The sequence below is a fragment of the Exiguobacterium sp. RM11 genome, assembly GCF_059821525.1.
On record NZ_CM187558.1, the window covers coordinates 2568931 to 2624743 of the forward strand.

Consider the following 55813-nt stretch of genomic DNA (forward strand, 5'->3'; position numbering starts at 1 on the left):
TGTCAATTGACCTTAAAAAGGTTTAGGATGGAGTCATTAGATTCTGAAGGAGGACCCCCTACTACTATGAGTTACAAGATGATTGTATTGGATATGGATGATACGCTCCTCACGAGCGACCATACGATTTCCCCTAAAACAAAAGAAGCACTTCTCGATGCGCAAGAGCGCGGCTATAAAGTCGTGCTTGCAAGTGGCCGACCAACGTTTGCGATGTGGGATGCAGCCCGTGAATTGGAACTTGCGAAGTACGGTAGCTTCATCTTATCGTTCAACGGTGCCTCGGTCATCAATTGCGCGACGAACGAGGAAATTTTCTCGAGCACGCTTCAACCGGACACAGTCGCCCATCTCCATGATATCAGTGAACGGGAAGGAATCGCGATTCATACGTACGTCGGTAACGAAATCGTAACCGATCGCCCGAACCCGTATACGGATATCGAAGGTGAATTGACAGGCATGCCGGTCGTTCATGTCGACGACTTTAAAGAAGCTGTGACCGCACCTGTCGTCAAATGTTTGATGCTTGCCGATGGTGACACGCTTGCTCCAATTGAGACGAAGCTTCAAGAAGAGTTGGCTGGAAAATTGGCCGTCGCTCGTTCAAAACCGTTCTTCCTAGAGTTCACGGAAGCCGGTGTCACAAAAGGGACAAGCCTCGCTTTCCTAGCTGATCAACTCGGCATCGCCCAGAAAGAAGTCATCGCTTGCGGAGATGGAAACAATGACTTGACGATGATTGAATGGGCAGGTCTCGGTGTTGCGATGGGTAACGCCAATACGACAGTCAAAGGGAAAGCGGACTTCATTACGAAGTCAAACAACGAAGACGGAATTGCGCATGTCATCGAGACATATATGGCGGACGTACTCGTCACGCAATAAGCTTCTGGTTGTAGAAAGGGAGGAAGTAAGATGAATAAAGGGTTGAAACGCGCTGGAGTCGGGCTGATTGGAACAGCGGTCGCGGGAGCGGCTTATGTGTTCCTTTCACCTAAACCCGCAACACGTTTAATCAAAACTTCGTTCGCAGGGGGGAACGAAGTGGAGATGAAGGGATTCGAGGAAGTCGTTCAAAAGACGTCTGTCCGAAAAGACATCGACTACTTGTCTTCTTATGACAACGGGACGTTTGATTTGATTCGCTATGAAGGCGACCGAAAACCTGTCCCAACAATCTTTTGGGTGCATGGTGGTTCGTTCGTCGGTGGTGATAAATCTGACGTCTTAAAATACGCCACCTCGATTGCGAGTAACGGCTACAACGTCGTCAGTATCAACTACGCGCTTGCGCCAGATGTAACGTATCCGACACCACTTCAGCAAATGGAAGAAGCGTATACATTCATCGCTGAAAACAACGATCGATTCCGTCTTGATTTGGACCGCGTCTTTTTCGCGGGTGATTCGAACGGTGGACAGCTCGTTGCACAGTTTGTCGGGATTCAGTTGAATGACGACTACTCGCCTTCAGCCGAAGTCAGACAAATTGTACCGAAATCGTCTATCCTTGGAACCATCTTATTGTCTGCACCATTCGACTTGAAACGTTCATGGCTCGAATCATCGAAATCTGTGAACCGCTTCTTGTTCAAACGCATCGGTTGGGCTTATTTCGGCACATACAACTGGGAAACACTCCCGGTCGTCGCTGAAGCTTCGCCGCTCGTCAACGTACCTGCCACATTCGTTCCGACGTTTATCGCTGACGGAAACGACTATTCGTTTGAAGATCAGGCGAAAGAATTTGCAACAATTCTCTCAGGTCGAACGGATGTGACGACTGTATTTTATGACCGGAACGAACACGAACTCGGTCATAACTATTACTTCGAAATGGACCGCCCGGCGGCAAATTCGACGTATCGCCGTCTGATCACGTTCTTACGTGAAACGACGAATCAATCCGTATAAAAATAAGCGACGTTCTCTGTTCAGAGAGCGTCGCTTATTTTCGTTAGCGTAACAGTTCGAACGCGCGTCCAATCAATTCATTTCGAGAAGGAGATGTATGACGAAGTGCTTCAAGTCGGTCAATCAAGGCCTGCTTCAATTCCTCGTCTTCTACTAACTCCAGACATTCAATGTGTAACAACCACGCATCCGGGTGCTCGGATAAAATGTCTGGAACGAGACCATCAATCGATTCCCCGCGTTCACGCATGAGGTGAATGCGATTGAACATCGGGTCATCTTTCGTCCATACACGTTCATCCCGTTCGATGATCACCGGTTTTTCAATGATCGTCAATTCTTCCACCGTCGTCCCAGGGAAGACCGATGGAAGTGAATCGACGCGTACTTCGAGTGAATCGAGTGAGATCGTCCGTCCTTCTAGTTGAACGGTCACCCCTTCGAGCATGTCCGATGCACATGCTTGACGAAGGGTCATTCCGTCCTCGAGGAGATCATCGCGGTCTAGCGCCGATTCCGTGTCATGGACAATGAGAAGTCCGTGACGTTCTCGTTTCGTCAACTGACCATTTTTTACGACTGTGCACTCATCCCATTGGATGAGCGTATGTTCCTTCGATTCTGTCATGTGGCGAACGATGCCGACACGTTCTGAACCGTCCTCGAGTCGAATCGTCGATTGACTTCCCGACGCCAATGCTTTTGTGACCGATTCAACCCCACCTTTTCGAATGGCCATTCTCCCCTCTAATTCATCTAAAACGGAAGAAAGCGTCTCAAAGTCTGGAATGACGAATAGTTCTTTTTGCATATTCGTCACGTCTTGCTTCGTCTGTAGCGCATGCTCCAAATCAAATGGATGTTTGACGACCGCATCGGTCAGACAGTGACGGCTTTCACCGACAGATGACAAGAGGCCCGCCCCGTAAATCATCGGATTCTCAAGGTCACCAATCAATCCAAATTCAACTGTCCACCAAAAGATACGTGCGACTTGTTGTGCCTCTGAAAAACCGGTCACTTGTGCTTTCGCTTCGTGTACCGCTCGTTCTGCCGCCTCGATGTCTTGCTCGGTTGAGTTGGCGTTCTCTTTCACGATTGTCAAGCGTTTCAACGCCGCGAACGAAGCATGCTCTTCTCGGTTCATGAACGCTTTTGCTCCTAGTTGTCCGAAACGTTTGACGATTGCAGAGAATGTCGGGTCCATCAGCATCGGCGCGTGACCTGCCGCCTCATGAATGATATCAGGTGCTGGACTGTATAAGATATTCTCGACTTTTCGAATGTCCGTCGCGACCGGCAACATTCCGTTTCCTTGGAAATCAAAGAAAGCAACGCCTGGGATGAGTCCATCCACTGCGACAGTCGACCATCCCGCTGCCCGCATCTCATCCGTCATCTGTTCGACGTTCGGTAATCGGTCTGGTCCCATTCCCGTCCGTTTTAAACCTTCGATGTAAAACGGGTGCGCTTTTCCTTCTAACGTATGCAGATTCAAGCTTAAAACGAAGCGCCAGACGGCATGATCCGTTGGTGTGTATTCATTGTAAAACTGCGGTGAAATATGTGGGGCAAGATGTGCTGGAATCGATTGTGTCAACATGTGAAGTCCTCCTTTAAAGTCAAAAAAAATCCCTATCGATTCAATCGATAGGGACGACAAAGCCGCGGTACCACCCTGGTTGCTAGAGATTATCTAGCCGCTTATTCCGATAACGGGGGACCGCTCAATCATGAGAGCTCGGGAACTGTAATTCGATTCATCTTTTGGGCGTGTTCGCAGCACCACACGCTCTCTGGGCCAGGGAAGATGTCTCTACTTCGGTTCCTTCTTCGCTTCTACTACGTATTCATTTCTCTATCTTTTATACAGTTATGCTGTTATGCATATATGCTTTTAAGCACTAAAGTGACGTCTTGTTAGTTACTGTACCAAAGGTTTTTCAACGCGTCAACAAAAAACAGTCTACGAATTTTCGTAGACTGTCAAAGACACCAATCGATCGGGGACTGTCCCCACTTGTTTAAAGCGTCATTCACTTGAGAAAACGGCTTTGATCCAAAGAATCCACGATGGGATGATAGTGGGCTCGGATGAACGGACGTGAGCACTTTATGCTGCTCTCCGATCCATTTCATTTTCTTCTTCGCGTCATTCCCCCACAGGATGAATACGATAGGCTCTTCACGACTCCCTAGTCGCTCGATCACCGAGTCGGTGAACTGTTCCCATCCCTTTCCGCGGTGTGAACCTGCTTTCCCCGCTTCGACCGTCAGCGCTGTGTTCAAAAGGAGGACTCCTTGTTTCGCCCACTTTTCTAAATTCCCACTCTCCGGAATGTCACACCCGATGTCGTCTTTTAGTTCTTGAAAGATATTTCGTAACGACGGTGGGAAACGCACCCCATCCTGTACCGAAAAACTGAGACCATGCGCTTGGTTTGGTCCGTGATAGGGGTCTTGCCCTAAAATCACGCATTTCACGTCACTGAATTTGGTATAGATAAAAGCGTTCCAAATGTCTTCACGGTTTGGATAAACGATCGTCTCCTCATACGCTTGATCAACGAATTGCTTCAACTGTTGGAAATAAGGTTGACTCATCTCGTCTTGGATGATGTCTGTCCAATCTCCAAGTAATCGACTCGATAACTGCTCTCCCATTGCATACTCCCCTTTCCCTTTGTATGATACCCAAAATGCGAGCATACAAAAAGACGAGCCAGCCGACTCGTCTTTCGCATTATACCGTTACTGCGCCTGCAACTTCCTTCGCAAGTGCTTCTGCTTTCGCTTTCGCGTCCGCAACGATTTCTTCGATTTTGTCCGGGTATTGGTTCATCCCTTCAACTGCTACCGTCGTTACTTCAGACACACCGACGAACGCGAGCGCTTGGCGGAGGTATGCGTCTGCAAAGTTAAGGTCAGTTCCTGTGTAGATACCACCTGTTCCTTGGATGTGGATCGCTTGTTTGTTTTCAAGCAATCCGACAGGACCTTGCTCCGTGTAACGGAACGTTTTACCCGCCATGAGGACGCTGTCGAGGAACATTTTCATGCGTGCTGGGAAGAAGAAGTTCCACATTGGCGTTGCGAATACATAAAGGTCCGCTTCCATGAACTTCTCGAGCATGCCGCTCATTGTGCCTACTTTTTTCGCTTCCACGTCAGTGAGTGCTTCGCCTGATGCGAATTTGCCCCATGCGCTGAGCACGTCTCCATCGATTTCTTGTACATCGACATCGTAGAGTTCGATTGCTTCTACTTCGATTGATGCGTTTTCAGCCTTGAGTGTTGATACGAATGTTTCTGCAACTTGTTTGCTGTATGAAAGTTCAGTTGGTTTCGGGTTAGCCGATACATATAATACTTTAGTCATCGTGTAATCCTCCATTTGGGTAATCTCTAATTTTTTTCAATAACAGTTAGAACTATATCATCTGTATATCTCATCGTCAATTATTTTAACTTCAAGATATTAATGAAAAAAGCAACGGGCTTTATTTGCCCGCTGCGTTATAACCGACTCGTTTCAATAACGAAATCAATTGTTCCGTCTCTTCATCGCTTAACGGTCCGTATATATCTTTAAAGATTTCGATGTGCTGTGGATAGACGACATCCATGAGCGCCTTCCCATCCTCTGTTAACGAGGCGTATGTGACGCGACGGTCGGACGGACAGGCGATTCGTTCAATCAGCCCACGCTTTTCCAACTTGTCGATCACGTATGTCACGCTACCACTTGTAATCAAAATCTGGTCCCCGATTTGTTGTAACGGGGTATCTCCTCGTTTATACAAAACGGATAAAACACCGAACTCTGTTGAATTTAACTGGTGGCGTCGTAAATCTTCTTTCACACGATCGCTGATGGCATCCATCGTTCGTGCGAGAACGACCCATGCCTTCAATTCAAGGGATTCAATCATGTCGGTTTCACCTCAATTCGTTCATCATATATCACTAGTATAGCAGGACTTATGCAGTATAAGCCGGGAAAAATACTTCGTCAAGGAACTTCTTCATTGTCGCGTATGTCGGAAACGTTTAGAATGGTAGTATTGTGATTTTAAGAAAGGGTGGACCGTATGCGTGAGTATTACGAAATTTCATTGACGATTAAACGGGAGTTTTTGCATGCTGTCATCGATTTGTTGAATCGGGAAGGCATCGCACCGGACTATGCGCTCGAAAAGGAAGGCGCGGTCTTTTTATTGTTCAATCATTTACCTTGGCCAAACGTGACCCGTGAACCGCACGCCGTGGAACGTTTCTTGTTGACGTTGAAGCGATCGGATTATTTATTCGTCAAAACGAAACGTAAATCACCGGTCCCCGACCATGAACCGGTCGCCTGCATGGGCGCCCTCGTTTCTCCGTTTCATGAACATCTGCGTATCGAACTCGCAGTGGATGAGTCTGAAGCGAGTCATTTAGATATGTCCGCATTCCGTCATTATTAAACGAACGACATGTTCCAATCCCCATGAAGATCAGCCGAAAGTGCTGACGATCATGGGGATTTTTTAGGAGTAATCGATTTCGCAGACGGGAATAAAGGACAGTATTCGAACCGAAAAGGAGATATGTTGGAATGGACACAGTCATGTTAATCGTCAATCCATCCTCAGGAAAAGAATTGGGGGAACAACACGCGACACATGCCGAGGAAGTATTGCGTGAACGATATGGACACGTCGATGTCCGCTTCACCGAGAAAGAACAGGATGCGACGAACTTTGCACGAGAAGCAGCAGAAAAACAATATAAGGCCGTCATTGCGATGGGTGGGGACGGGACGTTGAACGAAGCGGTCACCGGACTTGCGGAAGCGCCTCATCGTCCCGACTTTGGAATCATCCCGCTCGGTACGGTCAATGACCTTGCCCGCGCACTTGGTGTACCAAATGATCCAAAAAAAGCGATTGAAGCTCTTCGTAACGCTGAACCGACACCGATGGATATCGGAAAATATGAGAACGGCTATTTTATGAACGTCATTGCCATTGGTCTCATTGCCGAGGCGGTCGATGAAGTGAGTGTGGAAGAAAAGACAAAGTGGGGGCCGTTCGCCTATCTAATTGAAGGCGTGAAGGCGTTCCGCGAACATAGTCCTTATGCGTTGTCGATTGAAAGTGAGGACGGTCAATTTGATGGCGAAGCTTATCTCGTCGTCATCGCTTTGACGAACTCGGTCGGAGGATTTGAGAATTTCGAACCGGACGCACGACTGAACGATGGTCTGTTGCACGTCTATATTTTTGAAGAACTCGGTCTAAAAGATGCACTTCAATTAACGCCTGCCCTGTTCACCGGAAAATTAAAGGAAACGGACAGTGTCACGTCATTCTGTACGACACGGGTGAGCGTCAACTCGCCTGAATCCCTTCCTGTAAATGCAGACGGTGACACTGGTGGAACGTTGCCATTTACATTTGAAATTTTACCGAGTCATTTGAACGTATTGAAGCCCGTATAAGAGAAGGACTTTTATGAACGAAACCGAATGTTAACAAGCGAGAAAGGAGAATGACCTATCAACATCTCGCTTGTTCCACTTACAACAGCATCCGACGAAATCGTCGAGACATTCAATCGCTGGAATAATGACCCACAAATCGTGCATTTGATTCGTCCGAGTCGGTCTGAAGAAGAATTGACCGCTCATTATGAGATGACGGTCGAAGATTTAGAGGATCGTCTTCTGACACATGATATTTTTCTCATTTATGCAGACGACCATCTCGTCGGTGAAATGAACGTCATGTATGACCCCCCTCATCTGTACCGTCAAGAACCTGGTACGGCGTGGCTCGGGTTTGTCATCGGGGAATCCGTAGGACGCGGTAAAGGCGTGGGCACGGAGTCCCTTCGTTTGCTGGAGGAGAAACTACGGGCGCAGGGGACGCCTCGCATGGAGCTCGGCGTGTTCGCCTTCAATCACGCGGCCCATCGCCTCTATACGAAACTCGGTTATGAAGAAATCGGACGAATCGAGCACTTCACTTACTGGGACGGTCAATTCTGGTCCGACATCCGGATGGAAAAACGACTCAACTAAAAAACCCTTTCACGTGGTGTGAAAGGGCTTTGACTTAGTTGTTCAAGTTCTCGACTTCGACGATTCGGAAGCCTTTTTGTTCAAGCTTGGCAACAACTTTGTTCTTCATGTCTTCTTCGCAATCCGGTGGTAACGTCACGAGTACCCGACGCAACACCTTACTTTTTGCATCAAGCGTCATCAAGCTTGCGATTGACGTATACTTGTTGACGATTTTTGTAATCTTCTCGAGCGCTCCTGCCTGTTCGCTCAAGGCAATCGTCAAGACGTAACTACCTGTGTCACGACTCCATGCCTCTTCGAGCATCCCAAGCATCTTCCCGTGCGGAAGAATACCATAAAACTCATTGCTTTCATCTTTCAATACGGCAATGTATGGCAATTCTTTGATTGAGAAAAATACTTCGAAGAAGCCGTCGGATTCATGAACGTATTTTTGCGTATTTTTGATGAGCGTCATCACATTATCGTCCATGTTTTCCCCGTTCATTCCATGACGATAAATATGCATTTTATAAATGTTACCGCGGAAAAATTTCCCCGTCTCGTCTAAAACAGGCACACAACGATATCCTGTTTCTTCAAGCGTATGAAGCGCTTCCCGCAATGTTGCCTTTTCACTGATTGTGACAACATCTTTCTTCGGGATACATAAGCTATGCACTAACATGCGTTTTCCTCCCAGCCAATAATAAAGTGGTCTACACCCTATTCATTATTATTCCCCAAATATGATGAACATCCTGCATACTTTTTCTGAAAAGTTATGAACACTTCTTGTAATCCTTGCATTTGTCGGAATACGAAAAAGTCGTTATAGTGAAACTATCCAAACAGACAAAGGGGATGGACGATTATGACGATGAAAAAAGCATTGACGATTGCCGGTTCTGATACGAGCGGCGGCGCGGGTATCCAAGCCGACCTCAAAACGATGGAAGAACTCGGTGTGTACGGTATGACAGCTTTGACTGTCATTGTGGCACAAGATCCACATAACGCATGGAACCACGAAGTCTTTCCAATCGACACGACATTGATTGAGAAACAAATCGATACGGTGCTCGCTGGGATCGGAGTCGATGCAGTGAAGACGGGAATGCTCCCGACACCTGAAATCATTGAACTCGCAGCACGTAAGATTAAAGAATACGGAATCGAGAATGCCGTCGTCGACCCGGTCATGGCATGTAAAGGTGCGGATGAGATTCTTGACCCGAACGTTGCGGTCGCGATGCGTCAACATCTCGTACCAGTTGCAAAAATCATCACTCCAAACTTATTCGAGGCGCGTATGCTCGCTGGCCTCGATAAAACACCATCGACGATGGACGAAATCAAAGAAGCGGCTCGCCTGATCCATGAGCTCGGCGCTGAGATCGTCATCGTCAAAGTCGGTGGCAAACTTGGTTTCGATACAGCATTCGACGTCTTGTATGACGGAAACGAATTCCGCCTGCTAGAAAGTGAAAAAATCGAGCCTGCGTTCACACACGGTGGTGGATGCACGTTCTCTTCTGCCATCGCGGCCTCTCTCGCAAACGGTCATACGGTCGAAGAAGCGATTGAAATCGGAAAAGAATTTATCACAGAAGCAGTTCGTCACTCATTCCGCCTCAACCAATACGTCGGACCGACGAACCATACGGGATACCGTAAAAAAGTAGCAACACAATCGTAAACAGATGACCCGGAACGTGACGTTTCGGGTCATCCTTTCCATTGGAGGGACAGACGTGAAAGCGATTCAACCTGATCACATTCAGCAATATTTAGACAATCATGTCGCAACACCACTTTTCGTCCATGTCGAGACGACAAACGGTGCCTATGCGACACATAACGACCCGGACTTCCATAACGCCGGGATGTTTATCCGTAATGCCAAAATCGAATATAGCATCGGTCAAATCAAAGGAAATGGACCTTACCGTGTCGGCTTAAAACTTGATCACGGTTGGCTCTATGTCGAAGGATTGACCGACTACGAAGTGCACGGCGAACAGTTACTACTCGCTGGTCACGATCGTCTCGGTCGACTGGCGTGTGCGCTGCATATCGATATCAAACCGCTCCCGCAAGGAGCATCGGAGGTGGAGAATCAATGAATGGACCATTACTCGTCATTTTCCCACACCCGGACGATGAAGCGTTCAGCTCGGCCGGAACGATCATCCAACATCGTCAAAAAGGACTCCCGGTCACGTATGTCTGCTTAACACTAGGCGAGATGGGACGCAACATGGGTTCCCCGATCTTTACGACGCGTGAGGAGCTCCCTAAAATTCGAAAGCACGAATTAGAAGAAGCTTGTCGGATGATGGGCATCGAAGATCTGCGCATGTGGGGACTTCGTGATAAAACGGTCGAATTTGAGGATGAGACAGAGCTCGCTGGTCGCTTCCGCGCATTGATTGACGAAGTGAAGCCGGAAACGGTTATCTCGTTCTATCCAGGGTATGCCGTTCACCCGGACCATGAAGCGACAGCTCGTGCTGTCGTACGAGCACTTCAAGAGATGGGAGAATCACGCCCTGAGTTTTTAGGTGTTGCATTCGATCGCCGCACAGAAGAAGAACTCGGACAACCTCATGTGATCGTCGATGTGACGGAAGAGAGCGAGCAGAAAAAAGCCTCCCTCTTTGCCCATCGTTCTCAGACGGAAGGTCTACTTCGCGCGATTGACAACGCAGAAAACGCCCACGTCATGGAGTTACTCCAACGTGAGCGCTTCTATCATTATCCGTTCTCATGATTCATAGGCTAGACGTGTCATATAAAGCAATGCCCCAACGGTCCCAAGACCGATTAACGTTCCGAATACTACAACGATTTGTCCCATGTTTTCACCTCTTCTAGACTGTACGAACAATTTCATTCATTGGTTTCAAACACGTGCCATTCGCACGTGTTTTTTTTAGAAATACAGAACATAAATCACGATGGCCAATACGATTCGATAGACCGCAAACGGCATCAATTTCACTTTGTTGATCAATTTCAAAAAGAACTTAATCGAAATAAGCGCGAACAAAAACGCACTGATGAACCCGACGATAAACACCGGCAACGTATCGAGCGTAAAATATGTCCATTTGCTGTAGAGTGACAAGGCGCTCGCGCCGAACATGATCGGTACCGCCATGATGAACGTAAAATCTGCCGCTGCCCGGTGACTCATCCCGAGGAGGACGCCACCAGAAATCGTCGAGCCCGACCGCGAGAATCCTGGCCATAACGAGAAGCATTGAATCAATCCGACACCAAGCGCTTGCTTATACGTGATGTCATCGAGCGTTGCAGTCGTTTGTCGTTTCACACCTGATAGATCTGCGGCAATCATAAAGAAAGCCCCAATGACTAACCCGATCAACACCGTCTTGACCGAGAAGAGGTGTGTATCGATGTAGTCCTCGAACAATATACCGAGGACACCGGCCGGAAGCAGTCCAATCAAAATATGTATCAGATTGAATTGGTGCGTCGCCCCACTCTGCCTGAGTGTGAGTAGCGCCTTCGGATTCAGTAACGCTTTGAATCGGTCTCGAAAGACGACAACAACCGCTAAAATCGAGCCTAATTGAATGACGATTTTAAACGTGTTCGCTACTTCCTGACCTAAAAACTGACTCGAGTTCAACCAAAGCCCGTCCACGAGAATCATGTGACCCGTCGACGAGACCGGAGCAAATTCGGTCAGTCCCTCAACGACCCCTAACAAAAAGCCTACGAATAATTCATACCATTCCACGATGTCTCTCCTGTAACTCTTTAGATTGTTCTCATCATACACTTCTTCTCATCATCTTGCGTCCGTCTTAAGACGTAAAAACAGGCATGGCTTATGGCCCATGCCTGTGAGAATTATCGTGCAGTCGCATGAACGACCCACACAACAAGCCCAATCATTGAATACGCCAAAAATAGCGACGCTGTCGTCCCTATAATAAAGACAACCCCTAATCCGAGAATGCCAAGATGCCACAGCATCGAGACAGATGATTCCGTCGTCGCTCGAATGGATGAAGGAACTTGATGGTGCAAAAGTCCATAATAGAGCGGCTCCATCGCCCCATATAGAAGTGCCAACAATCCCATGACACCAATTCCAATTGGACTCGGAAATAAGCCGATGAAGAGAAACCCGCCACCCATCAACCAACCGAATCGCTTCAACCAACGTTCAGAAGGCGCAACACGCACGATGGTTCCTGCGAATAGTTGTCCAGGTAACTGGATCAAGAGCAACCCACTTGAAATGACACCGAACCAATAAATCGGAACGGACACATCGCGAGCGTACAGTTGCCAAAATTCATCGATGAAGTTAAAAGCGGATACCGCTGCCAAAAAACTGATTGTGACATAACGAAGTTGTCGGTTTGAGCAAATGAATCGGAACCCTTTGAACAAATGCTGCCACGTCAAACGTTCCTCCCGCTCTCGATGAGTCGGTTCCACGAGAAATACACTACATAGTGTCGCCATCATCAAACTCAAAATCGAGATTCCATAGTTCCACTCCAAGGGAAGGTACTGAGCCAACATACTACCACTCAATGCCGCCACCACAGCAGCCACAATCCCAATCGCGTTCAGCTTCCCAAGAACCCGTTCGAATGACGACGCTTCGTGACTTTCCTGTAAGGACTCGTATAGCAGCGCATTCTCTGCCCCACTTCGAATGACCGACCCAACGGCCGAACAGCTGATTGCGACAAAGAAACCCGTGAACGTGAACGAATACAAAATGACGATAAACGACAGCCATTCTAACGTGACACCGATTTGGACAAGTCGACGCCGTGCCGTATGATCCGCCCATACACCAGTCGGTACTTCAAACAGAACGATGATGAGCGCATACACCATCTCTAAATAAACGACTTCCTGAATAGAGATGTCGCGTGACTCCCAGAACAGCCGTTCAATCACGTATGCGGGAATCAAGCCTTCAAACCAACGAATCCATCCTAATCGGACAACGTTTCGACGAACTTAACTAGGTGAACGTGCTCGTTTTCTCATTTGAATCTCCTCCTTACTTGTCTATTCCCGAAAACACCAAAAAACCACGAGATTCCTCTCGTGGTTGACGTGTTATTTCAATAAGTTGAGAATCTCGCGATTGAACGCCGGAATGTCATCCGGCTGACGGCTCGTCACAAGCTGGTTCTGACAGACGACAACTTCTTTATCCGCATATTTTGCACCGGCATACTCCATGTCGACTTTAATCGATTTGTAGCCGGTCGCGTCACGACCTTCTAACGTCTTCGCCGTAATCAACAGCTGTGGTCCGTGACAGATGGCAAAGACAGGTTTTTTCGCGTCCATGAAGGCTTTGGCGAACGAGACGAAACGCTCGTCCTCACGCAACAAGTCAGGTGAGAATCCGCCTGGTAAGAGAAGGGCGTCAAAATCTTCTGGCGATACATCGTCAATCGATTGATCGATGTTCACTTTCGCCTCTCCTTGCTTCCCTTCTACCGTATTACCCGCTTTCTTCTCAATCGTCACGACGTCATGTCCCGCATCCACCAATGCATCACGGGGACCCGTGAATTCTACATCTTCAAACATATCTGTAATGAGCGTTGCTACTTTTGCCATGTTCTAAACACTCCCTCTGTTTGTTTTATGCACATAGGGACTGTTCCACTGGCACGAATCACTTAAACATCATTGCATGCATTCAACGGAACTTCGAGACATACGGATTGTCGCGTTCAAAGAAGCGATATGGGTAGTCACGCGCCTCGCCCGTGTTTGGAATCCCGATGCGTGGACCCGCCTCAATCACCATTCCCGTCTCACCTTCAGCAAGATAGAGCGGGTCTTGTTGGAACGAGTGACCATATAAGTCCATCGTGATCCCGAGTGCTTTCGTCAACTTCCCTGGTCCGTTCGTTTGGTCATATCGTTTCACCCCAGGACGGTTCGAAGCAATCCATTCATGTCCTTGAATCGGTTCGACGGCTCGAATCAACACGGCTTCCGGTGTACCAACCGGACCACTGACCACGTTCAGGAGCGTATGTGTATGCATTTGATAAGTGTATACATGCCCAGGCTGTCCGAACATGACTTCCGTACGTTTCGTTCGACGCCCTCCGAAACTATGTGCCGCCCGGTCGATGGCACCGAGGTAAGCCTCTGTCTCGACAATCTTCGCGATGATGTCACCTTCTGGGTGTCGCCGCACCAAATATTGGCCGAGTAAGGCGCGTGCCAATTCGAGTGTCGGTTGTTCATAAAATGCTAGATCGAGTCGCTTCATCGTTCCACCTCCCTTTCTCCTATTTTCTCAAAAGTCATGTCCTGCACACAAAAAAGATGCCCTGCATGGCAGGACACCTCGATATTACGATGCGATTTTAAGTGATTCACGTTGCTTCCCCAATCGGACGTATCCCAAAATGATGGAGAAGACCGGGCTGAGCCAGAGGAAAAATGCAAATGGTGCGTATTCCAATACAGGCACACCGAGTGTCGCTGCGAAGAACGCTCCGGAGACACCCCACGGAATGAGCGGGTTAATCACAGTCCCGCCATCCTCAAGCGCACGTGACAAGTAGCGTGGATCGATCCCGCGATCGATGAACCCTTGTTTGAACGCCTGTCCTGGCAAGAGAATCGACAAGTACTGTTCCCCTGCGAGCAAGTTGACACCGATCGAGCTGAGGACGACCGATAGAACCGAACTTCCTGGTGACTTCAAGCGCTCGAGCAACGATTCAACGATCGCTTGGAACACACCGAGTTCACGTAACAACCCTCCGAATGCAAGGGCGATCAAGACGAGGCTGACCGACCAAAGCATCGATTCGAGACCACCACGATCGAGTACCGTCGCAATCGTCTCATTCTCGACACCTGACTTGAATCCAGACTGCATGACACCGAGCCAGTTCGAGATGCTCCAGTTGCCTTGAACAAAACCTGCCGTCAACACACCAGCGAACATCCCGATGAGCATCGTCGGCAAAACTGGCATCCGACGGAACGCAAGCACTGCGACGAGCACAGGGGCAATTAACGTGAGCCAAGAAAGGTCGAAACGTCCGCTGAGCGCAGCTTGTGCTTCCGCAATTTGAGTCGTGTCCGCGCTTTGACCACTACGTCCGAGGAATGTGAATAAAATCAGTGTGATGATGAACGCTGGAATCGTCGTCCCCATCATGAAGCGAATATGGTCAAATAATTTTACACCCGCCACTGCTGGCGCAAAGTTTGTCGTATCCGACAACGGGCTCATCTTGTCTCCGAAGAGCGCACCCGACACGATGGCACCTGCAGCGAGAGCTGGCGAGATGCCTAGTGCCGTCCCGATTCCGAACAAGGCGACACCGACCGTTCCGACTGTTGTAAACGCACTTCCTGTGAATGTCGAGACAATCATCGTAATCAATAAGACACTCGGTAAGAACCATTCAGCAGAGATTGTATTTAATCCGATGGAGAGGATCGTCGCGACCGTCCCGGACATTTGCCATACTCCGATGAGCATCCCGATCAATAACAAAATCAACACCGGCATGATGGCTTCACGAATCCCGTTGATCATCGCCGTCTCAATCTGTTTGAAGTCGCGTAAACGATAATACGCGTATCCACCTACTATTACCATTGTGCCAAAAATCGCCATATGTGGCGTCGCTTTGGCCAAAAACATCAGTGCGAGCAAGGTGATCCCGCTCATCAACACGACGAATACAGCTTCTTTTCCTTTCATCTGCATCGACGTCCCCTCCTTTCGTTATATCCTAATTATTTATTATTTCGCCTAACCGCTTAAACGCTTTTATGCACAAAAGCACGTCAGTGATGTTTTTTACTATACTCGCTTCCTTTCTCCCTGTCAAACGTCTTTTTATGATAAATTATATGCTTGAGGGTGACCTCCGGAGTTCGTAACCTCCTCCGACATCAAAACTAGCGAAAAGGAAGTGTGCTTCATGCAACACGAAAAAGCATTGGTCGTCTTCAGTGGTGGCCAAGATTCAACCACTTGCCTATTTTGGGCAAAACAACAATTCTCCCATGTGGAGGCGGTGACATTCGCATATGGTCAACGCCACGATGCGGAAATCGAGGTCGCAAAAGAAATCGCGGCAGAACTCGATGTCCCACACCACATCCTCGACTTGTCCCTACTCGGACAACTCACATCAAATGCGCTCACGAGACACGATCTTGACATCGACAATGCGGACGTCCCAAACACGTTCGTCGATGGACGCAACCATCTATTCTTATCATTTGCGGCTGTCATGGCCAAACAACTCGGTATGCATCACATCGTGACCGGTGTATGTGAAACGGACTTTTCAGGTTACCCGGATTGCCGAGACCAATTCATTAAATCACTCAACGTGACACTCAATTTAGCGATGGATTATCCATTCGTCATCGACACTCCGCTCATGTGGCTCGATAAAAAAGAGACGTGGGCACTTGCCGACGAGCTCGGTGCCTTCGACTACGTCAAAGAACGTACGCTCACTTGTTACAACGGTGTCATCGGTTCAGGTTGTGGAGAATGTCCGGCGTGTAAGCTTCGCCAAAACGGACTCACAGCTTACGAGGAGGTGCGCGTATGAAACATGCTCCATTCCTCGCCCCGACCAGTGTCGAATCGAAACAAGAAGGGTCGCTCATCTACTGCCCGCATCGTGTTCAAATCGTCAAAGAAGTGACGTTCGACGCGGCACACCACTTATTTGATTATGATGGCAAATGTCGTGCCCTTCATGGTCACACATATAAGCTCCAGATGGGTGTCAGCGGTTTTCTCGACAATCGCGGGATGACGCTCGACTTTGGTGACTTGAAAAAAATCTTCAAAGAAGAGCTTGAGCCATATCTCGACCATCGCTATTTGAACGAGTCACTCCCTTATATGAATACAACTGCAGAAAACATGTGCTATTGGATTTTTGAACAACTGGCGACACACTTGCCAAATGAACGCGACGTGCGCGTCGAATTCGTCCGTTTGTATGAAACGCCGACGTCGTACGCTGAGTTCCGCCGTGAATGGTTGGTGGAATCGTGAAAATCCCTGTTTTAGAAGTGTTCGGACCGACCTTCCAAGGAGAAGGACGTGCCATTGGACAGAAAACGATGTTCGTCCGGACCGCCGGTTGCGATTATCGCTGTTCGTGGTGCGATTCAGCATTCACATGGGACGGTTCAGAAAAACCGGACATGCTGACGGCCGACGAGGTCATCGATCGCCTTGACGCACTCGGTGCGTACGATTACGTCACCATATCGGGTGGAAACCCGCTCCTCATCGCGGCCATGGAGAACCTCGTCGTGAAATTGAAAGAGCGAGGCGTCACACTCGCCGTCGAGACGCAAGGTAGCCGCTATCAAGAGTGGCTCACACAGATCGATGACGTGACCCTCAGCCCGAAGCCTCCTTCGTCTGGCATGAAGACAAACTGGGAACAACTTGACGCCATCGTCGAACGGCTACGCCCGGAGCAGACGACATTCAAAGTTGCCGTCTTTGATGAAGTGGACCTCGCTTACGCGAAAGAAGTACAACAACGCTATGCACCGGACGTCATGTATTTATCTGCCGGTAACCCAGAGCCAGGTGCTGACGGTGATATCACCGATGCCCAGCTCCGTCGTTTGAAACAATTGTGGGAAGACGTCGCACGCGACCCTTCATGGCAAAGCGTCCGCGTCCTACCACAACTACACACATTACTGTACGCCAACGAACGTGGCGTCTAAGGAGAATAAACATGAGACCAGAAGACTTACAAGACCTCTCGCTCCTCGGACAGAAGAGCGTCCCTTATATTTTTGAATACACACCTGACGTCCTCGAGGCGTTCCCGAACCGTCACCCGGAGAACGACTACTTCGTCAAATTCAATGCGCCGGAATTCACGTCCCTGTGCCCAATCACAAACCAACCCGACTTCGCGACGATCTACATCTCGTATATCCCGGATGAGAAACTCGTTGAGTCGAAATCGTTGAAGTTGTACTTGTTCAGTTTCCGTAACCACGGTGACTTCCATGAGAACTGCATCAACGTCATCGGGAAGGACCTCGTCAAATTGATGGAGCCACGCTATCTCGAAGTGTGGGGCAAATTCACACCACGTGGCGGCATCTCGATTGATCCGTACTACAATTACGGAAAGCCTGGCACAAAGTATGAGAAGATGGCCGAACATCGTCTGTTCAACCATGACCTCTATCCAGAGACGGTCGACAACCGTTAATCAAAAAGTAGGCGCTCCATTGTGAACTGCCCCATAAAAGTTGGACATGAAAATCCAACTTTTATGGGGTGTTTTTTATGACCAAATATTCAAAGGCATTGAAAGTCCAAATCGCCCAGCGCTACTTCACGGGAAGGGACGGATTTGAGGTTTTGTCACAGGAGTTCGGAATCTCGTATAACCAGGTGCGTACCTGGGCGCATCTCTACAAGCGTTGGGGGGAGGAAATCTTCGATCCTTCCTATACAGTCCACTCGCAGGCGTTTAAACTGGAGGTACTAAACGATATGGCTACCAATGGACTGTCCTGCTTGGATGCGGCCCTGAAGTACCGCATCTCCTCCCCTGGAATCATCTCCAAGTGGCGGTCCGCGTACGAACGGAAAGGAGTGGAGGGGCTGGTAGCCAAAGCGAAAGGACGTGCCCCAATGGCGAAACGCAAGAAAAAGAATCCTGACGAGATGACAGAGGTCGAGAAGCTCAAGGAACGGGTCGAGTACCTCGAGATGGAGAACGCCGCGTTAAAAAAATTGAAAGCCTTGGTTCAAGAAGAGGAAGCGCGACGAACCGGATCAAGGCCCAAGTAATCGACGAGCTGCGAGCCACCTATCCTGTACCGGGTCTCCTCCAAGTGCTCGATATGGCTCGAAGCGTCTACTACTATTGGCGGACACGCCTGACGGCTGTTGACAAGTACGCGGACGTGAAGGAAGCGATTCAGACCCTCTTCCACGAACACGAAGGACGTTGTGGTTATCGTCGCATCCATGCGCTTCTCGAGCGCCGAGGGTTCAGGCACGACCCGAAGACCGTATTGCGTCTCATGGACGAGCTTGGTCTCAAGTGCCTCGTCCGCATGAAGAAATATCGGTCCTACAAAGGAGAGGTCGGAACGATCGCACCGAACCTCCTCGAACGGGATTTCCAGGCCACAGGCCTAAACCAGAAGTGGGTGACCGATGTCACCGAGTTCCATCTTTTCGGGGAGAAACTCTATCTCTCACCGATGATGGACCTGGCCAACCGGGAAATCATTGCCTATTCGATGTCAGACAGTCCTAGATATCCGTTCGTCGGCGAGATGTTGGACCAAGCCATCGCAAGACTCGACGGTGATGGGAGACCAATCCTCCATTCTGACCAGGGCTGGCAATACCAGTTCCGAGCATTCACGGCGAAGCTGCGCGAACACGGCATCACCCAGAGTATGTCCCGAAAGGGCAACTGTCTCGACAACGCGGCCATCGAGAGCTTCTTCGCCGTGCTCAAGTCCGAGCTCCTTTATCTCAGGAAGTTCGAAGATATGACCCATTTCAAACAGGAGCTCGAGCGATACATCGAGTACTATAATCATCGTCGCATCAAGAAACGACTAAAAAACCTGAGCCCGGTGGAATATCGGACGCAGGTTCTAAAGGTCGCCTAAAGAAACTATTTAGTGTCTAACTTTTTCGGTTCAGTTCAATTGGAGTCGCCTACTTTTTTTGAAAGCGATGGATCTGTCGCTTGATTGGTTCACGGAACACGGTCGCGATGAGCGTCAATACGAGCATGATCCCGAACGCCAACGCAATTAGCGTCCAATCCCCGCTCGCAATGCTGCTTCCGAGAAAATTGTTCGCGAACGCGCCAGGAATCATACCAACAACGGTCGCAAACAGATACGCTGGTACTTTTACTTTTGCCAAACCGGAAGCATAGCTGACCAAATCGAAATTGACGAGTGGGATGAGACGTAGGATGAGTACATAAAAGAACCCGTCCTCTTCGATTTTGTGCTGAATGGCTTCATAGTTCTTCGATTCGAAGTGATGCAAGAAACGGTCGCCGAAATAAACGGCCACATAATATGCGACGAGGGCACTCAGTGTCGCCCCGATGACGGTATAGACGACACCCGGTAACATCCCGAACGCCAAACCGCCGGCGACCGATAAGACGGACGTAGGAAACAAGATGAGTGGACGAACAGTGAACAAGAGAATATAAATCAAAGGGGCCAACCAACCGAATTGAATGATATAGTCCCGGATGTCTCCTGGACTTACATCGATCCATTGATAAAGGAACGTCGCTGTTCCGAACAGGAGTAGGACGAGTGCAATCATCCACTGTACCTTCCATTTTTTCATCGTCCTCCCTCCTTCCTATTTGGTTTTATTCCCGCAATCCGAGATGTCATCCATCTTTTTTCAGCCACCTCGATGTGGTACGGTTAGAGAAAGCAGAAGGAGGAAATCGATATGAACCTTGCAGATGCCCTAACATTAAAACAGTTGCTCCATGAGCAAATCGATACATTGACCGAAGAGATTGAGCACGTGGCATTCATCTCGCTCGAAGTGAATGATTCCATTCCGACGATTCAGTCCCGCTCCCTTCAAGATATCGAGATGGAACTTGAGCACATCCGTCTGGACTTACGTCAGCTCGACCGTCTTATTCAAGAAGCGAACGTCCAAGCCGTCGTTGAAACGCATGACGGTCCGCTCCCGCTCGTAGAGGCAATCGAACTCGCCATTCAGTTACGTGTCCAAGCACGTCTTTATGAGAAATTGTCATTACGTCCGAAAAAGGAATACGTGCACGGGGTTTCCGTGATCAAACACGCCTTATATGACCCGGAGCTATATCGCTTGAAAGCACGAGATATTAAGAAACGAGCCATTCGAATCGAAAGTGCCATCCAGGCCGTCCGCTATCAGACCGATATCGACTTTGATGCTTCACGATATATGTAAAAAAGCGAAGGGATCCCTTCGCTTTTTTACATATGGTCATGGTGGTTGTGGTGGATATCATGATGGTTCGATGAAGAAGAACGGTGACGTGGTGGAGCCTCATCGGCAAATTTTTCCCCGTCTAAAATGCCGAGACGCTTGTATTGGCGATCGACTCGCTCTTTCGTCTCCTCGCGAACGGATCTTGACTCCATCACCAATTGATAGCACCCGAGTGCGACACGGAACGGTTCCATCCGTGTCCGTTCAATCGAGAAGGAATCGACACCTCGTAAATACTCGGCCAATCGCTCGGCCGTGTCATCGTCCGGATCATCGGCGAGTTGCGAGGCGAATTGTTGTAAGTCCTTCAACGTGCTCGATGTTTTGGAATGCTGAAAAATCGTTTTTACAAATGCAAAAATAATCAGACCGAACACAACCATGAACACGATAGGAAATATCGACACAATCCCGGTAAAGAATGAGTCCCCCATGGAGTCACTAAACGGATCTCCGCCAAATCCAAACACTGTCATTTCAAATTCCCCCTTTTTCTTTATGTACGTTCATTCAGTCGAATCGGTTTCATCAAAAAACCGCGATCATTCGACCGCGGCATCCATTCAACTGTTCAATTGTTTCTCCATCATGATACGTGGCTCGCCGTCTTCGGTGTAGGCGCCCATGATGTCATATCCGCAAAGGAGGTTCAAGATGATGACCCCTTTGTTCGTATTCCGCGCTTTCGTACGAATCGAATGAAAACCTTGCGCTTCGACCCATTCAAGTTGCGTGTCCATCAGCTTGCGACCGATGCCATGTTTTTGAAAGTCCGGGTGTACGCCACCCGCCCAGCTATAAAATCGATAAGGCTCTGCCTCATAACCGATTTTAAAGCCGACCAGCTGCTCCTCCGAGAATGCTAAGAGCACCAACGGATTGGCATGTCGATACAGGCGCTCTTTAAATCGCAGCTGATCGAGGTCACCGTATAACGTTCGGTACAGTCGGAAGAAGTCCTCTTCAAAATCTTTAAAGTTGTTCGTCACATCTTTTACGATAAATGAACTCGTCGTACTCATCGTGCCATCCCCTTTCAGTTTCTGGACAAAGATTCCGTACGTCTGTTCTTTTCGCCGTTCATTCCGAATTTCCTGTCTCCCGTTCGAAAGCTGTGACACCTTTTTGTTTATATAGTCCGAGCGTACGCTTCGGTAAGCTCTTGACCATCCAGTCTTTGAAGATGCGCGCTTGATCTTCGACAGGCAGTTCATAGCCATCCGTCACGATATGACGTGACCGTGTCGTGACATCATACAAAGAAATTGCAGCCGCCACCGAGATGTTCAAACTTTGTACGTATCCTTGCATCGGAATGACAAAGTTCCCGTCCGCCTTGTTGAGCGCTGCCTCCGAGACGCCACTATGTTCGTTCCCGAATAGAAGAACGGTCGGCTTCGACACATCCACTTCTTCGAGCGGAATCGCTTCCTCGCTTAGCGCCGTCGCATATACTTGGTAACCACTTTCTTTTAAAGCATCAACCGCTTCTTCAATCGATCCATGCTCCACGACGTCCACCCAGCGATCGGCGCTTTTGGCGATAATCGAGTTCGGTTTGAACTTTGCCCGCCCTTCGACGACATGTAACGTTTGCACCCCGAACGCATCGGCTGAACGCAACACGGCGGATTGATTGTGCGGATCGTCTACACCTTCCGTCAAAATCGTGATATGGTTCGTTCGTGTATTCAATACTTCATACATCCGTTTGATGCGGTCTGGCATGAGCATCTCATACAGAGGAAGGTCGTCCTCCTGCAATACACCCTTCTGCAATAACTCTTCTTTTAATTCAATCTGCTCGTCCTTCGTCAAAGCAGATGTGGTCTGTCTCCAACCCATCGTTCTCGCTCCCTTCAACCTATCATATTGTAGCTAGATTCGATTCGACTGACAAGTTCACTTCATATCTGTCGTTTTTCATCAAAAAATGAAAACAAATGAAAATAGAGAAAACGGTTGCATGAATTTATGCAATCGATTACAATCATTTATGCAAGCGATTGCACTATTGGCAAACACAAAAATAGATAAAACTCCCTCACAGGAAGGAAGCGTATAGCATGAAACAATTGATCTCATTCGATTTCTGGCAAAAACTCGGTAAGGCATTGATGGTCGTCATCGCTGTTATGCCAGCTGCCGGTTTAATGATTTCCATCGGTAAATTGATTGGAATGTCAGCCGGAGATGTCGGTATTTTATTAACAACAGCTCGCATCATTGAAGATTTAGGTTGGGGCATCATCGTCAACTTACATATCCTCTTCGCAGTCGCGATTGGTGGTTCGTGGGCAAAAGATCGTGCAGGTGGTGCGTTCGCAGCACTTCTCGCCTTCATCTTGATCAACCGTGTCACAGGTGCCATCTTCGGTGTCAACGGTGCCATGCTTCAAGATCCGGAAGCGACAATCGAGTCACTCTTCGGTGCAAACCTTGTTGTCGCTGACTACTTCACATCTGTACTCGGCTCACCTGCCCTCAACATGGGTGTGTTCGTCGGGATCATCGCCGGTTTCCTTGGTGGTGCACTATACAACCGTTTCTACAACTTCAACAAATTGCCGAACGCCCTCTCGTTCTTCAACGGGAAGCGCTTCGTACCATTCGTCGTCATCCTTGGTTCAGTCGTTGCTGCCATCGTTCTATCGATTGTATGGCCAACGATTCAAGGTGCGCTCAACAGTTTTGGTGAGTGGATTGCCACATCACGCAACACGGCTCCAGTCCTCGCTCCGTTCATTTATGGTGCGCTCGAGCGTCTCCTCTTGCCGTTCGGTTTACACCACATGCTCACTGTTCCAATGAACTACACGGAACTTGGTGGAACGTACACGATTTTAACAGGCGCGACAGCTGGGTCAGTCGTTGCCGGACAAGACCCGCTCTGGTTGGCATGGGTAACAGACCTCGTCAACTTGCGTGCCGCTGGTGATACGGCTGCATACAACGCCCTTCTCGCTGATGTCGTTCCGGCCCGCTTCAAAGTCGGTCAAGTCATCTTGTCATTCGCTGCTTTGATCGGTGCCGCATATGCGATGTACCGTAACGTCGACGCTGAGAAGAAAGCACAATACAAGCCGATGTTCTTGTCAGCTGGACTCGCTGTCTTCTTGACAGGTGTCACAGAACCAATCGAGTTCATGTTCATGTTCGTCGCGCCAGTCCTTTATGTGGTTTACGCGCTTATGGCAGGTGCTGCATTCGCATTGGCAGATATCATCGACCTACGTGTCCACGCCTTCGGTGCGATTGAACTCTTGACGCGCATCCCGATGATTGTCAAAGCGGGACTACTTCAAGACTTGATCAACTTCGTTCTCGTCTCTGTAGCATTCTTCTTCCTCAACTTCGGTGTGTTCAACTTCTTCATCAAGAAGATGAACTTGCCGACACCAGGACGTAACGGGAACTACATGGAAGAGACGACAGAGAAGTCATCTGTGACAGGTAACGAACAAGTCATGGGGATTATCGCCCTTCTTGGTGGGGAAGAAAACATTGAAGATGTCGATGCATGTATGACTCGTCTTCGTGTGACCGTTAAAGACGTCACACTCGTCTCTGACGAACAAGATTGGAAGAAAAATGGCGCCATGGGTCTCATCGTGAAAGACCGTGGAGTCCAAGCCATCTATGGCCCGAAAGCCGACGTATTGAAATCAGACATTCAAGACGTCATCGGTGCATAATCTACTGGCCAACTCGCTCGAGAGTTGGCCTTTTTTTCTAAAGGAGGACTATCGTGAATATTTTAACGCTCAATTGTCACGCCTGGTTAGAAGACCGTCAACAAGAAAAGATTGACGCCATCGTCGAACGTATCGCGAGTGAAGAGTACGACCTCATCGCGCTTCAAGAAGTGAATCAACATAAAGAGGCCCCACTGATCTACGGAAACATCCGTGAGAACAACTTCGCACACGTCCTCGTCGAGCGCTTAAAAGAGTTGGACGTCCACTATCATATGACATGGGACTTTGCCCATTATGGATACGATATTTACGAAGAAGGGGTTGCCATCCTATCGCGTACACCGTTCCTATCAACAGAATCGTTCTTTGTATCGAAGACGACGGACCCAGACAACTACAAGTCTCGTAAGATCGTCAAAGCCGTGATTGCAGGCGCAGATGCTCCAACGACTATTTACTCGTGTCATCTCGGATGGTGGCATGATGAAGAGGAGCCGGTGAAACACCAACTCGATGAACTGATTCGTCGCGTCGAGCATGACGACCATGCCCTTCTACTCGGCGACTTTAATAACGATGCCTTCATTCGAGGAGAAGGATACGATTACTTGATGGAGAATGGACTCCAAGATTTGTTCCATCTCGCAACAGAACGGGAAGGCGATGCGACGGTACAAGGAAAAATCGCCGGGTGGGACGAAAACAAAAAATCACTTCGCATTGATTTGATGTTAACGAATGCCCCGATTCACGTTTCTCGCCATGCGGTCGTCTTTGATGGTGAGAACGGACCGATTGTCTCCGACCACGCCGGTGTTGAAGCAACTGTGTTTTGGCGCTAATTCGCCTTTTTCTCCTAACTTAGGAGAAAAGGGTTTTTCTTTTGGAGAAAATCTTGTAACGTGATAAAAGACTGATGTCTAACTACTAATGAATGAGATAGAAAGAAGTGTTTGAATATGAAGACAAGCTCGCTCAGTCGAAGCGACTGGACTTTAGTATTATCTTTATCCTTATTAACCTTCGTTCTCGGAACGAGTGAATTTGTCATCGTCGGGATTTTACCCGATATCGCAAACGGGTTATCCATCTCGATTGCGACGGCCGGGAGTCTCGTATCGGCATTCGCAATCAGTTTTGCCGTCGGCACACCAATCACCATGTCTTTGACGAGCCATCTTCCAAAACGTAAATTGATGCTTGGCCTGACGATCCTGTTCACTGTCCTGAACTTGTTGAGCAGCCTGGCACCGATGTATGAGTGGTTACTCGTCTTACGCATGTTGACGGCCGTCGTCACAGGTGTCTTGATCTCACTTGCCATGCTCGTCGCCAGTGAGAGTGTCCCACCAGCAAAGCGTGGTATGGCGGTTTCCTTTATTTTTGGTGGGTTCACGATGGCGAATGTGTTCGGTGTTCCAATCGGGACGTTCATCGGACAACAGGCAGGTTGGGAATCCACATTTATATTAACGACTACACTCGGTGCAGTCGCCTGGATTGCCATTTATCGTGTCTTGCCGAACCAATTGTCTCAAGAAAAAGCATCACTTCGTGAACAATTGACATTGCTGACGAATCCACGCATCTTGATCGCCTTCCTGATTCCAGCGTTCGGTTTCGGGGCAACGTATGTCGTTTATACGTATCTCGTGCCGATTTTAAAAGATGTACTCGGTGTACCGGTCGCTTGGGTCAGTCCGATTTTATTCGCATACGGATTCATTTCGATTTTCAGTAATATCGCTGCCGGAAAGATCGCCAGTCACAATCCAATCGGACGCTTACGGTTCGTCTTTCTCGTCCAGGCGTTCGTCTTGGCCGCGCTATTCGTGACGACGTCGAATGTGACGCTCGGTCTTCTCAATATCGCACTCATGTCGTTCATGGCGATTTTATTGACGACATCGACTCAAATTTATTTGATCGATTTGGCAGAGAAGTTCAACCCGAACGCCAAAGGTCTCGCCTCGTCACTTATGCCCGTGGCGAGTAACGTCGGGATTGGACTTGGTTCCGCTCTCGGCGGTGTCGTCTATGCGACGAGTCCCATCATGACGCTCGCGCTTGTCGGCGGTCTGGTCGCCCTCGTCACAGCCGGATTGACCACAGTCAGTTATTCGCTCGACCAACGCTAAAACGTGCGCACCTCGATACAGGTGCGCACGTTCTTTATAACCATTCGAGAATCGCTGATAGGACTTCGTCCAATTGCTCTTTTGATGTGAGTGGACTTTCCTGATCTCCTTTTTGTGGACCATACATTCCGAAGTTCGCATGGTTCCCGCCTTCAATTTTTACGAATTGGCTATCGTCAGGGAGGTCGCTTCGACTCGCCTCGATGTCTTCTGGGACAGCCAATCCATCCAATTCACCTGAAATCGATAGCACGCGTAAATCACTATCGACCATCGAACTGATTGGATACGAAGCAAGGAAAATGACACCCTCTACCAATTCTTGATGCTCCAGTGCATACCCCGATGCCGCAGAACCTCCGAGTGAATGACCGGCCACGATCCAGCGTTCAATCTCCGAATGTGCCTCGATGATTGGAGCTGCCGCATCGATATCTAAAATACCTAAATTGAGACGAAGCGACGGAATGGCGACAAAGACACCCTCTTCCGCTAATCGTGTTCCGTAATAGGCATACGCCTCTTTCTCGACTTTCGCCCCTGGATAAAGAATGACGCCGATCTCACTCGTCGGATCTCCAAACTCGAGACGGTTGTCGACCACTTTCCCCTCTTCGGCATACTGTGTCGATTCATCGGTCGGTCCATACGTGAACTGTGTCCAAATCAAAAAGCCTGCTACCGCGACAACAAGCAATCCTACGATTGAGAGTGCGGCCCACTTGAAGAATTTCTTCATTATATAGCCTCCATTTGCATCCACTTCCTCATAACGTTACACTAATAAGAAAAAGCATGATCAGGGGGACACCATGACCAGAAGTAATGTAACCACGACGATTCAGTGGTTTATTTTTATTTTAGCTACAAATATTGTACCACCACTCTCCATCGCCGCCTTGTTTGAACTGTCACCAGATGAGACGATGACCTTCATATCCCGCTCACTCTTCATCTTCGCACTCTTTAGCATCATCCAGACGTTGCTCGGACATCGCCTCCCGATACTTGAAGGACCCGCCGGCATTTGGTGGGGCGTCTTCACCTTATACGCATCCATCGGACCCGCCTTATACGGAAGTCAACAAGAGACGTTGCAGGCACTTGGATTTATGTTGTTCTTAAGCGGAATCCTTGGCGTGTTGCTGACCGTCACCGGTATCTTAAGACGCATGCTTGCCCTGTTTACACCTCAAGTACTCGGTGTCTATATGATTTTACTCGTCCTCCAATTGTCAGGAGCCGTCATTAAAGGTGGCTTCGGGGTGACGGAAGACGGAATCAATATTGTTCAAGCCGTCGCAACGGCTGGTCTCGTCTTGTTTGCACTCACGCTTGAACAAAGTCGCTTTAAACAATATGGACTCGTCATGACGCTTTTCGTCGGGTTCGGTTTATTCCACTTGCTCGACCTTGGAAATCCAATCGTCCGCTCAGAATCGTTCTTCCTCGTACCGGAACTTCTTCCCTTCGGAAGTTGGGTGTGGGATTGGAACTTGTTGCCGACGGCTTTCGTTATCACCTTGCTTCTCATGACGAACGTCCTCGCGAACATCAAGTTGATTGAACGTATCGTCAGCTCTCGTGAAAAACGTGAAATCAAAGGGAACGTTCCCGCGTCTGGTGTTGCAAGTGGGGTCAGTCAAATCGTGGCTGGTCTGTTCGGAACACCAGGTCCTGTCGCAATCTCCGGGACGGCCGGATTCCTCTCTTCGACGGAGAGCGTCCAGCGCGCTCCTCACTTGATTGCCCATGCCCTCATGATGGGATTAGCACTCATCGGACCATTCGTCTCGTTGATTGCGAGTATCCCAGCCGCTGTCGGCTATGCGATCGTGACACCACTTATCGCAACGATGATCATCATCGGAATCAATGAGGCTGCCTTCGAATTAAAACAATCGACGGCTTCTCTTACGGTCGGTCTCCCGCTCGTCATCGGTGCCGGGGCGATGCTCTTGCCACCTGGTTCGATGAATGATTTGCCGCCGCTCCTTGCGACCGTCTTCTCAAACGGACTCGTCCTCGGAACGATCGTCGCTTTGACGACAGCTATCTTAAGTAAAATCAAGGATTGAAAAAAGAACTGACCATAATAACGGTCAGTTCTTTTCACGTACATGCATATGATAACGGGCATCGTGCGGTAACACGGCGCCTTCTTCTTGTTCAAAATGCGCACGGTCTTTCCAGTATCGCACCCCTGACAACGTATCACGGTAAAGAGCACGCTGTAGCGCCTGTTTCGCCGTGACAGCTGTGCCGTCATCATTTTTCAACTCGAGCCCCATCAACTTATAGCCAATGGTTTGTCCGCCTCGACTCATTTGGCAGGCTTCCATCGCGTATGTGAGCAGTGTCGGTGTGACGACCGCATGCACGAACTCGCTCTTCACTTTCTTTCGCACGAGTTGCTCCACGCCATAGCTGACGAGTCCTGCGATGACACTGTCAATCAAGACCGCTTTCGTTCGTTTCTTCGTCAATGGATTCATCGGCTCATCCTCTGCATCATACCCGACGTCAACACTTCGATTCCTTCGCCTTCTTCAGACGCCATGATCAACGCACGTGCGACATGCAGCGCTTGAATCGGTGCGACTTCTGGTGCCTTTTCCACCAACAGCGACTGGAACGGGCGACTGATGACCTCAGCCGCTTTTTCCCCGAGTCGGAATGAATCACGCTCGCCGAGTAACAACGAAGGACGCGCGATAATGAGATGATGGAAGTTGAAGATGCGCAATCCGTTTTCAAGCTCCCCTTTTACCCGGTTGTAAAAGAAAGATGAACGTAACGATGCGCCTTGTGCCGATACGACCGCATAGCGTGTCGCACCGTGTGCCTTGGCAATACGAGCGACTTCAAGCGGCAACTCCAAATCAACTTGCTTGAACGCTTCTTGTGAGCCAGCGACCGCGATCGTCGTGCCAAGTGCACAATACACGTCATCGATGTGTGGAAGTGAAGCATCCATCTCCTCGAATCCGACGACCTCGTGTAGTTTCGGATGACTCCATCTCTTCGAGCGACGGACGACAATCCAGACCGACTCATAACGGTCACTCTCTAACAGCTGTTCTACCAATTCGCGGCCAATCAAGCCGGTCGCGCCTACGACAAGTGCAGTTTTCCCCATTCGTGACTCCTCCTAGACTACTATTTCCTTCAGTCTAGCTGACTTGCCGTTCTTCGGCAATAATCGTCGTGGGACGGAAACGGTCCATCATACGGAAGAATCCGTTCAATAGGAGCGCCGTGAACGAACCTGCCACGATGGCACTGTCTGTAAACAATTGAAGCCATTCCGGCATGTTGGCAACAATCGCTGGGTTAGCGGTGATGCCGAGTCCGACACCAATCGAGAGTGCGATGGTAATCAAATTCTCGTTTTTCGAAAAATCGACCTGGCTTAGAATCCGAATGCCGGAAGCGGCGACCGTTCCGAACATGACGAGCATCGCTCCACCTAAAACAGGCTTTGGAATCAATGTCGTGAATGTGGCGACTTTCGGAAGGAATCCGAGCAAGATGAGTAACCCACCTGTCCAGAAGATGACACGGCGCGATTTCACACCTGACAATTGAACGAGTCCGACATTTTGACTAAACGTCGTGTACGGGAAGCTGTTGAAAATCCCTCCGAGAATCGTTGCGACACCTTCCGCACGATACCCTTTCGTCAATTCGTTCGCACCAATCGGCTTTTTCGTGATATCGCTGAGCGCCAAGAATACACCTGTCGATTCAATCATCGAAATAATGGCGACGAGCGTCATGACGAGGATGGCAGACACATCGAATGTCGGCATCCCAAAGTAGAACGGTTGAACCATTTGGAACCATCCCGCTTCACGGACAGGACTGAAGTCCACGAGACCGAGCGAAGCAGCAACCCCTGTTCCGATGAGTACGGCAAAGAGGACAGCAGCGGCGCGTGTGAAGACAGTACCAACACGGTTCAAGATGAGAATGAGTAAAATCGTCAAACCACCTAACCCGAGATTCTGCATCGATGCGAATCCAGGCTCACCTGGCATCCCGCCACCGATGTCATTGATAGCGACCGGAATCAGTGAGAGACCGATGATCGTCACGACCGAACCGAGAACGACCGGCGGGAAGAAACGTGCGAGCTTCCCGACAAATCCAGAAATGAGGATGACGATGAGCCCACTGGCAATCAAAGCGCCATAAATAGCCGTAATTCCATTTGCGCTTCCAATCGCGATCATCGGACCGACCGCCGTGAACGTACATCCGAGGACGACCGGCAATCCAACACCCGTAAAGCGTGTCGTCCATACTTGTAAAAGCGTCGCCACCCCACACATGAATAAATCAATTGCGACGAGATAGGCGAGCTCGGTTGGACCAAGACCGATGGCGCCCCCTACGATGAGCGGGACGATGGCTGCTCCCGTGTACATGGCGAGCAGATGCTGAAATCCGAGACTTGCTGTCTTGAACGTATTCATCGAACGACCTCCACGAATGAGATGTGGTCTTTCTCTAATTTCGCGATGCGCGCTAGCGATTCGACTCGATAACCGCACTCGATCAATTTGTCGCGCCCTGGTTGGAACGATTTTTCGATGACGATGCCAACACCCGAAACTTCTGCACCTGCCGCTTCGACGAGTTGTGTCAGCCCGAGTGCCGCTTCCCCGTTTGCGAGGAAGTCATCGATGACGAGAACGCGTTCGCCTGGTAAGACGAAACGTCGGCTCAAGCTAATGCGGTTCGTCTCCTGTTTCGTGAACGAATACACGTCCGCTTCGACGAGGTCGTCTTGGAGCGTCAGCGATTTCCGCTTACGCGCGAATACGAACGGGACGCCCATTTCAAGCGCCGTCATCATCGCCGGTGCGATTCCGCTCGATTCGAGTGTGACGATTCGGTCGATTTGAGCGTCTTTGAAACGTTCTGCGAACTCTTTTCCGATGGCTTGCATGAGTGCGGAATCGACTTGATGATTCAAGAAAGCGTCAACTTTCAACACTTGATCGGATAAGGCCCGACCCTCTTCACGGATTTTGTCTTCTAACTGTTTCATTGTTTTCCCTCCAATAAAAAATGCGATTCGTCACCCCTCATCGGGAGGCAACGAACCGCATGGAAATCAACGACAGCATACGACAAGCGCCACCCGTAGTCGAACCATTTACGGTAGTTCGGTAGAGACTTGCGGACCATATTTCCGCTGATATACGAGTGCGAATCTATTTATATAAGATAAACTTTATTGTAGACGAGCTGACGAGAAATGCAATAGGTTGGAATCAAACGGTGAAATGTTCGATTTTTCTGAAACTGCTGTATACTGTATGTATTGGATATGAGAGAGGAGCCTTGCCCTTATGAAGTTATTCGTATTAGGCGCAACCGGTCGGACCGGACATCAATTCATCGACCAAGCCATCGAGCACGGTCATGACGTCACCGCGTTCGTACGTGAACAGAAAAAGTTGATTCGGACCCCACAACTTGAAATCATCGAAGGCGACTTATATGACATCGATGCGTTAACAGAAGCGATGCATGGTCATGATGCGGTCATCAGCTGTCTCGGAACGGATTTGAGCGATCCGGACTTTTTAGCGAGTGTCACGGACAAGCTCGTCCCTGCGATGAAGACGAATGGCATCTCACGCGTCGTCTATTTGGCCTCAGCTGGAATCGACAATGAGATACCGGGACTTGCAGGGAAAGCCATTACGTTCATGCTCCGAAAACCGCTCCGTGATCATCGGGCAGCCGTGGACCTGTGGCGCAACTCGTCATTCGATTATACGATTGTACGACCGATGCAATTGACGGACGGTCCTCGCACCTCGACTTATCGTACGGCCATCGATGAGGTACCGGATAACGGGAAACACATCTCACGGGCAGATGTCGCCCAGTTCATGCTTCACGCCATCGAAGAGAATGAACATGTACGGGAGTCAGTCGGACTGGCGTACTAATTTGATTGGATTCATGCTACAATATCGGGTAGTTTACTTTGAAAGGAACGAAAACGAATTATGAGTATATTAACGGTACAAAACTTGAGCCACGGCTTTGGTGACCGCGCTATTTTGAACGATGTCTCTTTCCGCCTCTTAAAAGGGGAACACATCGGTCTCGTCGGAGCGAACGGTGAAGGAAAATCAACGTTCATGAACATCATCACACGCAAACTGCAACCGGATGAAGGGAAAATCGAATGGGCGAAAAATGTCCGTGTCGGTTACCTCGATCAACATGCGGTGCTCGAGCGCGGGATGACGATTCGTGACGTCTTAAAAGGTGCTTTCCAATACTTGATTGACATGGAGACGCGCATCGGCGAACTCTACATGGAGATGGGTGACGCGACACCTGAACAGATGGAAGACATGCTCGCTGAAGTCGGTGAACTTCAAGAGACGCTCGACTCGAACGACTTTTATATCATCGATGCGAAAGTAGAAGAAGTCGCACGCGGTCTCGGTATTTTAGATGTCGGTCTCGACCGGGACGTCACGGACTTGTCAGGTGGGCAGCGTACGAAAGTATTGCTTGCGAAGTTGCTTTTGGAGAAGCCAGATATCTTGCTCCTCGATGAGCCGACCAACTATTTGGATGAAGTGCATATCGAGTGGTTGAAACGCTACCTCCAAAACTATGACAATGCCTTCATTTTGATCTCACACGATATCCCGTTCTTAAATAGTGTCATCAACTTGGTCTACCATATGGAGAACCAAGAGTTGAACCGCTACGTCGGAGACTATGACAAGTTCATGGAAGTGTATGAGATGAAACGCTCGCAGCTTGAAGCAGCCTATAAGCGTCAACAAGCTGAGATTGCTGACTTGAAAGACTTCGTCGCCCGGAACAAGGCGCGCGTCTCGACACGAAACATGGCGATGTCACGTCAAAAGAAACTCGATAAGATGGATGTCATCGAATTGAGTGCAGAGCGTCCGAAACCGGAATTCCGCTTCCTGCAGGCACGTACATCGGGGCGCCTCATCTTTGATGCGAAAGGTCTCGTCATCGGATACGACGAGCCACTCTCACGTCCGCTCGACCTTCAGATGGAGCGCGGTCAAAAGATTGCCCTCGTCGGAGCGAACGGAATCGGGAAGACGACGCTCTTAAAGAGCTTGCTCGGATTGATCAATCCGCTTGAAGGAACCGTCGAACGTGGTGAGTTCCTCGAAATGGGTTACTTCGAACAAGAAGCAGCAACGAGCAACAACACATGTATCGAAGAGATTTGGAGCGAGTTCCCGTCACTCAACCAACAACAAGTACGCGCGATGCTCGCGAAGTGCGGACTCATGACGAAACACATCGAAAGTAAGATTTCCGTCCTCAGTGGTGGTGAAAAAGCGAAAGTTCGTCTTTGTAAACTTCTCAACAACGAGACAAACCTTCTCTTACTCGATGAGCCGACGAACCACTTGGACGTCGACGCGAAGGAAGAGTTGAAGCGTGCGTTGAAAGAGTACAAAGGAAGTGTCCTCCTCATCAGTCACGAACCAGAATTCTATGAAGATATCGTCACAGACGTCTGGAACTGTGAGTCGTGGACAACGAAAGTATTTTAATTCAGTAAAGGACGTGTCGTATGGCGACCCCAATTCAAACGAATGAACGGATTATTTTGTATGACATTATCCGAGGGTTTGCCCTCTGCGGCATTTTCCTCGTCAATATCCCGAGTATGCTCGGGAGCGACTGGATGTTCGGTCGTCCCGATTATTATGGGAGCGACTTGTTCGTCCGCACGCTCTTTGACTTGTTCGTGCAGACGAAATTTTATACGATTTTCTCCCTCTTATTTGGGATCGGCTTTTCGATTTTCCTCGAGCGTTCTTACGCTCGTGGCGAATCGGTCAGTCGTTACATACGCCGGATTTTGATCCTCTTCTTGTTCGGTCTCGCGCACTTGGCGATTTGGTCAGGTGATATCCTCCATACGTACGCGATGTGGGGCTTATTGCTTCCCCTTTTCTATAAGTTGAGCAACCGTGCCATTCTGACGTGGGCATGGGGCTTGTTGATCGGAAGTATCCTTCTGTTGTACGGAACTTCCGCGTTGAGTGAATGGAGCATGGGTGGAAGCTATTATGGCGGCATCCCGTTCCCTGATGTATTCAATCAAGGGTTTGGTGCCTGGTTCGATTATCGATATTCTGTTGAGATCTTTAACGCCTTCTCCAACTCTTTCGTTGTCGGCTTCGAGATTCTCAGTTTATTCTTATTCGGACTGTACATCGGACGCGAACGAAAACTCCTGACGTGGCGTCTAGAAGGCTTAATGCGAACGGCCATCATTTGCGCCGTCCTCGCCCTTCCATTCTTCGGCGTGATCATTTGGCATCACTATGGTGAAGGGTATCCATACTTTTGGCTGAACTTGTTCGCCGTCTTGATTTCCGGGAAGTTACTCGCCACGACTTACGTCTGTCTGTTCACGGTAGCCGTTCGTAAAGGTCGTACGTTCGTGCCGCTTCAAGCGCTCGGTCGGATGGCACTCACGAATTATTTGACGCATACACTGATTGTCTTCATACCGGTAATCGCACTCGGGGCATACGGGGCGCTTTCTTTGACCGAAGGGTTATTCATCAGCATCGGGATCTTGATTGTCCAGGCGTTCTTCTCGATGTGGTGGCTGAAGCATCACCGTTACGGACCATTTGAGAAGCTATGGCGCTTAGGGACGTATGGAAGACAAACGAAATCATCCTAAGATCGGACTTCATTGTCCGGTCTTTTTTTGTACAGGTAGGAAATTCCAGATTCACATGCTATTCTGATGAAGGAAAACGCTTGCATGAATGAGGAGGAACGTATGTCACAGACAGCCATCGAGGTCCGCGATCTCGTGAAACACTATCAAATTTTAGAACGTGATGCCGGCTTAAAAGGCGCCATTAAAGCCCTATTTTCAAGAAAGTATCGCATCAAAGAAGCCGTAAAAGGAATCGACTTGTCCATCGCTCCAGGCGAACGCGTCGGATACATCGGCTTTAACGGTGCTGGAAAATCGACAACGATCAAAATGCTCGCCGGCGTCCTTCGTCCTGATGCCGGATCCGTCCGTGTCTTTGGCATCGATCCACACGAAAACCGAATCCAAAACGCCCGTCAAATCGGAGCGGTCTTTGGTCAGCGGACACAATTGTTTTGGGATATTCCTGTCCGGGAGTCATTCGACTTACTTCGGGAAATCTATGAAGTGCCGCGTTCAGAGTTCGAGGAAACGGTTGCCTGGTTTATCGAACAACTCCAGCTGGAACCTCTTCTCGACGTGCCTGTCCGTCAATTATCACTCGGACAAAAAATGCGATGTGAGCTCGCAGCCGCCTTCTTGCACCGTCCTCGTGTCGTGTATTTGGATGAGCCGACAATCGGTCTCGATATTGACATTAAAGAGACGATTCGTGCGTTCATTCGGGAAATCAGTGATGCTTGGGGTACGACGCTCATTTTGACGACACACGATATGCAGGATATCGAAGAAGTGTGTGATCGAGTCATCGTCCTGGATGAGGGACGAATCATTTACGATGACCGCATTGAGACGCTCAAACAAACGTTTAACAATGAGCGAACACTTGAAATCACACTCGACGAGGGAACGGCATTTGTCATTCCGCCGTCGGTGACAGGACTCGTCACCGAACTCGCTTCAGAGACAGATTCGATTCAACTAGCATTCAACCATCATGAGATTTCAAGCGGACAATTGATTCGTGAAATCGTGAACTGTAATCAAGTAAAAGATTTATCCGTCGTTGTACCGAAAATGGAGACGTTGATTCGGAACCTGTATCAGCCTGAGGTGAGTGCATGAGGCTCCAAAAATATGTAGCACTCGCCGTCTCGCAAATCAAAGTCGACATGGCCTACACAGCTTGGTACTGGGCGAGCATGTTCTCGGTGACGATGCGCCTGTTCATCCTATATTTCTTTTGGCAGGCCGTTTACGAAAACAAGACCGATGTATCAGGCATCTCGCTTTCGATGATGTTGACGTATGCGGTACTTGCGACGATGCTCGATCAATTCCGTGGTGGTGCCGGACGTGAACTCGCGCATCTCATCAAACATGGTGGTGTCGCCGTCGAACTGCTCCGCCCCTATCATTTACTTGATAAGTTACTCGCTCAAGATATCGGGACAAAAACGTCGACATTTTTCCGATCGACGCTACCTCTCCTCGTCATTGCGATGCTGTTTATCGGGGTTGACCCTCCGACTTCCCTCGAGAGTGTGTTCGCCTTCTCAATTAGTGTCATACTCGCGATTTTACTTGCGACACTGATTGATTTACTCGTCGGCGTGTTGTCCTTTTATACGGTGAACGTATGGGGACTTTCCGTTTTACAGGAGGCTGTCATTACCATCATGTCCGGGGCAATCATCCCGCTGACACTCTTCCCTGACTGGTTCCAGACGATCAGCTTGTATTTACCGTTCGCCTCACTCGTCTATGTGCCTGTTGCCATCTATACAGGTGACATACAAGCATCCGGTATATGGCCGTCGATTTTGATTCAAGTCGCTTGGGTCGGGACCTTCTTTCTATTTGTACGACTCTTATTCGCGTATGCGGTTCGGAAAGTGACGGTGTTTGGCGGATGAAACGATATGCGAAACTATATTGGCTCTATGCCAAAAATCACTTCAAAGTGATGATGGAATATCGGATGGATTTCTTGATTGGCGTGTTATCGGTCTTTGGTCAACAATTTGCCGCCCTCTTCTTTTTATCGATTGTCTTTCAGCACATCGAATCGCTGAACGGCTGGGGCTTTTACGAGATTTTGTTCATCTATGGCATCGCGTTTTTAGGTCGGGCTGTCCATCATATCTTTTTTGATAACCTTTGGACGATTGGCTGGCAGTACATCCGTACGGGAAACTTGGACCGTATTCTCATGCGTCCCGTGAATCCGCTGTTCCAAATCGTCGCAGAGCGGGTTCAACAAGACGGATTCGGTCAACTCTTGATTGGGGGGAGCGTACTCTGGCTCGCATCGAACGAACTCGGGATGTCGTGGAGTGTGATGGACGTGATTGTCCTTCTCATCATGGTCCTCGCGAGCGGCATGATTTATATCGCGGTCAATTTATTCTTTGCGACGTTCTCGTTTTGGATGATTGATAGTTTGCCCGTCGTGTTCGCCGTATTCAGTTTGAGTGATTTCGCCCGTTACCCGATGACGATTTACTCGAAGGTGATCATGTTCGTCTTAACGTACATCATCCCGTTCGGCTTCACGGCATTTTATCCGGCGATGTACTTCTTTGAAGGACGGGGGTTCACCATGTTTGCACTAGCAACACCGCTTGTCGCAATCCTCTCACTCGTCATCGCCTATCGATTTTGGTTGTTTGGACTGCGCGCTTTTGCAAGTACAGGTTCTTAATGAGGAAAGGGTGAGTGGATGAAGATTGTTCAACAGTGGAATCAGGAAGATCGCGAATATATTCGACAGCGATTGATTGAATATAATGCATCTCAATTACCGGATGAAGTGAAGCACCCCGTCGAACATGTAAGTTTCATCGTTCGAGATGACGACGATCAGATTGTCGGTGGGGTGACCGGTACGGTGTTTTGGTACACGATGCACATTCATTTCTTATGGGTGGACGAACAGCTTCGGGGAGAGGGATATGGAACGAGATTGATGAAGCGTATTGAACAGTGCGCCATCGAGCATCAGTGCGGTCTCATACAACTCGACACGTTCAGTTTCCAGGCACCTGACTTTTATATCGGGCTCGGTTATGAAGTCGTTGGGGTAATCGAACACCACCCGACAGTAGAGCATCAACAATATTATTTGAAAAAGACTCTTCTCAAACAAAATTAAAACTGCAGACGTATGAACGTCTGCAGTTCCGCTCGAGGCCAAGGCTTCGGGTTTTTATTTTGTCGCCGCTTCCGTTAAGAATGGCACGATTTGCTTCTTACGCGAGACGACGCCCGGAAGTGTCGCCAATCCGTTTTGGAGCGTCACATTGAACGCTTGTTCGAAGAGTTCTGGTTTTGGTCCGACGACGATTGCTTCTGAATCGTTCGTCAAAATGTTCGTGATGGCAAAGACGAACAAGTCTAAGTTTTTCGCCGCAACCGTGTTAGCGATCGCCGCTTCGACTTCCTCTTTACGGTTCAAGACATCATTCGCATCGACCGTGTTCACTTGCGCGATCTCGACACGATAGTCGCCCATTGCGAATTCTTTCGCATCGAGTGAGATGAGCTCTTCAATCGTTTTTTGGCTAAGGTCTGCACCGGCTTTGAGCATTTCAAGCCCGTATGCTTCCGCATCGACGCCAGCAATCTCAGCAAGTTCTTTCGCTGCTTTGATATCCTCACCCGTGCATGTCGGTGATTTGAAGAGAAGTGAGTCCGAGATGATGGCTGAAAGCATCAAACCGGCCATGTCCGCTGCGATTTCAACACCGTGCTCTTTATACAACTTCAATAAAATCGTCGCTGTACATCCGACTGGCTCGGCACGATAGTAGAGCGGGTCTGCCGTTTGGAAGTTCGCGATGCGGTGGTGATCGATGACTTCAAGGATTCGCACGTCTTCGATGCCGTCTGCACTTTGCTGGAACTCGTTGTGGTCGACTAAGATGACTTCTTCTGCCTCACCTGTTACGCTTTCAATCAAACGCGGTGCCTTCACGCGGAAGTGATCAAGTGCATATTGCGTTTCTCCGTTCACTTCACCGAGACGGACCGCTTCTGCGTCCATCCCTAATTTCTTTTTCAACTCGGCATAGGCGAGCGCTGATGTGATCGTATCGGTATCTGGATTTTTATGTCCGAAGACTAGTACTGTACTCATGTCTCATTCTCCTCACTAAATAGTTTTCCCTTATCCATTATAACGTCCACGGCATTTCTTTCAATTCCCCAAACAAAAAGAGCCGTGTCGGCTCTTAAGATTGTTCGTCTTCATCTGTCTCCTCGAGGTCGGAATGATCTCCTTTTGAATCTTCTTCGTGGGAGATATCCGGTTGATCTCGTTTCAACTTCTCTTTTTCTTCTTGTTCACGCTTTTCTTTGTCTGACATATCGTGTCATCCTTTCGAGAATCCGACTTGTCGTAATCTGTTCCCCAAGCCAGATTTCGTCAAACGACATTTCATCAAACGTAAACAAACTGAAACGTCAGGCTTGAACGAAGACGATTTCTTCTCCACGAAGTTCGACTTTCACATCTTGTCCTTGGAACAACCACTCATCTTGTTCCGCCACGACGAAACGAATGCCGTCTTCTTCGGTCTCAACAGCCGCATTGTTCACGTCTTCTGTGATGACTCCCACGGAGAAACCGTGCGTCAAGTCTGTCGAGCCCCCGTATTTTGCAAACAAACGAACCGTTTGACCCGCTTCGACTTCCATTTCTTCTTTAAACCATTGGAGCGCTTCTTCTGTTACTTGAATCTTCATAACATTTCCTCCTCTCGACTACTTCTTTCATTCTAAACGTTTCAAAAGAGTCGAGCGAGGATGTTGCCTAAAGTGTCATTCCCGCTTGATAGCTGACGGTCATCCCGTGGATCTCTGGAATGGCTCCGTTCATTTCAGCGAGCGTCGTTTCAAACAGTTGACGACCAATCTGTTCATTCGGAGAAAGCATCGTCGACAGCCCGAATGCCCGACTAATCGGATGTCCGTCAAACCCTAGCATGGCGACTTCCTCAGGAATGGCGACGTGCCGTCGTTGCATCTCTCCCAAAAATCCAAGAGCGACATAATCCGACGAGAAAAAGAGCGCTCGAGGACGCTCTTTTTGAGAGAGGAACGTTTCTGCTAACCGAATACCGTCCTCACTCGTCAAATAACCGGTCCAAATCCATTGCTCACGCGCATGTGCTACTTCATCGAAATAGGCTTGCTGACGCGCAAGGGAGCTCGGACTATGGCTTCTTGACAAGATGATTCCAATCTCTTCATATCCATGCTCCTGTAGCACATGAATACCTGACACGAACGACGCATAATGGTCGACATGGATGGATGAGATCGTCTCCGGTGCGCCGACGGTCGCTACGGCAATCGGTCCGTATGCACGATACGTCTCCATTTCCTTAAAGGACATTTCGTGCGACAAGACGATCGCCCCATCGACTTCGCGATGCTTCAATAAATCGAGTGCTTGTCGCTCCTCACTCAGCTTATACTCCGTCTGCCACATGACGAGTCGGTAATCGTGCTCGAGGGCCGCTTTCGCAAGCCCGTTGACGAAGAGACCGTAATACGGATGATCCATATAAGGTAAGATAACGACGACGCGTTGTGTTTTCCCCGTCGACAACGTCAACGCCTGTTGATTTCGCAAATACCCGAGCTCTTTCATCGCCGCATGGACACGGGTCCGTTTTTCCTTCGATACATACGGATGCTCGTTCAACACGCGCGAGACCGTCGTCACCGATACGTCAGCGTGCTTCGCGATATCTCGAATGTTTGCCATTCGCCCCACCTCAACTTGTCAGTCTTTGCATATAGTGTACCCACTCTACTTGCTGACTGTCACCTCTTTCGACGACTTGACTTCGAATCGCTTGAACGAGACGGAAGCGCTCCTCTAACGGTAAGTGAAGAAACTCTTCCTGGAAACGGCTACACAACATTTTCCCGAACGGTGTATACAACTGATTGATGACGAGTTCGTATACGATTCCACTGCACCATGTCTTCCACGTTGTCGGTTTCATATCGGTTCCCCTCCCTTTGTCTATACCGTATCTTCTGAAACGCGTTTCAGAGCAAGGTCTTTTTTGAAAAAAGTTTATTTCCGAACATTATTTATTGGTAACTTTCATTTTTCATGTTTTTTACTCAAAACAATTGACGGGAATCAAACATTTTTGTATAGTCATCAAGTTGATAACGTTAATTTAAACATTTTTCTCAATTAATGTTCGGAAATAGATCGAAATAAGGAGTTTTATCGATGAATATTTTTCAATTGAAACAACATGGTACGAATGTTAAACAAGAAGTGACAGCCGGAATCACAACGTTCGTGACGATGGCATATATCTCTGTCGTCAACCCGGCCATTCTATCTGACGCTGGGATTCCATTTGCTCAAGCTTTCACGGCGACGATCATTGCCATCCTCATCGGAACAGGCTTAATGGCATTTTATGCGAACTTGCCGATTGCTGTGGCACCCGGTATGGGTCTCAACGCTTTCTTCGCTTACACGCTCGTCGCCCAAGAACAAATCGCACCATCCGCCGCACTCGGCGTCGTCTTCGTCTCGTCCGTCTTCTTTTTAATCTTGTCGCTTTCTCCGATTCGGACAAAACTGATTCAGGCGATCCCGACTTCGTTGAAACATGCGATCACGACCGGAATCGGTCTCTTCATCGCTTCGCTCGGATTGAAGTTATCAGGATTGATTGTCGCAGATGAGGCAAACTTGGTGCGTCTCGGTGACGTATCCTCACCAGAAGTGTTACTCGTACTCGGTGGTTTAATCGTCTCGGCACTTCTCTTCTCGAGAAATGTTCCCGGTTCTTTATTGATCGGGATGCTACTCACTGGAATCGCGGCTTACTTCATGGACATCTTACAAATCAACGGTGTCACGGCAATGCCGACACTTCCAGAAGGACTCATGGTCAACCCGGTAACAGCATTTAGTGATGTCATTCAATATGGATTATTCGGTGCCGTCCTCTCGTTCTTCCTCGTCACATTGTTCGATACGACAGGTACACTTGTCGGTGTCGGGAAACAAGCTGGTCTCTTAAAAGAAGACGGAACGATTGAAAATGGTCACCGTGCACTCTTTGCCGACTCACTTGCCACAATGGGTGGTTCACTCGTCGGGACGAGTCCTTCGACGGCATACATCGAGTCTGCAGCCGGTGTCGCACAAGGTGGACGTACAGGTCTCACAACGGCCGTCGTCGCTGGTTTGTTCGGATTGACGCTCTTCTTCAGCCCGCTCATCGGTGCCATCTCTGGCGTTGCGGCGATCACAGCTCCTGCACTCATCATCGTCGGGGCGCTCATGTTGACGAACGTACGTTATATCGACTGGAGCGACTTTAGCGAATACTTCCCGGCCTTCATGACCATTTTGATCATGCCGCTTTCAGGAAGTATCGAACGTGGGATCGCATTCGGGTTCATCTTGTACCCGATCTTCAAAGCGATGAACAAAGAGACGGTTCACCCGCTCATCTACTTGTTCGGCGCACTCTTCATCTTGGAAATGTTTTTCCTATAATTTAGATACAAGACCCTTGTCATGTGACGAGGGTCTTTTTCTGTTATATGTAGCGGAATGCTGTTTTATATCAGACTACGGATGAATTATCATTCAGTGAGATACATTATCAATTAGACAGGATTTTACAAATAAATCATTTTTTCTCTCCATTTTTCTGTCACTTTTCTACGTATTATGAAATAATGACGGTGAAATCGCTATCATGAGAAGAAAGAAGGAATGGCTATGCCGAATGTAGCTTTATTCGTCACTTGTTTATCTGATACGTTGTTTCCATCCGTCGGACAAGCGACAGTCGAACTGCTCGAACATTTAGGGTGTGAGGTGACGTTCCCTTTTGAACAGACGTGTTGTGGGCAACCTGCTTATAACAGCGGCTATCATGAGGAAACGAAAAAGATTGCCAAGCATATGATTGAAACGTTCGAACAAGCAGATGCGGAATATATCGTCGGACCATCGGGATCATGTGTCATGATGATGCGCGACTATCCGCATTTGTTCCAAGGTGATCCGGTATGGGGTCCTCGGGCAGAGGCACATGCCGCCAAAACGTTTGAGCTGACACAGTTCATCGTCGATGTGCTCGAAGTCACTGATGTCGGCGCCAAATTCCCCGCCAAAGCGACCTATCATGCGTCTTGTCATATGACCCGCCTTCTCGGAATTGAAGCGGCGCCTGGAAAGTTGCTAGGAAACGTTGATGGCTTGACGATGGTTCCCCTTGCGAACGTACATAACTGTTGCGGGTTCGGCGGGACGTTCTCCGTCAAGATGCCGGACGTGTCGGTGCAGATGGTGGATGAGAAAGTCGAATCGATTTTACAGTCCGGTGCAGACGTTTTGATCGGGGCGGATGCATCGTGTCTGATGAACATCGGCGGACGCCTTCATAAACAGGGACATCCGATTAAAGTGATGCATATTGCCGAAGTCTTGAACGAAGGAGTGAAACGAGCATGAGCATGGGGATTCGGTTAGATGAGAAGTTTCAGGATCGCCGCAAGGACGGGATTGAGGATGCGTTCATGCGGCAAGCCGTCAGTTCAGCTCAAAACCGGCTACGGGATGGACGGTTGGATGCTGCGGGTGAACTCGGAGACTGGGAAGCGTTCCGTGACCACTCGGAAGAGATTCGTCAACACGTGCTCGAGCATCTCGACTATTACTTGTATCAATTGAGCGAGAATGTCTCAAAACGAGGCGGGAGCGTCTTCTTCGCAGAGACGCCAGAAGAAGCGAACCGTTACATTCGGGAAGTCGTTCGTTCGAAACAAGCCAAACATGTCGTGAAATCAAAATCGATGGTCACAGAAGAGATTGGGTTGAACGAGGCGCTCCAGGAAGAAGGATGTACCGTCGTCGAGTCCGACCTTGGGGAATGGATTTTGCAACTCGACGAAGACCCACCGTCTCATATCGTCGCCCCTGCCCTGCACAAAGACCGCAATGCTGTCCATGAGACGTTCACCGCTCACGGCTATGCCGGTTCAAATGATCCGACTGAACTCGGGCGCTATGCACGACAAGAACTACGAAAAGACTTTTTAAAGGCAGAAGTCGGCATCACCGGCTGTAATTTTGCCATTGCAGAGAGTGGAGCCGTCGGGCTTGTGACCAATGAAGGGAACGGGCGCATGGTGACGTCACTTCCTGACACGGTCATCTCCGTCATGGGGATGGAACGTGTCGTCCCTTCTTATGAAGAGTTCGAGGTACTCGTCAATATGCTTTGTCGAAGCGCGGTCGGCCAACGCCTCACGTCATACATCACGACATTCGCCGGGACGCGCGCGGTCGGTGAAGTCGATGGTCCTGAAGAATTCCACCTCGTCATCGTCGACAATAAGCGTTCCGGCATTCTCGGTACACAGTTCCAATCGGTCCTGCAATGCATCCGTTGTGCGGCCTGTATCAACGTCTGTCCTGTCTATCGCCACATCGGCGGTCATGCGTACGGTTCAATCTATCCTGGTCCGATTGGTGCCGTCTTAGCCCCACTGCTAGATGGATACGAGAATTATAAAGAACTTCCTTATGCGTCGAGTCTTTGTGGTGCCTGTACAGAGGCATGCCCCGTGAAGATTCCGTTACACGAGCTGTTGATTGAACACCGCCGCGTCATCGTTGAGGAAAAGAAACAATCACCTTTCGTGGAACGGATTGCGATGAAAGGTTTTGCCGTCACAGCATCAAGTCCGTTCTTATTTGAAGCAGCGGAACATGTCGCACCGTTTGCGACATCACCGTTCGCCACATCCGGTCAAATCGAAAAAGGACTGCCGGCTTGGACGGACTCGAAAGACTTGCCACAGCCGAACAAACAGACCGTCCGAGATTGGTTCAAGAAACGGGGGAATGCCTGATGAATCCTGGTACAATCACAAACCGTGAAGACTTTTTACAACGCATCGCCAAACAGCTCGGGCGTGAGGTCGACCTCACCCCACCGAAACGCGAATACAAACATCGCCCACAAGACGACGTGTTAAAAGATGCGAGCGAAGAAGAGCTACTCGAGACGTTTCGCATGGTCGCGACACGAATCCACACCGATTTGGTGGAATGTGAATCAGCACATCTCGATGATACGCTTCGCCTCTTGATTGAACGTTACGAAGGAACACGGATCCTTGCGGAAAACGATGACCGAATTTCCGCTTGGGCTCCCTCAACGAGCGAGACGTTCGCATGGTGGGATTCGACAAAGCCGGACACGAGCCGAGAGCTCGCCGCACGTGCCGACATCGGCATCACGATCGCGGATGCAGCGTTTGCGGAAAGTGCAACAATCGTCCAATATGCGAAGCCTGGAAAATCACGGACAATCAGTCTGTTACCGCAAGACCATATTGCGATTATCCCGAAATCTGTCCTTGTTCCACGTATGACGCAAACGGCACAACAGCTTGCCGCACTCGATCGAGATGGTCTCCATTCCCCGAACGGTGTCAATTTCATCTCCGGTCCGTCGAACTCAGCCGACATCGAGATGAACCTGATTGTCGGTGTTCATGGACCTGTCCGAGTTGCCTATGTGTTGGTACATGACTTATAAACAAAGCCCCTCCATCGATCGATGGAGGGGCTACGTTTATCCTGATAACGTGACGCTCCCATTTGAGCTTGTTAATTTCACTTCAATAGATCCTTCACCGAACACGCACTCTTTCGACCGTTCTCCGAACACATTGACTTTTCCATTCCGTGACTTCGCCCGAATCGTCACATCTTCCGGACGTTCATCGACGTGCAAGTCAATCTTTCCGTTGTTGGTCTTCAAACGAATCGGTGCTTGAATCGATTGAACGAGGCAGTCAATCCGGCCGTTCGAAGTCTTGGCATCAATGGCTCCTGTGACGTGATCAACATCGATTCGACCGTTCGAGGAATGGATGTTGATGCGCTCTAGCTGAGAGTGCTTCGCTTCAACACGACCGTTTGAGGAATGAAGCTCCCAATCGTGACCATGACAGTCTGATGCGAGCACTTTCCCGTTCGATGTGCGAAGTTCGCCATGACGTGCTTGAATGTGATGTGCGATGATTCGTCCATTCTCACTCTCTACGAGTAAACGTTCCGCTTGAAGATTTTGTACATCACTTGAACCGTGACGATTCTTCAATTGAATTTGATGATAGGCGTGATGAGGTAGCTCGACCCGAAGGACCGGTGCTTTTGACCCAAACCACGAAAACAAATCAGACAGACCGAAACGACGTTCGGATTCAATCCGGATTTCTAACGTGTCCCCGACGATATCCATGACTACCCCATGGTCGGTCTCTGTTTCAAGTGTCGCGTACGCATACCCATCTTGTGATGGTGTCACGAACACCTGCGCATGTTGAACTTGAATGAGGACACTTTGGAAAGCGACGGTCGAACTTTTGACAACTGCAGGCGGTCGTGTCGACTCCGCTACTTCAAAATCGACAGAGGCAAGTAGTTCCGATGCGAGCACGCTCGGTTCCCCTAACTCGCGCGCCATCTCTTCATCACTTCTTCCTTCTAATCGACCGCTCGTGAAGTACTCAGACACATCTCGTAAAATATCGAGGCGATCTTTCACCTTCACGTTCATCAATAATTGCTCAAGCTCTGACAAGTACTGTTCTTCATTCATCTGTCGTCTCCCCCTCGGATTAAGTCATTGACGCCGTTCGTGAATACATCCCATTCCGTTCGCAACTCAGCCAAATGTGTTCGCCCTTGTTCCGTGATCTGATAGTACTTCCGTGGAGGGCCTTCTCCGGACTCCATTAAATATGTCGTGAAATAACCCTCTGTCGTCAATCGACGTAACAACGGATAGACGGCACCTTCTGAAATCGCTACTTTAGCCGAAATCGCTTGGACGAGTTCATAGCCGTAGCGGTCTTGTTCCGCTACAAGCGCCAGCACACAAAGATTGAGTACACCCTTCTTGAATTGAGGATTCATCATCCCACCCCCTACTATACATAGAACAATAGCACATCAATCACTACTATTCAATAAACAATAGTATTCATTCCCCTGATTTCTCAATATCTAGCTTCTGAGGAGGTGAATCTGTACAATAAAAGAACGACACTCGTAGGATATTTGTCACAGTCGGAATGTTCATCATTCTAGGAAGGAACGGTCTTTATGAAGTCATGGATTGACCAACGGATCGGAAGACAGTTTTTATTTGTCTTCTACTTATTCATCGGACTGATCCTCCTCACGTCGCTTGCCGTATACGTGTATACGGAAAACCAAATCGAACAGACGACGTCATCGCTCGAAAACATCAGTGAACGGCGCACGAATGCGACCGAATTGTTTGAGACATGGCAGTCGATGCAATATGAAATGCGCGGCTACGTACTCCTCGGAGACGATGCGATGCTAGAGCGCGTACAAGATAAACAAGTCTTAATTGACGAACAGACGACTTGGTTCGAACAGAACGCCGTAACCGATAAGGAAAAAACGTATGCGAGCGATGCCCGTACACTGTTTGTTGCTTATCAAGAACGCGTCATGCCGAGCCTTGAACGTTATGTAGAAGGAAAGCGGGACGGAAGTGTGACCGAACCCTTTTTAAAAATGCCAACGCTCGGGAAGGTAAACCCTCAAAAAGAGCCGCCGGCAGACCGTAAATTTAAAATCAACTCGAAAAGTGCCGCAGATATGAGCGCGAGCATCGTTGATATGGAGAGCGTCTTCACGGAATATCGGAACTCACTGAACGCAGAAGAGGATGCGCTCCGTGCTCAACTTGCGACACATACGAAATGGGCACAAGCTCTCTGGCTCCTCTCCTTACTCGGAGTCCTATTCATTCTCTTCATCGTCGCTCGACCTTACGTCAGACGCTTAACGGGTCAACTTCAGGAGTTGATTGAGAACAGTAAGCGTCTTGCCGGAGAGAAGCAGCCGGTCACGCCGGTCACCGTTCAATCTAAAAACGAAGTCGGTCAACTGACAACCTCATTCCGTCAGATGGCTTCGTCACTTACGACACAACGTCATCGAATTGAGGAAGAGCGTGAGAAGACAGCGCGTCTCCTTCACTCCATCCGCGATGCCGTCATCTATGTCGAGCACGCAACCAGCGAAAAAGTGGCCAACCAAGCACTCTTCGTCTTGTTTAACCAACCGATCACAAAGCGAAACGAAGTCGACTTATACCGTTTAGACGCCAGCCTCGAAGAACTTGGACTGCAGGTCGACCAAAAGGATGACTTTTTCGCGTTCATGGAGCGGTCGTTTGACGGACAGTGTAAAGAAGAGAGCGTCACGTTCTCGATGAATCAGGAAGAGCGCTTCATTCAAATGTATGCGGAGAAGATTTACTTGAGAGGAACACGTCACGGCACGATGCTCGTCTTCCGTGATGTGACGCATGAGACTGAGGTCGACCGTTTGAAAACCGAACTCGTTTCGACCGTCTCTCACGAGCTTCGTACCCCACTCACAAGTATCATCGGATTCACCGAACTTCTTCGTTTTCGACAGCTATCTCCCGAACGTTCGGAGAAATATTTGGGGATGATTCATCAAGAGACATTGCGTCTCGAAGATTTGATTTCCAACTTGCTCGATGTTCAACGGATGGAATCAGGACAACAGACGTATCATAACGAATCCGAGCGCCTGTCCGACATCCTGAAACAGGCCATTGCAGTGCATCAAGGAGCAAGCCAACATCATCATATTTCGTTTGATTGTCAGGAAGATCTTTACGTATATGGAGACCGAACGCGACTCAATCAACTCTTCATGAATCTACTTCATAATGCTGTGAAGTATTCTCCTCATGGGGGAGACATCCATGTCCGTGTCGCATGTGAGCGACCGGATTGGATTGATATTTCGATTGAAGACCATGGAATCGGGATCCCTCAAACCGCGCTGTCGAAGTTGTTTGACAAGTTTTATCGCGTCGACAATTCCGCTAGCCGCAAAATCGGAGGAACCGGCCTTGGTCTCGCGATTTGTAAAGAGATTGCAGAAGGTCATGGCGGCACAATTCACGCCACCTCGAACATCGGTAAAGGGTCCATTTTCACCGTCAGTCTTCCGAAAATGGATGTAACGAGTCAGATGAGTAGCTAAACGAAAAGAGGGTGCGATAGCGCACCCTCTTGTTTACTGTACTTTATTCTCTGGACCGAATGACGGGTAAAGTGACAGTCCACCATCCGCAAAGATCGTTGTCCCTGTGACATATGACGATTCATCCGACGCGAGCCAAGCGGCAACGGCGGCGATTTGTTCCGGTTTCCCGATGACGTGAGATGGGATGAGTGCCTCTAACCCTTTCTTCTCTTCTGGGTCGCTCATCGTCTCTTCGTTGATTGGTGTATCGATTGCCCCTGGTGCGATCGCATTCACACGAATGTGATTCGGTGCATATTCGAGAGCGACTGATTTCGTAAACATTTTTACGCCGCCCTTACTTGCTGCGTAATGTGTATAACCAGGACGTGGAATGACTTCGTGAACGGAAGACATGTTGATGATATTGCCTTCGATTTCGTTCTCAACGAAGTACTTCAAAGCAGCACGGACACCAAGGAACGTTCCGTTCAAGTTGACGTCGATAATCTTCTTCCAATTGTCGAATTCCATCTCATGTGTCTTCGCCTCGACTTGAACGCCGGCGTTATTCACGAAAATATCCATTTTTCCGAACTCAGCAATGGCTTTCTCAATCATTTTCTCCGCGAGTCCTTCTTCCGAGACGTCCCCTTTTACAGCGACGGCTTTCCCACCACCTGCCTCGATGCCACGGATGACTTCTTCCATCTCTTTTTCACTACTACGATAGTTTAGGACGACGTTCATCCCTTCTTTCGCATAACGCTCACCGATTGCGCGACCGAGACCTTTCGAGCTTCCCGTGATGACCGCGACTTTTCCTTTTAACTCTGGATAGTTTGCCATGTGAATTCCTCCTTCATCTTCTCGTTTTTAGTTCCCACATTCCCCTCTTCATCAAACATGATTGGCTGCATTTTGAATATTTGAAACAAATCAACTATACTGAAACAAACTATTCGTTTTCAGGAACTGCCTGAAAGACGTTTGATCTTATACTCAATGGAGGTGACTCCCCGATTTTTGGGGGAATTGTTGGACAGTCCCATGTTACTCAGCTTACTCATCGTTGCGCTCTTAATCTTTTTGACTGCCTTTTTCGTGGCAGCCGAATTTTCAATTGTGAAAGTGCGTGGCGCTCGACTCGACCAGCTCGTGCTTGAAGGAAACAAGAAAGCGGTCAGCGCAAAAAAAGTCATCGAGAATATCGACGACTCCCTTTCTGCATCTCAGTTCGGGATTACGCTTTCTGCACTCGGGCTCGGGTGGATTGGTGCCGACCAAATCGAAACATATATCCACACGTTGGTCGACCAGCTAAACTTATCGCCATCTCTTGTGACATTCTTGTCGTTCCTGATCGCATTCCTACTCATCGCGTTCCTGCACGTCGTCATTGGAGAACTTGTGCCGAAAACACTTGCGGTCCATGAAGCCGAAAAGTTGACGCTCCTTGTCGCACGTCCACTCTACGTGTTCACGAAAATCTTCTACCCGTTCATTCGTGCCTTGAACAGCATGGCACGTCTCACCCTCCGCTTATTCGGGGTGCAGACAACGGCTCAGGAGACGGCACACTCAGAAGAAGAGCTGAAAATCATCATGACGGAAAGTTTCCGCAGTGGTGAAATCAACGAAAACGAGTTGGCATATGTACAAAACATCTTCTCGTTTGACGAACGAATCGCTAAGGATGCCATGGTTCCACGTATGAACATGGTCACAATCGATGAAGAAGATACGATTGAAGAGATCATTTCAGTTGTCGAAGAGCACCAGTATACGCGTTATCCGGTCACACGAGATGGCGACCGTGACGACGTGCTCGGATTTGTGAATGCAAAACAACTCTTCACTGCTCAACTTTCGAAAAATGACGCACCGTTCGAATCGTTCATTCATCAATTGCCACTCGTCACCGAGTTCACGCCGCTTCAAGAAGCGATGGTGAAGATGCAAAACGCGCAGACGATGATGTGCTTAGTCATCGATGAGTACGGGGGTACTGCCGGCCTCTTAACGATTGAAGATATCCTAGAAGAAATCGTCGGTGAGATTCGCGACGAGTTCGACCGAGATGAACAAGCAGAAATTACTGAAATTGCTCCGAAACACTACCGTCTCTCCGGACTTGTGTTAACACAAGAACTTGAGGAACGGTTTGGGATCGAAATCGAAGATGATGTCGATACGGTTGGCGGATTTGTCTTATCGCAAAAAGCGAATGCTCGGACAGGCGAACGCTTCCTCTTACCTGGCGACCATGAATTGATTGTCAGTGAAGTCGATAACCACCGAATCGTCTTCGTCGACCTGATTTTGGCCTCACATGAAGAGGAAGAGCCTCTCTCAGAATAAGGTTTCTGTCAAACCCTTCTCCTTGATTTGGAGAAGGGTTTTTCATGTGTGAACCGAACTGTCGCTATATTTTCGCCTCTTGCCGTGATATACTGCACATATGTTGCTTATTTGAGTGTCACGCACTCAATGACACAACATCACCGAAACATGGCGAGATGTTCGGTTTAAACAGAAAGAAATAGAAAGAAGGTTACGCATGGAACGCAAACTATTTTTGATTGACGGTAACTCCATGCTGGCCAGTGCTTACTATGGTGCCGCCGCGAGCCGAACGAAAAAAGGACGCGAGGTATCCAAAAACGATCGGAGTGCCGTCATCGGAATGACCGGCCTCATCCGGACGATTCTACGTAGACATCGTCCGACTCACTTTGTCGTCGTCTGGGACGTCTCACGTGAAACATTATGGCGTCGAGAACTCTACCCGGGCTATAAACGCCGCAGACGTCAAACACCGCCTGAATTGAAAGCACAGATGGAACTCATGCGCCAACTGCTTGAGGATAGTGGAATTCCACAATTCCAAGTAGAAGGCTATGAAGGGGAAGATTTAATCGCCCACATCGCACGTAAATTCAGTTGCAGTGCACCTGTGGTCATCATGACAAAAGACAAAGACTTGTTACAGCTTGTCAGTCCACGAATCACCGTTTGGTTGCAAACACAGGAGCTTCAGCAAATGCAAGCTCGCTGTGACATTCGTGATAACCGTCCGTTACCGCTCAAACGTCATTTAGAAATTCGACCAGAAGAGATTGCGGCGTTATACGAAGGGTTGAAACCGAAACAGCTGTCAGCCGTTAAAGCGTTGACGGGAGACCGTTCAGACGGAATTCCACCTGTTGCGGGACTTGACGAAAACCAATCGGTTCAACTGATCAAACGATTCGGTTCGCTCGATAAGCTGTATTCTGCCTTGAGTATCAAAGGTGATAAACGACAACAAGTAAATGAAACGATCGCGGCACTGACGTCAGAGGAGGTGCCCCGTAACTTGAGACGAACACGCAAGAAAGCAGAGCGCAACATGGAGCTCGTTCGTCTTGATGTCACGGTGCCGGCACTTGACCATTTGAAGTTGGCTCATCTCGAGCTCAGCCTCAACCCGAAGCGGGTCGAGCAAGCGTATCAAAAACGCGGACTTCGTCTCTCCTTCAATGCAGGTCAGAAGAAAACATCCGCACGTTAAAAAGAACGGTCGCTCATGCGTCCGTTCTTTTTATATGCACGGTAATACCATCTTCATCCGTCAACGTCCATTCAGACGATGTTCCGCCTAATGCCTGGTTTGTTTCTTCGTTGACAAGAAGTGTCCACGCTTCGAGTCCTGCTTCGACTCCTAGAACCTCACTCGGACGTGCCCACACGTTCGTGCCGATGTGATGATGATACCCGTCTGCCGCTAAGAACAGTGCCCCCGGATAAGAATCCGTCGTAACAGAAAACCCGAGTCGGTCATGGTAGAAGCGTTTCGCTGCTTCGATCGACCGGACTTTAAAGTGCACATGTCCCATCGTCGTGCCAATCGGTAACCCTGCGAATGGTCGATTCACTGCAGCTTGAAGCATCGATTCATAGTCGACTGGTTCAGTCGCCATCTTCACATGCCCGTTTGATTCATAACTCCATTGTTCCTTCGGACGATCGGCATATAGCTCAATCCCGTTCCCTTCTGGGTCACTCAAATAGAATGCCTCGCTCACTAAATGATCGCCTTGTCCGACTTCGATGCGTTGTTCGATAAGATGCGCCAAGATGCTTCCTAACGCTACACGATCCGGTAATAGAATCGCTAAATGAAACAACCCTGCCGCCCGCGGATTCGTCTTCGCCTGTGGAACATGGTGCAAGATGACGAGCGGACGCTCTTTCGTACCGAGCGTGGCAAGCTCTTTGGTTTCTTCAAGGACACTCATCCCAATCACGTCTACATAAAATTGTTTCATCTGTTCGATGTCACGGACGCGTAGCGTCACCGGTCCTAGTTCAATATTTTCGATTTTCATATACAATCACCTCACCTTCACTATACCCGCTCGGCTCACATTGCAGAAGTAGGCACAAAAAGGTGGTATAGTTACTTCAACGATACTAATGGAAAGGAAGAACGATGTGACCAAGATAACAAGCTGCGAAGTCGATACGGCACTCGAACTGATTACAGGAAAATGGAAGCACTCCATCCTCCTCGTCCTGATCAATGGGGATACGTTACGCTTCAGTGAGTTGAAACGAGCGTTACCAAAAATCAGTCAAAAGATACTGACCGCACAACTCCGTGATTTAGAAGAACAAGATATCGTCATCCGGACCGTCTATCCAGAAGTCCCTCCCCGTGTCGATTATCGCTTAAGCGAGTATGGGAAAACACTAATCCCGATTCTCGAAGCGATGAACGAATGGGGAATGCGTCACGCGGAACGGATGCGCTCCAACTAGTTGTCCACATGTGGATAACCGTTTTAACCGATTTCATTTATCACTTATCCACAGGAGGTCGTCATGATTCATTATCCACAGTTTACCGGTCATCAAATCGGTGTCACCGCTCCCTCGTCAGGTATACCAACAGAATTACACCATTTATTGCATCAAGCAGAACAGAAGTTTTCCGATCGAGGGTTCACGTTACAATTCACTCCGAATGCGTGGAAACAACAATTAGGGAAGTCCTCCCCGGCTCGCGTACGAGTAAATGAATTGACCAATCTCCTTCAAAACGACAATGTCGACTTGATCATCCCGCCCTGGGGTGGGGAACTCTTAATGGAAATCCTCGATCAAATCGATTGGCAATCCTTACCCGCGAAATGGATGCTCGGTTATTCAGATACGAGTTTGTTACTCTTCGTCTATACATTAAAAACCGGAATCGCCTCGGCCCATGGTCCGAACCTGGTCGATTTACGTGCGGATATTTGGGATGAGACGAGTTCACGCTGGTTAGATGTATTGTCGACGCGGGTCGACGAGACGGTCATCCAACGCTCGTCTGAGAAGTTTCAAAAGGAATGGCAGCATGACAATCCGACGCCACACCTGTTTCATTTGAGTGAAACAACGGAATGGAAAGCGATTGGGGGTCAACACGCGACAGGTCGATTGCTTGGTGGATGTCTCGATGTGCTCTTACATACAATCGGGACACCGTATGGCGACGTCAGGACATTCCAACACGATTACCTGAATGATGAACCGATTCTTTGGTATTTTGAGAATGCCGAGATGAACGTCCCCGCATTAAAAAGGACCCTCCTTCAAATGAAGTGGGCCGGTTGGTTCGATCAGACGTCTGGTATTCTGTTTGGACGAAGTGATGCCCCATCTGTGCATCAAGACTATACGACTGAGATGGTGTATGAGGAGCTCCACCACATGTTAGAGGTTCCTATCTTTTTCGATATCGATTTCGGACACGTTCCGCCGCAGATGACGCTCGTCAATGGGGCCCACGCTTCCGTCCAAGTCGAGCATGATCAAGGGACTTTGATTCAAACGTTCAAGGGCTGATGCGTCAGCCCTTGATTTGTTGTAGTAATAATTCTAAACGTTTGCGAAACAGTCCTTGCGGGAATTTCGCTACTTGTTCTTCGATGACCGATACCCAGTCGTCTCCGCATCCGTTCAATGTTCCCCTTAATAACCCTTCGTAGTAAATCGCGATATCGACTAAACTATGTGCTTTCCACTCGTCTCTGTTTTCCCATAGTGCCAATAAACACTCTCTTCCTTTTTCCGATTCCCCTCGAAAAGCGTAGTACACACCT

The 55813-nt window shown here is 48.9% G+C and carries 64 protein-coding genes, 1 riboswitch and 1 other annotated feature (1 of these 66 cut by a window edge); of the genes, 35 read left to right on the forward strand and 29 right to left on the reverse strand.

Features of this window, described 5'->3' with window-relative positions; all coding sequences use genetic code 11:
- The first annotated feature begins 66 nt into the window (after positions 1-66).
- Together AC5LIL_RS13420 and AC5LIL_RS13425 are read left to right on the forward strand one after the other, a co-directional pair.
- Positions 67-888, forward strand: coding sequence for a Cof-type HAD-IIB family hydrolase (locus AC5LIL_RS13420; protein WP_499824367.1), 822 nt, complete (start codon positions 67-69; stop codon positions 886-888).
- 30 nt (positions 889-918) lie between these two features.
- Positions 919-1917: an alpha/beta hydrolase gene (locus AC5LIL_RS13425; RefSeq protein ID WP_214785607.1), complete on the forward strand. Its 999-nt coding sequence runs from the start codon at positions 919-921 to the stop codon at positions 1915-1917.
- Positions 1918-1960: 43 nt separating this feature from the next.
- Here the strand turns inward: AC5LIL_RS13425 and AC5LIL_RS13430 are convergent, their stop codons facing one another.
- The 4 genes from AC5LIL_RS13430 to AC5LIL_RS13445 all read right to left on the reverse strand — a co-directional run bounded on the left by AC5LIL_RS13430 (position 1961) and on the right by AC5LIL_RS13445 (position 5849).
- A complete protein-coding gene (locus AC5LIL_RS13430) occupies positions 1961-3520 on the reverse strand; it encodes an aromatic amino acid hydroxylase (RefSeq protein WP_214785606.1) in 1560 nt (519 codons plus the stop codon).
- 46 nt (positions 3521-3566) lie between these two features.
- Positions 3567-3760: a binding site (T-box leader), on the reverse strand.
- Positions 3761-3903: 143 nt separating this feature from the next.
- Positions 3904-4581, reverse strand: a complete 678-nt coding sequence (locus AC5LIL_RS13435; protein WP_214785605.1) for a uracil-DNA glycosylase — start codon at positions 4579-4581, stop codon at positions 3904-3906.
- Between the two features lie 79 nt (positions 4582-4660).
- Positions 4661-5296, reverse strand: coding sequence for an FMN-dependent NADH-azoreductase (locus AC5LIL_RS13440; protein ID WP_015880490.1), 636 nt, complete (start codon positions 5294-5296; stop codon positions 4661-4663).
- Positions 5297-5417: 121 nt separating this feature from the next.
- Complete coding sequence (locus tag AC5LIL_RS13445; protein ID WP_214746962.1) at positions 5418-5849, reverse strand: MarR family winged helix-turn-helix transcriptional regulator; 432 nt, start codon at positions 5847-5849, stop codon at positions 5418-5420.
- A gap of 159 nt (positions 5850-6008) precedes the next feature.
- On the opposite strand from AC5LIL_RS13445, the gene AC5LIL_RS13450 reads away from it, so the two are divergent.
- From AC5LIL_RS13450 to AC5LIL_RS13460, 3 genes are all read left to right on the forward strand, one after another.
- Positions 6009-6383, forward strand: a complete 375-nt coding sequence (locus tag AC5LIL_RS13450) for a hypothetical protein (RefSeq protein ID WP_074034233.1) — start codon at positions 6009-6011, stop codon at positions 6381-6383.
- 131 nt (positions 6384-6514) lie between these two features.
- The gene (locus tag AC5LIL_RS13455; protein WP_499824368.1) at positions 6515-7399 is read left to right on the forward strand and encodes a diacylglycerol/lipid kinase family protein; all 885 of its coding nucleotides are present in this window, start codon (positions 6515-6517) and stop codon (positions 7397-7399) included.
- 99 nt (positions 7400-7498) lie between these two features.
- Positions 7499-7981, forward strand: coding sequence for a GNAT family N-acetyltransferase (locus AC5LIL_RS13460; protein WP_499825366.1), 483 nt, complete (start codon positions 7499-7501; stop codon positions 7979-7981).
- 34 nt (positions 7982-8015) lie between these two features.
- Here AC5LIL_RS13460 and cbpA read toward each other — a convergent pair whose 3' ends face one another.
- Positions 8016-8651, reverse strand: a complete 636-nt coding sequence (gene cbpA / locus AC5LIL_RS13465; protein WP_214695898.1) for a cyclic di-AMP binding protein CbpA — start codon at positions 8649-8651, stop codon at positions 8016-8018.
- A 186-nt stretch (positions 8652-8837) separates the two neighbouring features.
- On the opposite strand from cbpA, the gene pdxK reads away from it, so the two are divergent.
- Genes pdxK through bshB2 form a run of 3 tightly spaced genes read left to right on the forward strand, consistent with a single transcriptional unit; the run spans position 8838 to position 10736 of the window.
- Positions 8838-9662 (forward strand): pyridoxine/pyridoxal/pyridoxamine kinase, encoded by an 825-nt coding sequence (gene pdxK / locus AC5LIL_RS13470; protein WP_214785603.1) that lies wholly within the window; start codon positions 8838-8840, stop codon positions 9660-9662.
- Between the two features lie 55 nt (positions 9663-9717).
- Positions 9718-10089 (forward strand): YojF family protein, encoded by a 372-nt coding sequence (locus AC5LIL_RS13475; RefSeq protein WP_214695888.1) that lies wholly within the window; start codon positions 9718-9720, stop codon positions 10087-10089.
- Positions 10086-10736, forward strand: a complete 651-nt coding sequence (gene bshB2, locus AC5LIL_RS13480) for a bacillithiol biosynthesis deacetylase BshB2 (RefSeq protein ID WP_499824369.1) — start codon at positions 10086-10088, stop codon at positions 10734-10736. Before AC5LIL_RS13475 ends, bshB2 begins: the two co-directional genes overlap by 4 nt.
- 162 nt (positions 10737-10898) lie before the next feature.
- Here the strand turns inward: bshB2 and AC5LIL_RS13485 are convergent, their stop codons facing one another.
- The 5 genes from AC5LIL_RS13485 to nhaC all read right to left on the reverse strand — a co-directional run bounded on the left by AC5LIL_RS13485 (position 10899) and on the right by nhaC (position 15722).
- Positions 10899-11732, reverse strand: coding sequence for an undecaprenyl-diphosphate phosphatase (locus tag AC5LIL_RS13485; RefSeq protein ID WP_499824370.1), 834 nt, complete (start codon positions 11730-11732; stop codon positions 10899-10901).
- Between the two features lie 113 nt (positions 11733-11845).
- A complete protein-coding gene (locus tag AC5LIL_RS13490; RefSeq protein WP_499824371.1) occupies positions 11846-12931 on the reverse strand; it encodes an MFS transporter in 1086 nt (361 codons plus the stop codon).
- A 150-nt stretch (positions 12932-13081) separates the two neighbouring features.
- Entirely contained in the window at positions 13082-13594 is a 513-nt protein-coding gene (locus AC5LIL_RS13495; protein ID WP_026824537.1) for a type 1 glutamine amidotransferase domain-containing protein, read from the reverse strand.
- 82 nt (positions 13595-13676) lie between these two features.
- Complete coding sequence (locus tag AC5LIL_RS13500) at positions 13677-14261, reverse strand: DNA-3-methyladenine glycosylase (protein ID WP_271305939.1); 585 nt, start codon at positions 14259-14261, stop codon at positions 13677-13679.
- Between the two features lie 84 nt (positions 14262-14345).
- Positions 14346-15722, reverse strand: coding sequence for a Na+/H+ antiporter NhaC (gene nhaC, locus AC5LIL_RS13505; protein WP_499824372.1), 1377 nt, complete (start codon positions 15720-15722; stop codon positions 14346-14348).
- A gap of 217 nt (positions 15723-15939) precedes the next feature.
- Here nhaC and queC point away from each other — a divergent pair, with 217 nt between their 5' ends.
- From queC to AC5LIL_RS13535, 6 genes are all read left to right on the forward strand, one after another.
- Entirely contained in the window at positions 15940-16584 is a 645-nt protein-coding gene (queC, locus tag AC5LIL_RS13510; RefSeq protein ID WP_015880476.1) for a 7-cyano-7-deazaguanine synthase QueC, read from the forward strand.
- On the forward strand, positions 16581-17039 hold the full coding sequence (queD, locus tag AC5LIL_RS13515) for a 6-carboxytetrahydropterin synthase QueD (protein WP_015880475.1): 459 nt from the start codon (positions 16581-16583) through the stop codon (positions 17037-17039). The genes queC and queD overlap by 4 nt, the downstream gene beginning before the upstream one ends.
- Positions 17021-17731 (forward strand): 7-carboxy-7-deazaguanine synthase QueE, encoded by a 711-nt coding sequence (gene queE / locus AC5LIL_RS13520; protein WP_214746937.1) that lies wholly within the window; start codon positions 17021-17023, stop codon positions 17729-17731. Before queD ends, queE begins: the two co-directional genes overlap by 19 nt.
- Before the next feature lie 11 nt (positions 17732-17742).
- A complete protein-coding gene (queF, locus tag AC5LIL_RS13525) occupies positions 17743-18231 on the forward strand; it encodes a preQ(1) synthase (protein WP_015880473.1) in 489 nt (162 codons plus the stop codon).
- Between the two features lie 77 nt (positions 18232-18308).
- A complete protein-coding gene (locus tag AC5LIL_RS13530; protein ID WP_499824373.1) occupies positions 18309-18818 on the forward strand; it encodes a helix-turn-helix domain-containing protein in 510 nt (169 codons plus the stop codon).
- Between the two features lie 8 nt (positions 18819-18826).
- Positions 18827-19657, forward strand: coding sequence for an IS3 family transposase (locus AC5LIL_RS13535; RefSeq protein WP_499825367.1), 831 nt, complete (start codon positions 18827-18829; stop codon positions 19655-19657).
- Positions 19658-19706: 49 nt separating this feature from the next.
- Here the strand turns inward: AC5LIL_RS13535 and AC5LIL_RS13540 are convergent, their stop codons facing one another.
- A complete protein-coding gene (locus AC5LIL_RS13540) occupies positions 19707-20363 on the reverse strand; it encodes a TVP38/TMEM64 family protein (protein WP_337874231.1) in 657 nt (218 codons plus the stop codon).
- A gap of 111 nt (positions 20364-20474) precedes the next feature.
- Here AC5LIL_RS13540 and AC5LIL_RS13545 point away from each other — a divergent pair, with 111 nt between their 5' ends.
- Positions 20475-20972: a hypothetical protein gene (locus tag AC5LIL_RS13545; protein ID WP_074034204.1), complete on the forward strand. Its 498-nt coding sequence runs from the start codon at positions 20475-20477 to the stop codon at positions 20970-20972.
- 26 nt (positions 20973-20998) lie between these two features.
- On the opposite strand, the gene AC5LIL_RS13550 is transcribed toward AC5LIL_RS13545, so the two are convergent.
- The 3 genes from AC5LIL_RS13550 to AC5LIL_RS13560 form a co-directional block, all read right to left on the reverse strand.
- Positions 20999-21490 (reverse strand): hypothetical protein, encoded by a 492-nt coding sequence (locus AC5LIL_RS13550; RefSeq protein WP_214785595.1) that lies wholly within the window; start codon positions 21488-21490, stop codon positions 20999-21001.
- A gap of 87 nt (positions 21491-21577) precedes the next feature.
- Positions 21578-22135, reverse strand: a complete 558-nt coding sequence (locus tag AC5LIL_RS13555; RefSeq protein ID WP_214785594.1) for a GNAT family N-acetyltransferase — start codon at positions 22133-22135, stop codon at positions 21578-21580.
- Positions 22095-22859: a TrmH family RNA methyltransferase gene (locus AC5LIL_RS13560; protein ID WP_499824375.1), complete on the reverse strand. Its 765-nt coding sequence runs from the start codon at positions 22857-22859 to the stop codon at positions 22095-22097. Before AC5LIL_RS13560 ends, AC5LIL_RS13555 begins: the two co-directional genes overlap by 41 nt.
- A gap of 221 nt (positions 22860-23080) precedes the next feature.
- Between AC5LIL_RS13560 and AC5LIL_RS13565 the strand changes: the two genes are divergently transcribed.
- The 3 genes from AC5LIL_RS13565 (at position 23081) to AC5LIL_RS13575 (ending at position 26850) form a co-directional block, all read left to right on the forward strand.
- Positions 23081-24709, forward strand: coding sequence for a PTS transporter subunit IIBC (locus AC5LIL_RS13565; RefSeq protein WP_214876304.1), 1629 nt, complete (start codon positions 23081-23083; stop codon positions 24707-24709).
- 53 nt (positions 24710-24762) lie between these two features.
- Positions 24763-25554 (forward strand): endonuclease/exonuclease/phosphatase family protein, encoded by a 792-nt coding sequence (locus tag AC5LIL_RS13570; protein ID WP_074034194.1) that lies wholly within the window; start codon positions 24763-24765, stop codon positions 25552-25554.
- A gap of 117 nt (positions 25555-25671) precedes the next feature.
- Positions 25672-26850, forward strand: coding sequence for an MFS transporter (locus AC5LIL_RS13575; protein WP_499824376.1), 1179 nt, complete (start codon positions 25672-25674; stop codon positions 26848-26850).
- Positions 26851-26884: 34 nt separating this feature from the next.
- Here the strand turns inward: AC5LIL_RS13575 and AC5LIL_RS13580 are convergent, their stop codons facing one another.
- Complete coding sequence (locus AC5LIL_RS13580) at positions 26885-27589, reverse strand: alpha/beta hydrolase (protein WP_499824378.1); 705 nt, start codon at positions 27587-27589, stop codon at positions 26885-26887.
- 73 nt (positions 27590-27662) lie between these two features.
- Here AC5LIL_RS13580 and AC5LIL_RS13585 point away from each other — a divergent pair, with 73 nt between their 5' ends.
- Complete coding sequence (locus AC5LIL_RS13585; RefSeq protein WP_224862935.1) at positions 27663-28928, forward strand: purine/pyrimidine permease; 1266 nt, start codon at positions 27663-27665, stop codon at positions 28926-28928.
- 24 nt (positions 28929-28952) lie between these two features.
- On the opposite strand, the gene AC5LIL_RS13590 is transcribed toward AC5LIL_RS13585, so the two are convergent.
- Genes AC5LIL_RS13590 through AC5LIL_RS13605 form a run of 4 tightly spaced genes read right to left on the reverse strand, consistent with a single transcriptional unit; the run spans position 28953 to position 31906 of the window.
- Positions 28953-29345 (reverse strand): RDD family protein, encoded by a 393-nt coding sequence (locus AC5LIL_RS13590; RefSeq protein WP_214876296.1) that lies wholly within the window; start codon positions 29343-29345, stop codon positions 28953-28955.
- Positions 29342-29989: an NAD(P)H-binding protein gene (locus AC5LIL_RS13595; RefSeq protein WP_074034187.1), complete on the reverse strand. Its 648-nt coding sequence runs from the start codon at positions 29987-29989 to the stop codon at positions 29342-29344. The genes AC5LIL_RS13590 and AC5LIL_RS13595 overlap by 4 nt, the downstream gene beginning before the upstream one ends.
- A gap of 34 nt (positions 29990-30023) precedes the next feature.
- Positions 30024-31328 carry a nucleobase:cation symporter-2 family protein gene (locus AC5LIL_RS13600; protein WP_214695846.1) on the reverse strand — a complete coding sequence of 435 codons (1305 nt, stop codon included), beginning with the start codon at positions 31326-31328 and terminating at the stop codon, positions 30024-30026.
- A complete protein-coding gene (locus tag AC5LIL_RS13605) occupies positions 31325-31906 on the reverse strand; it encodes a xanthine phosphoribosyltransferase (RefSeq protein ID WP_499824380.1) in 582 nt (193 codons plus the stop codon). Before AC5LIL_RS13605 ends, AC5LIL_RS13600 begins: the two co-directional genes overlap by 4 nt.
- Positions 31907-31982: 76 nt before the next feature.
- A riboswitch (purine riboswitch) is annotated at positions 31983-32084 on the reverse strand.
- Positions 32085-32210: 126 nt separating this feature from the next.
- Here AC5LIL_RS13605 and AC5LIL_RS13610 point away from each other — a divergent pair.
- The 7 genes from AC5LIL_RS13610 to AC5LIL_RS13640 all read left to right on the forward strand — a co-directional run bounded on the left by AC5LIL_RS13610 (position 32211) and on the right by AC5LIL_RS13640 (position 38717).
- Positions 32211-32819, forward strand: coding sequence for an NAD(P)-dependent oxidoreductase (locus tag AC5LIL_RS13610; protein WP_214695843.1), 609 nt, complete (start codon positions 32211-32213; stop codon positions 32817-32819).
- A gap of 60 nt (positions 32820-32879) precedes the next feature.
- Positions 32880-34433, forward strand: coding sequence for an ABC-F family ATP-binding cassette domain-containing protein (locus AC5LIL_RS13615; protein WP_074034179.1), 1554 nt, complete (start codon positions 32880-32882; stop codon positions 34431-34433).
- A 20-nt stretch (positions 34434-34453) separates the two neighbouring features.
- Positions 34454-35581 carry a DUF418 domain-containing protein gene (locus tag AC5LIL_RS13620; RefSeq protein WP_214746896.1) on the forward strand — a complete coding sequence of 376 codons (1128 nt, stop codon included), beginning with the start codon at positions 34454-34456 and terminating at the stop codon, positions 35579-35581.
- 102 nt (positions 35582-35683) lie between these two features.
- The gene (locus AC5LIL_RS13625) at positions 35684-36688 is read left to right on the forward strand and encodes an ABC transporter ATP-binding protein (RefSeq protein ID WP_499824381.1); all 1005 of its coding nucleotides are present in this window, start codon (positions 35684-35686) and stop codon (positions 36686-36688) included.
- On the forward strand, positions 36685-37479 hold the full coding sequence (locus AC5LIL_RS13630; RefSeq protein ID WP_499824383.1) for an ABC transporter permease: 795 nt from the start codon (positions 36685-36687) through the stop codon (positions 37477-37479). The genes AC5LIL_RS13625 and AC5LIL_RS13630 overlap by 4 nt, the downstream gene beginning before the upstream one ends.
- On the forward strand, positions 37476-38267 hold the full coding sequence (locus tag AC5LIL_RS13635) for an ABC transporter permease (protein ID WP_214785582.1): 792 nt from the start codon (positions 37476-37478) through the stop codon (positions 38265-38267). Before AC5LIL_RS13630 ends, AC5LIL_RS13635 begins: the two co-directional genes overlap by 4 nt.
- A gap of 18 nt (positions 38268-38285) precedes the next feature.
- On the forward strand, positions 38286-38717 hold the full coding sequence (locus AC5LIL_RS13640) for a GNAT family N-acetyltransferase (RefSeq protein ID WP_214785581.1): 432 nt from the start codon (positions 38286-38288) through the stop codon (positions 38715-38717).
- A 54-nt stretch (positions 38718-38771) separates the two neighbouring features.
- Here the strand turns inward: AC5LIL_RS13640 and AC5LIL_RS13645 are convergent, their stop codons facing one another.
- From AC5LIL_RS13645 to AC5LIL_RS13665, 5 genes are all read right to left on the reverse strand, one after another.
- A complete protein-coding gene (locus AC5LIL_RS13645) occupies positions 38772-39701 on the reverse strand; it encodes a manganese-dependent inorganic pyrophosphatase (RefSeq protein WP_499824386.1) in 930 nt (309 codons plus the stop codon).
- Between the two features lie 94 nt (positions 39702-39795).
- A complete protein-coding gene (locus tag AC5LIL_RS13650; RefSeq protein ID WP_256441184.1) occupies positions 39796-39930 on the reverse strand; it encodes a hypothetical protein in 135 nt (44 codons plus the stop codon).
- Between the two features lie 97 nt (positions 39931-40027).
- A complete protein-coding gene (locus AC5LIL_RS13655) occupies positions 40028-40309 on the reverse strand; it encodes a HesB/YadR/YfhF family protein (protein ID WP_074034990.1) in 282 nt (93 codons plus the stop codon).
- A 67-nt stretch (positions 40310-40376) separates the two neighbouring features.
- Positions 40377-41336 (reverse strand): LacI family DNA-binding transcriptional regulator, encoded by a 960-nt coding sequence (locus AC5LIL_RS13660; protein WP_214785578.1) that lies wholly within the window; start codon positions 41334-41336, stop codon positions 40377-40379.
- A gap of 10 nt (positions 41337-41346) precedes the next feature.
- Positions 41347-41580 (reverse strand): hypothetical protein, encoded by a 234-nt coding sequence (locus AC5LIL_RS13665; protein WP_214785577.1) that lies wholly within the window; start codon positions 41578-41580, stop codon positions 41347-41349.
- Between the two features lie 245 nt (positions 41581-41825).
- On the opposite strand from AC5LIL_RS13665, the gene AC5LIL_RS13670 reads away from it, so the two are divergent.
- From AC5LIL_RS13670 to AC5LIL_RS13685, 4 genes are all read left to right on the forward strand, one after another.
- Complete coding sequence (locus AC5LIL_RS13670; protein ID WP_214876432.1) at positions 41826-43109, forward strand: NCS2 family permease; 1284 nt, start codon at positions 41826-41828, stop codon at positions 43107-43109.
- 228 nt (positions 43110-43337) lie between these two features.
- Positions 43338-44075 (forward strand): (Fe-S)-binding protein, encoded by a 738-nt coding sequence (locus AC5LIL_RS13675; RefSeq protein ID WP_214785576.1) that lies wholly within the window; start codon positions 43338-43340, stop codon positions 44073-44075.
- A gap of 2 nt (positions 44076-44077) precedes the next feature.
- Positions 44078-45478: a LutB/LldF family L-lactate oxidation iron-sulfur protein gene (locus tag AC5LIL_RS13680; protein ID WP_337874367.1), complete on the forward strand. Its 1401-nt coding sequence runs from the start codon at positions 44078-44080 to the stop codon at positions 45476-45478.
- On the forward strand, positions 45478-46170 hold the full coding sequence (locus tag AC5LIL_RS13685) for a LutC/YkgG family protein (RefSeq protein WP_499824388.1): 693 nt from the start codon (positions 45478-45480) through the stop codon (positions 46168-46170). The genes AC5LIL_RS13680 and AC5LIL_RS13685 overlap by 1 nt, the downstream gene beginning before the upstream one ends.
- A 36-nt stretch (positions 46171-46206) precedes the next feature.
- Here AC5LIL_RS13685 and AC5LIL_RS13690 read toward each other — a convergent pair whose 3' ends face one another.
- A complete protein-coding gene (locus tag AC5LIL_RS13690) occupies positions 46207-47238 on the reverse strand; it encodes a DUF4097 family beta strand repeat-containing protein (protein ID WP_499824389.1) in 1032 nt (343 codons plus the stop codon).
- Entirely contained in the window at positions 47235-47555 is a 321-nt protein-coding gene (locus AC5LIL_RS13695; protein ID WP_074034162.1) for a PadR family transcriptional regulator, read from the reverse strand. Before AC5LIL_RS13695 ends, AC5LIL_RS13690 begins: the two co-directional genes overlap by 4 nt.
- Before the next feature lie 189 nt (positions 47556-47744).
- On the opposite strand from AC5LIL_RS13695, the gene AC5LIL_RS13700 reads away from it, so the two are divergent.
- The gene (locus AC5LIL_RS13700; protein ID WP_499824390.1) at positions 47745-49700 is read left to right on the forward strand and encodes an ATP-binding protein; all 1956 of its coding nucleotides are present in this window, start codon (positions 47745-47747) and stop codon (positions 49698-49700) included.
- A 33-nt stretch (positions 49701-49733) separates the two neighbouring features.
- Here the strand turns inward: AC5LIL_RS13700 and AC5LIL_RS13705 are convergent, their stop codons facing one another.
- A complete protein-coding gene (locus tag AC5LIL_RS13705) occupies positions 49734-50531 on the reverse strand; it encodes a glucose 1-dehydrogenase (RefSeq protein ID WP_074034158.1) in 798 nt (265 codons plus the stop codon).
- Positions 50532-50720: 189 nt separating this feature from the next.
- Between AC5LIL_RS13705 and AC5LIL_RS13710 the strand changes: the two genes are divergently transcribed.
- Together AC5LIL_RS13710 and AC5LIL_RS13715 are read left to right on the forward strand one after the other, a co-directional pair.
- Positions 50721-52043 (forward strand): hemolysin family protein, encoded by a 1323-nt coding sequence (locus tag AC5LIL_RS13710; RefSeq protein WP_214695824.1) that lies wholly within the window; start codon positions 50721-50723, stop codon positions 52041-52043.
- Positions 52044-52242: 199 nt separating this feature from the next.
- Positions 52243-53235 carry a 5'-3' exonuclease gene (locus tag AC5LIL_RS13715; RefSeq protein WP_074034157.1) on the forward strand — a complete coding sequence of 331 codons (993 nt, stop codon included), beginning with the start codon at positions 52243-52245 and terminating at the stop codon, positions 53233-53235.
- Between the two features lie 13 nt (positions 53236-53248).
- Here the strand turns inward: AC5LIL_RS13715 and AC5LIL_RS13720 are convergent, their stop codons facing one another.
- Complete coding sequence (locus tag AC5LIL_RS13720) at positions 53249-54052, reverse strand: VOC family protein (protein WP_499824392.1); 804 nt, start codon at positions 54050-54052, stop codon at positions 53249-53251.
- Positions 54053-54158: 106 nt separating this feature from the next.
- Between AC5LIL_RS13720 and AC5LIL_RS13725 the strand changes: the two genes are divergently transcribed.
- Both AC5LIL_RS13725 and AC5LIL_RS13730 read left to right on the forward strand, forming a co-directional pair.
- Positions 54159-54485, forward strand: a complete 327-nt coding sequence (locus AC5LIL_RS13725; RefSeq protein WP_214790236.1) for a winged helix-turn-helix transcriptional regulator — start codon at positions 54159-54161, stop codon at positions 54483-54485.
- Between the two features lie 63 nt (positions 54486-54548).
- A complete protein-coding gene (locus AC5LIL_RS13730; RefSeq protein WP_499824393.1) occupies positions 54549-55556 on the forward strand; it encodes a S66 family peptidase in 1008 nt (335 codons plus the stop codon).
- A 4-nt stretch (positions 55557-55560) separates the two neighbouring features.
- On the opposite strand, the gene AC5LIL_RS13735 is transcribed toward AC5LIL_RS13730, so the two are convergent.
- Positions 55561-55813, reverse strand: partial view of a helix-turn-helix domain-containing protein gene (locus tag AC5LIL_RS13735; RefSeq protein ID WP_499824394.1) — the final stretch only. 938 nt of this gene lie beyond the right edge of the window; the window shows 253 of its 1191 coding nt (coding positions 939-1191); its start codon lies off the right edge, out of view; it ends in the stop codon at positions 55561-55563.

Excerpts from the sequence above, each read along its gene's own strand:
- AC5LIL_RS13420 (WP_499824367.1), top strand. The coding sequence starts at position 67 with ATGAGTTACAAGATGATTGTATTGGATATGGATGATACGCTCCTCACG.
- AC5LIL_RS13425 (WP_214785607.1), top strand. The coding sequence starts at position 919 with ATGAATAAAGGGTTGAAACGCGCTGGAGTCGGGCTGATTGGAACAGCG.
- AC5LIL_RS13430 (WP_214785606.1), bottom strand. The coding sequence starts at position 3,520 with ATGTTGACACAATCGATTCCAGCACATCTTGCCCCACATATTTCACCG.
- AC5LIL_RS13435 (WP_214785605.1), bottom strand. The coding sequence starts at position 4,581 with ATGGGAGAGCAGTTATCGAGTCGATTACTTGGAGATTGGACAGACATC.
- AC5LIL_RS13440 (WP_015880490.1), bottom strand. The coding sequence starts at position 5,296 with ATGACTAAAGTATTATATGTATCGGCTAACCCGAAACCAACTGAACTT.
- AC5LIL_RS13445 (WP_214746962.1), bottom strand. The coding sequence starts at position 5,849 with ATGATTGAATCCCTTGAATTGAAGGCATGGGTCGTTCTCGCACGAACG.
- AC5LIL_RS13450 (WP_074034233.1), top strand. The coding sequence starts at position 6,009 with ATGCGTGAGTATTACGAAATTTCATTGACGATTAAACGGGAGTTTTTG.
- AC5LIL_RS13455 (WP_499824368.1), top strand. The coding sequence starts at position 6,515 with ATGGACACAGTCATGTTAATCGTCAATCCATCCTCAGGAAAAGAATTG.
- cbpA (WP_214695898.1), bottom strand. The coding sequence starts at position 8,651 with ATGTTAGTGCATAGCTTATGTATCCCGAAGAAAGATGTTGTCACAATC.
- pdxK (WP_214785603.1), top strand. The coding sequence starts at position 8,838 with ATGACGATGAAAAAAGCATTGACGATTGCCGGTTCTGATACGAGCGGC.
- bshB2 (WP_499824369.1), top strand. The coding sequence starts at position 10,086 with ATGAATGGACCATTACTCGTCATTTTCCCACACCCGGACGATGAAGCG.
- AC5LIL_RS13495 (WP_026824537.1), bottom strand. The coding sequence starts at position 13,594 with ATGGCAAAAGTAGCAACGCTCATTACAGATATGTTTGAAGATGTAGAA.
- AC5LIL_RS13500 (WP_271305939.1), bottom strand. The coding sequence starts at position 14,261 with ATGAAGCGACTCGATCTAGCATTTTATGAACAACCGACACTCGAATTG.
- nhaC (WP_499824372.1), bottom strand. The coding sequence starts at position 15,722 with ATGCAGATGAAAGGAAAAGAAGCTGTATTCGTCGTGTTGATGAGCGGG.
- queC (WP_015880476.1), top strand. The coding sequence starts at position 15,940 with ATGCAACACGAAAAAGCATTGGTCGTCTTCAGTGGTGGCCAAGATTCA.
- queD (WP_015880475.1), top strand. The coding sequence starts at position 16,581 with ATGAAACATGCTCCATTCCTCGCCCCGACCAGTGTCGAATCGAAACAA.
- queE (WP_214746937.1), top strand. The coding sequence starts at position 17,021 with ATGGTTGGTGGAATCGTGAAAATCCCTGTTTTAGAAGTGTTCGGACCG.
- queF (WP_015880473.1), top strand. The coding sequence starts at position 17,743 with ATGAGACCAGAAGACTTACAAGACCTCTCGCTCCTCGGACAGAAGAGC.
- AC5LIL_RS13530 (WP_499824373.1), top strand. The coding sequence starts at position 18,309 with ATGACCAAATATTCAAAGGCATTGAAAGTCCAAATCGCCCAGCGCTAC.
- AC5LIL_RS13540 (WP_337874231.1), bottom strand. The coding sequence starts at position 20,363 with ATGAAAAAATGGAAGGTACAGTGGATGATTGCACTCGTCCTACTCCTG.
- AC5LIL_RS13545 (WP_074034204.1), top strand. The coding sequence starts at position 20,475 with ATGAACCTTGCAGATGCCCTAACATTAAAACAGTTGCTCCATGAGCAA.
- AC5LIL_RS13550 (WP_214785595.1), bottom strand. The coding sequence starts at position 21,490 with ATGACAGTGTTTGGATTTGGCGGAGATCCGTTTAGTGACTCCATGGGG.
- AC5LIL_RS13560 (WP_499824375.1), bottom strand. The coding sequence starts at position 22,859 with ATGGGTTGGAGACAGACCACATCTGCTTTGACGAAGGACGAGCAGATT.
- AC5LIL_RS13565 (WP_214876304.1), top strand. The coding sequence starts at position 23,081 with ATGAAACAATTGATCTCATTCGATTTCTGGCAAAAACTCGGTAAGGCA.
- AC5LIL_RS13575 (WP_499824376.1), top strand. The coding sequence starts at position 25,672 with ATGAAGACAAGCTCGCTCAGTCGAAGCGACTGGACTTTAGTATTATCT.
- AC5LIL_RS13580 (WP_499824378.1), bottom strand. The coding sequence starts at position 27,589 with ATGAAGAAATTCTTCAAGTGGGCCGCACTCTCAATCGTAGGATTGCTT.
- AC5LIL_RS13585 (WP_224862935.1), top strand. The coding sequence starts at position 27,663 with ATGACCAGAAGTAATGTAACCACGACGATTCAGTGGTTTATTTTTATT.
- AC5LIL_RS13590 (WP_214876296.1), bottom strand. The coding sequence starts at position 29,345 with ATGAATCCATTGACGAAGAAACGAACGAAAGCGGTCTTGATTGACAGT.
- AC5LIL_RS13595 (WP_074034187.1), bottom strand. The coding sequence starts at position 29,989 with ATGGGGAAAACTGCACTTGTCGTAGGCGCGACCGGCTTGATTGGCCGC.
- AC5LIL_RS13600 (WP_214695846.1), bottom strand. The coding sequence starts at position 31,328 with ATGAATACGTTCAAGACAGCAAGTCTCGGATTTCAGCATCTGCTCGCC.
- AC5LIL_RS13605 (WP_499824380.1), bottom strand. The coding sequence starts at position 31,906 with ATGAAACAGTTAGAAGACAAAATCCGTGAAGAGGGTCGGGCCTTATCC.
- AC5LIL_RS13610 (WP_214695843.1), top strand. The coding sequence starts at position 32,211 with ATGAAGTTATTCGTATTAGGCGCAACCGGTCGGACCGGACATCAATTC.
- AC5LIL_RS13615 (WP_074034179.1), top strand. The coding sequence starts at position 32,880 with ATGAGTATATTAACGGTACAAAACTTGAGCCACGGCTTTGGTGACCGC.
- AC5LIL_RS13620 (WP_214746896.1), top strand. The coding sequence starts at position 34,454 with ATGGCGACCCCAATTCAAACGAATGAACGGATTATTTTGTATGACATT.
- AC5LIL_RS13625 (WP_499824381.1), top strand. The coding sequence starts at position 35,684 with ATGTCACAGACAGCCATCGAGGTCCGCGATCTCGTGAAACACTATCAA.
- AC5LIL_RS13630 (WP_499824383.1), top strand. The coding sequence starts at position 36,685 with ATGAGGCTCCAAAAATATGTAGCACTCGCCGTCTCGCAAATCAAAGTC.
- AC5LIL_RS13635 (WP_214785582.1), top strand. The coding sequence starts at position 37,476 with ATGAAACGATATGCGAAACTATATTGGCTCTATGCCAAAAATCACTTC.
- AC5LIL_RS13640 (WP_214785581.1), top strand. The coding sequence starts at position 38,286 with ATGAAGATTGTTCAACAGTGGAATCAGGAAGATCGCGAATATATTCGA.
- AC5LIL_RS13645 (WP_499824386.1), bottom strand. The coding sequence starts at position 39,701 with ATGAGTACAGTACTAGTCTTCGGACATAAAAATCCAGATACCGATACG.
- AC5LIL_RS13650 (WP_256441184.1), bottom strand. The coding sequence starts at position 39,930 with ATGTCAGACAAAGAAAAGCGTGAACAAGAAGAAAAAGAGAAGTTGAAA.
- AC5LIL_RS13655 (WP_074034990.1), bottom strand. The coding sequence starts at position 40,309 with ATGAAGATTCAAGTAACAGAAGAAGCGCTCCAATGGTTTAAAGAAGAA.
- AC5LIL_RS13660 (WP_214785578.1), bottom strand. The coding sequence starts at position 41,336 with ATGGCAAACATTCGAGATATCGCGAAGCACGCTGACGTATCGGTGACG.
- AC5LIL_RS13665 (WP_214785577.1), bottom strand. The coding sequence starts at position 41,580 with ATGAAACCGACAACGTGGAAGACATGGTGCAGTGGAATCGTATACGAA.
- AC5LIL_RS13675 (WP_214785576.1), top strand. The coding sequence starts at position 43,338 with ATGCCGAATGTAGCTTTATTCGTCACTTGTTTATCTGATACGTTGTTT.
- AC5LIL_RS13680 (WP_337874367.1), top strand. The coding sequence starts at position 44,078 with ATGGGGATTCGGTTAGATGAGAAGTTTCAGGATCGCCGCAAGGACGGG.
- AC5LIL_RS13685 (WP_499824388.1), top strand. The coding sequence starts at position 45,478 with ATGAATCCTGGTACAATCACAAACCGTGAAGACTTTTTACAACGCATC.
- AC5LIL_RS13690 (WP_499824389.1), bottom strand. The coding sequence starts at position 47,238 with ATGAATGAAGAACAGTACTTGTCAGAGCTTGAGCAATTATTGATGAAC.
- AC5LIL_RS13695 (WP_074034162.1), bottom strand. The coding sequence starts at position 47,555 with ATGAATCCTCAATTCAAGAAGGGTGTACTCAATCTTTGTGTGCTGGCG.
- AC5LIL_RS13700 (WP_499824390.1), top strand. The coding sequence starts at position 47,745 with ATGAAGTCATGGATTGACCAACGGATCGGAAGACAGTTTTTATTTGTC.
- AC5LIL_RS13705 (WP_074034158.1), bottom strand. The coding sequence starts at position 50,531 with ATGGCAAACTATCCAGAGTTAAAAGGAAAAGTCGCGGTCATCACGGGA.
- AC5LIL_RS13715 (WP_074034157.1), top strand. The coding sequence starts at position 52,243 with ATGGAACGCAAACTATTTTTGATTGACGGTAACTCCATGCTGGCCAGT.
- AC5LIL_RS13720 (WP_499824392.1), bottom strand. The coding sequence starts at position 54,052 with ATGAAAATCGAAAATATTGAACTAGGACCGGTGACGCTACGCGTCCGT.
- AC5LIL_RS13730 (WP_499824393.1), top strand. The coding sequence starts at position 54,549 with ATGATTCATTATCCACAGTTTACCGGTCATCAAATCGGTGTCACCGCT.